This window comes from Bradyrhizobium sp. 153, assembly GCF_023073835.1.
Lineage (GTDB): Bacteria > Pseudomonadota > Alphaproteobacteria > Rhizobiales > Xanthobacteraceae > Bradyrhizobium.
Genome location: NZ_JADPKH010000119.1, coordinates 1 through 51622, shown reverse-complemented (window position 1 = coordinate 51622; position 51622 = coordinate 1). Strand labels below are relative to the sequence as shown.

Genomic DNA, 51622 nt, shown 5'->3' with positions numbered 1-51622 from the left:
AACCACAGACCCCATCAGGCCTTGGCAGGACAAACTCCCAAGGCCTTCGCCGCTACCAAGACCACCGCGATCCAATCAGCGAATTATTGAACATCGACAGCAATGACGGGGAGATAGTCGGGAATCGGGTGGCGGCGGGTAGGGCAGTCTTGCGAAAGTCCTGGCCATGACAGCAACCGCACGCAAATCACCCCAGAAGCCATCCGCTGACCCTTCCGCCCAGGTCAACGCCCTCGACTGGCCGCAAATCACCGCCGAACTCGACGCCCAGGGTTGCGCTGTCCTGAAAGGCCTGCTGACGCCGGAGCAATGCCGTAGCATCGCCGCGCTCTATCCAGACGACACGCACTTCCGCAGCCGCATCGTCATGGGGCGCCACGGCTTTGGCCGCGGCGAATACAAGTACTTCTCTTATCCGCTCCCCGACCTGATTGCGCAATTGCGCCCCGTGCTTTATGCGCAGCTTCAGGGCGTCGCCAATCGCTGGAACGAGGCGATGGGGATCGACATCCGCTATCCCGCCGCGCATGCGGCGTTCCTCAAGCGCTGCCACGAAGCAGGCCAGAGCCGGCCGACGCCGCTGCTGCTGCAATATGAGGCCGGCGACTACAATTGCCTGCACCAGGATCTCTATGGTGAGCATGTGTTCCCGATCCAGGTCGCGATTCTGCTGTCAGAGCCGGGGCGCGACTTCACCGGCGGCGAATTCGTGCTGACCGAGCAGCGGCCGCGCATGCAGTCGCGCGCCGAGGTGGTGCCGCTGGCGCAGGGCGACGCCGTCGCCTTCGCCGTGCATCACCGCCCGGTGCAGGGGACACGCGGGACATACCGGGTTAACCTGCGTCACGGCGTCAGCCGGATTCGCTCCGGCCAGGGCCACACGCTGGGTGTGATCTTTCATGATGCCAAATGAGTGAGGCGATTGACTGCGGATTTGTTCGATAGCGTCGCCGAGGCGCAGCCATTGCGCGAGGAGATCGCTGACGGCGCCGTGCTGCTGCGCGGCTTCGTCACGCCGATCGAGAGCGAGTTGATCGAAGCCGTGCGCGCCATCGTGGCGCAATCGCCGTTTCGGCGCATGACCACGCCCGGCGGCTATCAGATGTCGGTGGCGATGACCAATTGCGGCGAGCGCGGCTGGATCACCGATCACACCGGCTATCGCTATGATCCAATCGATCCGCGAAACGGCGAGCATTGGCCGGCGATGCCGGCAGTATTCCGTGATCTCGCCCGCCGCGCGGCGGAGCAGGGCGGCTTCAAAGACTTCGCGCCCGATGCCTGCCTCGTCAACCGCTACGAGCCCGGCACGCGGCTGTCGCTGCATCAGGACAAGGACGAGCTCGACTATTCGGCCCCGATTGTCTCGGTCTCGCTCGGCCTGCCCGCAACCTTCCTGTTCGGTGGCTTGGCGCGCAGCGACAAGCCGCGCCGCTTCCGCCTCGTCCATGGTGACGTCGTGGTCTGGGGCGGGACTAGCAGGCTCGCTTATCACGGCGTCGCGCCGCTCGCCGACGGCGAGCATGCTCTGCTCGGCCGGAAGCGAATCAATTTGACGTTTCGACAAACACGCTAGTCCATCCCCTCATCCTGAGGAGCTTGCGAAGCAAGCGTCTCGAAGGATGGAGGCCCGAGCCGCCGCAGCGGGGGACCTCGTGGTTCGAGACGGCGCTTCGCGCCTCCTCACCATGAGGACAACTACGGCTTCGGCGGGTGAATGAACGCCCAGGGACTGACTTCGGAGTCCCGCGTCACTTCCACCGAGATCAGATACGGCCCGCCATGGGCGAGCGCCTTCTCCATCGCCGCCTTGAACTGGTCCGGCGCGGTGACGCGCGCAGCGGCAACGCCGAAGGATTCCGCGAGCTTGACGAAATCCGGATTGACGAGATCCGAAGCCACCACGCGGCCGTCAAACCGCTCGCGCTGGTCGCGGCGGACATTGCCGTAGGCGTTGTTGTTGAACACCAGCGTCACCACGCCGATGTTGAACTGCACGGCGGTCGAGAGCTCCTGCACGCCGAACATGAAGCCGCCGTCGCCGGTGATGGCGACGACGGGTTTGTCAGGGTTCGCGACCTTGGCGCCAAGCGCAGTCGGAAAGCCCGAGCCGAGCGTGCCCTGATAGCCTGACGTGATGAAGGTGCGCGGCTGATAGACCGGAAAGCCGTACCAGGAGGCGAAGCCGAACTGCGACAATTCATCTGTCACGATCGCATTCGCCGGCAGCACCTCGCGCAGGATGTTGAGATACGCCATCTGCGGCTGGATGCGCTGGATTTCCTGTTGCGCGGTTGCGGCGGCCTCGCGGATGTCTCCCCGCCGGCTGCGGCTTCTCGCATAGCCGGCCTTCTTCACGGCGGTGACGAGATCGGCCGTGCCAGCCTTGGCATCGGCGACGATGGCGGTATCGAAGGCGAGCCGCCGCATCTCGGCCGGATCGATATCGATCCGAATGGATTTCAGTCCCTTCGGCTGATAGGGCCAGCGAAAGCCAGAGGCCGGCAGCTCCGCGCGGGTGCCGATTGCGATCATCAAATCAGTGTTCGGCCACAGCTTATAGGCAGCAGCCATGGTGAGTCCGAGTTCGTGCGCATTGGAGACGATGCCGCGGCCGCTGCGAAAGGCAACGACGGGCGCATCGATCATCTCGGCGAGCTCGAGGATCTCCTCGCGCGCCTCGATCGCGCCGCTGCCGACGAAGATCATCGGCGCCTTGCTGGTCTTGATCAGCGCGGCGGCCTGCTTGATCAGGTCAGGATCAGGCAGCGGCGCGGGCAGCGGCTCCAGCATCTGTGCGGCGGCGGTTTCGGCGCGCTGGGTGAAGACGTCCCACGGCATCTCGACAGACGCAGGCCCACGCCGCCCCGACATCATCTCCTGAAAGGCGCGCGCGACGACCGTCGGCGCATTGCCGGGATATTCGATACGGTCTGCCCATTTCACATAAGTGCGCAGGGTCGCGAGCTGGTCCGGCATCTCGTGGAGATGGCCGCGACCCTTGCCCAAAAATGGCGTCGGCACCTGGCCGGTGACGCAGAGCACCGGCTCGTTGCAGCCGAACGCGGTGAGCAACGCCGCGCTGGCGTTGAGCACGCCGGGGCCAGGCACCACGCTGAACACGCCGGGCTTGCCGCTGGAGCGCGCATAGCCGAACGCCATGTAGCCGCAGGCCTGCTCGTGCCGCGCGCCGATCACCTTGAGCTGGGCTTGGTGGAAGGCATCGAACAGGCCGTAGACCTGCGCGCCGGGCAGGCCGAACACGGTGTCGACGCCGTGGGCGACGAGGCCGCTTACGATCGCTTCGCCGCCGGTGAGAGTGGTCATGGTGCTATTCCACTTCGATGGTTGATCAGGCTTCGTCGACGACGCCGTTGCGCAAGAGCCCGATGCCTTCTGCTTCGACCTCGACGATATCGCCCGGCCTCAGGTAGCGCGGCGGATCGAACCGCGCGCCGGCGCCGGTCGGCGTGCCGGTGACGATGATGTCGCCGGGGACGAGGGTGGCAAAGGTCGAGATATAGTTGATGAGGTAGCGGAACGGGAACATCAAGCGGCTGGTGCGATCGTCCTGCCTGAGCTCACCGTTGACATGCGTGGTGAGGCGAATGTCGGCGATCTGGGATTCCGTTGTATAGGGCACGAGCCATGGCCCGAGGCTGCCGCTGGAATCAAAGTTCTTGCCCTGCGTGACGTTGAACTTGGCATGACGCAGCCAGTCGCGCACCGAGCCTTCGTTGCAGAGTGTGAGCGCGGCGATGTGATCGAGCGCTGCGCTCTCCGCAATGTGCCGGCCTTCCTTGCCGATCACCAGCACGATCTCGCCTTCATAGTCGAGCTGTGCGGAGGCGCGCGGCCGCACCAGCGGCGTGCCATGGCCGACGAAGGAGCGTGGGCTCCGCATGAACATGCTCGGGTATTTCGGCGCGTCCTGGCCATCCTTGTACTCGGCGTTGCGATCGGGATAGTTGACGCCGATGCAGATGATCTTTTCCGGCGCGGGCACTGGCGGCAGAAAGGTGATCTCGCGGAGGGGATGATCCGGCGAGCGGCCTGCGGCTTCCTCGGCAAGGCTCGTCAGCTTCCCGGCCGCGATCACCTCGCGCAGCGTCGGAAAATCCTTGGCGTGGCGCGCGGAGAGATCGACCACGCCGCGATCGACGGCCGCGCCGTAGCGCGTTGCCCCCTCGACGGAATAGGTGGCGAGGCGAGGGAGTGTCATCAGTCTGCCACCAGCACGTCGGCCACGAATTTCGGCTCGCGCACGGCCTGGCCAGTGAAGGGCGAGCCCTGCTCGAACCAGGAGCGCGGCGCGGGGGCACCCCACAGCGTCTGCCGGCGCGGATCGCGCAGCGACCAGCGCAGCGGCTCGTGGTCGTGATCGCCCGTGAAGTAATCGCTGGTGTAGAGCTCGAGCCGGTGGCCGTCAGGGTCGCGCACATAAAGGAAGAACGCATTCGAGATGCCGTGGCGTCCGGGGCCGCGCTCGATGTTCTTCACGAAGCCCTGGGAGGCCATGACGTCGCAGAGATGGATGATGTTCATCGCCGTCGGCGTCCAATAGGCGAAGTGGTGCAGGCGAGGGCCCTTGCCGTTGGTGATGGCGAAGTCGTGGACGTTGCCCTTGCGATGCATCCAGGCTGCGGCGATACGTCCGTTCGGTCCGTCCTCCTCGGCATATTCGGTCAGCCGGAAGCCGAGCCGGGCGTAGAAATCGACGGTGTCCTGCACCTCGGCGGCGAAGACGTTGAAATGGTCGAGCCGCTGCGGGTGGCAGCCTCTGTAGAGATCGTAGCGGCGCAAGAGGTGTGGCCGGCGGTCCATCGCTGCATAGAGCTCGATCTGGAAGCCGAAGGGGTCCGTGAATTGCAGAGTGCGGCCCTGGAACGGCTGGTCCGCGAAGCCGTAGGCGAGACCGTTCTCGGAGAGGAATGCGGCCGCCTTGTCGAGATCCTTGTCGTTGCCGACCTTGAAGCCGAGCCGCGCGCAGGCGGGCGCTGCGGCCTTGCGCAGGACGAGCGAGTGATGCTGATGCTCTTCAGCTCCGCGCAAATAAACGACATTGTCGTCGGCGTCCTCGACATGCAGGCCAACAATGGTCTCGTAGAACTCGCGGCTCAGTTTCAGATCGGTGACGTCGAGCACGACATGGCTGGAGCGAATGATGTTGAACGGCGGCTCGAAGACGTGTTGCGGTATGGGCATTTGCGTTTCCCCTTGTATCAGTCATCCGGGGGGGCGGCTCGTTGAGCCGAACCCGGAATCTCGAGGTTCTCAGGTGCGCAATTGCGCACCATAGTTCGTGCTTCGCACGCCCCAAAACGACGGTTTTCCTAGATTCCCAGCTTCTGAATCTTGTGCGTGCCCCGCGCCAGCGAGACGTGCTTGGTTTCCATGTAGAAATCGAACGAATAGTCGCCGCCGTCGCGGCCGATGCCTGAGGCCTTCATGCCGCCGAACGGCGTCGGCAGGTGGCGGACGTTTTCCGAGTTCAGCCAGATCATGCCGGCCTCCAGCGCGTCCGCGACACGCAGGGCGCGGCCCATGTCGTTGGTCCAGACATAGCCGGTGAGGCCATAGCGAATGTCGTTGGCGATCTCGATCGCGTCCGCCTCGTCACGGAACGGCAACACGGTCAGGAAGGGGCCGAACACCTCCTCCTGCGCCACCCGCATCTTGCCATGCGCACCGGTCACCAGCGTCGGCTCGACGTAATGTCCGCCGCCGAGGCCGTCACAGGGCTTGCCGCCGACCGCGATCGTCGCGCCGTCCTGGCGCGCGACGTCGAAATAAGAGCAAACCTTTGCGAGGTGACGCTCGTGGATCAGCGGCCCGATCTCGGTTGCGGGATCGAGGGGGTGGCCGACCTTCAGCGCCTTCACGCGCGCGGTCAGCTTCTCCACGAATGTCTCGGCGATGCTCTGCTGAATCAGCAGGCGGCTGGAGGAGGTGCAGCGCTCGCCATTGAGCGAGTAGATCATGAACACCACCGCATCGAGCGCGCGGTCGAGATCGGCGTCATCGAACACGATCACGGGGTTCTTGCCGCCGAGCTCGAAATGCACGCGCTTCAAGGTCGGCGCGCCCTGGATCATGATCGCCGAGCCCGTCGCACTCTCGCCGACGAAGCCGATCGCCTTGATGGCGGGATGTTCGGTCAACGCCTTGCCGGCCTCTTCACCAAAGCCGTGCACGGTGTTGAGCACGCCATCGGGAATGCCGGCTTCCTTGACGAGCTTCGCCAGAATGGAGGCCGTCACCGGCGACCACTCGGCCGGCTTGTGCACGACGGTACAGCCGGCTGCCAGGGCAGGGGCGATCTTCCAGGTCGAGAGCATGAACGGCGTGTTCCACGGCGTGATCACGCCGACCGGGCCGATCGGCACGCGCGTCGAGACATTCCAGTGCTCGTCGCTCGGCGTGTTGAGGCCGTCGCGCGCCTCGGCGCATTTGTCGGCGAAGAACCGAAAGTTCTCGGCGGCGCGGATGGCGGCCTTGGCCATGAAGCGATAGGCTTGGCCGGTGTCGATGCATTCGAGCACCGCGATGTCATCGGCATTGTCCTCGATCGCGTCGGCGACCCGATGCAGCAGCTTGCGCCGCATAGCCGGGCCCATGTCGCGCCAGGATTTGAAGGCCAGCGCGGCAGCAGTGGCCGCACGATCGATGTCCTCGGCATTGCCGCGGGCGACGCTCGCGAGCGTCGCGCCATCGACCGGCGACTTGGTCTCGAAGGTCTCGCCAGAGATCGATGGCTCGATCTTGCCGTCGATGATGTGACCGATGCCGTCCGCGCGGAGCTTTTTCAGCAGCGGTGCGAGGCGGTCGCGGTTGGCCTGGAACACGTCGGCTTTTGGCGCGGGCTTATCCATTTGCGGCCTCCACTTTCAGGGCGTCGTGGATGTTGTTGCGCTTCCAGCTCGTGTCCTTGTCGTTGATCTGCATGTCGAACGACAAGGCGAACTTGCTGGCAGCGAAGACGGGGTCGAGATGTTTTGAGAGCGCCTGGAATACGTGCTCGCCGGCTTTCTGGCGCGTCTTGAGATCGCGGCCCTCGCCGATGCGCAATACCATGTCGAGAAAGCCGTAGTCCTGCCGCGCGTCCGCGATCGCGTAATGCTCGCACCTGACGGCGCGAACGCGGATGCCGCCGAGCGGGAAGATGCCGGTCTCGACCGCTGCCTTGCGCACGACTTCGCATACCAGGCCCATGTCGAGGCGGCCATCGAGATTGGCGGAATATTCGATGGTGAAATGCGGCATCGCGGTTTCACTCCCTGTCTTCTTATTGTCCGTCTAAGCGAAGTAGCAGCTCACCGAGCCGTAGGCGCCATAATCGGCCTGAATTGTGTCGCCCTTGCGGGTCTCGATCGGGCGGATGAAGGAGCCGGCGAGCACGACCTGTCCGGGCTCCAGCGCATGGCCGAGCGGTGCGATCTTGTTCGCGAGCCAGGCCACGGCGGTTGCGGGATGGTTGAGCACGCCGGCGGCAAGTCCGGTTTCCTCGAGCTGGCCGTTCCGGAAACACAGCGCGCCGATCCAGCGTAAATCGGCGTCCAGCGGCCGTATCGGCCGCCCGCCGAGCACGATGCCGGCATTCGCCGCGTTGTCGGCGATGGTGTCGAAAATCTTCCGCGTCGCTTTGGTCCTCGGATCGACCCGCTCGATGCGCGTGTCCAAAATCTCCAGCGCCGGCACCACGAAGTCGGTGGCGTTCAGCACGTCGAACATCGTGCAGCCGGGTCCTGAAAGGCGCTTGCTCATGACGAAGGCGAGCTCCGCCTCGACGCGCGTCGCGATGAAGCGCTCCGTCGGGACGGGGCCGCCATCAGCAAAGAACATGTCGTCGAGCAGCACGCCGGAATCCGGCTCGTCGATATCGAGCGCGCTCTGCATCGCCTTCGAGGTCAGGCCAATCTTGTGGCCTTTGACGATCCGCCCCTCGGCGATCTTGACGTCGACCCAAGCCTTCTGAATCGCGTAGGCGTCAGCGATGGTGATCCCAGGAAAATCCTGCGAGAGCTGCCGGATCTGCGTGCGAGTCTTCTCCGCCTGGTGCAGACGCCTCGCGCAAGCTTGGATATCGTCGTTGGAAAGCGCCATTTGTGATCTTACAAATCGGGGTGCCCGGAGATACTTAACATGTTAAATGAATGCGTCAAACACAATTCGCGCTTGCTGCATTGCGAAGATTTTGCAGCTTGAAAGGGTATCATGACGAAGAAACCCGCCGATCCCGCCGGCGAAAACGCGCCTGCCGCGCGGCAGGTGCCGATGCGCGACTTCTCGCGTTCACTGCCGATGTCGCTGCTGCGGGCACGCGAGGCGGTGATGCGGCAATTCCGCCCCTCACTGCGCGAGCACGGCTTGACCGAGCAGCAATGGCGCATCCTGCGCGCGCTGGCCGGCATCGAGGCGGCCGAGGTCACGGAACTCGCGCGCACGGCGTTCCTGCTCGGGCCGAGCCTGTCACGCATCCTGCGCGACCTCGAAGCGCGCAATCTGATCGAGCGCAAGACCGCCAAGGCGGACCAGCGCCGCAGCATGGTCTCGATCTCGAAAGAAGGCGTGAAGCTGATGGCCTCCGTGGCGCCGACGTCGGAGGCGATCTATGCCGAGATCACGCGACGCTTTGGCGCACGCAAACTCGTCGAGTTGCAGGACATGCTTGGCGAGCTCGAACAGAGTCTCGCAGGGCTCGGCAGCGGCGAGGGGGCAAGTGCCGAGGAGTGAAAGCTGATATGCGCGAGCGCGCGGTGCGAGCCATGGACATGGCCGCGTTTTTTCGCTCAAAGTGCCGCCCAAGCCGATCGCTGCAAAATCGGCAGCGGGTAGAGGTAAGCAGACCGTCATGGTCACCATTCAAGTCCAGAGGCTGATCGACTTCGTCAGCGAGGTCTTTGCGCATGCGCAGTCCTCGCCGGAGGAAGCCAGGCGCATCGCCACCTACCTCACAACAGCGAACCTGACCGGCCATGACAGTCACGGCGTGATCCGCGTGCCCGTCTACATCCGTTGGCAGAAATCCGGCGCGGTCGTGCCCAACCAGAACGCGGAAGTGGTGCTGGACACGCCCTCGCTCGCGGTGGTCGACGGCAAGTTCGGCTACGGCCAGACCGTGACGCCGCAGGCGGTTCGGATCGGCCTCGACAAGTGCAAGAAGGCGGGGCTTGCCGCGGTCGCGCTGCGCAACGCCGGCCATATCGGCCGTGTCGGCGACTGGGCCGAGATGGCTGCCGCCGAAGGGCTGATCTCGGTGCACTTCGTCAATGCGGCGGGCTCGCTGCTGGTTGCGCCGTTCGGCGGCGTCGAGAAGCGGCTGTCGACTGCGCCATATTGCGTCGGCATCCCCCGCGCGGGTCAGGATCCGATCGTGCTGGACTTCGCGACCTCGGTCGTCGCCGAAGGAAAGGTGCTGGTCGCAAGCCGTGGCGGCAAAAAGCTGCCGAAAGGCGCGCTGGTCGATTCCGACGGCAGCCTGAGCGAGGACCCAGTCGTGCTCTACGGCCCCTACACGCCGGCGGGACCGCGCGATCATACCAAGGGCACAGGCGCCATCCGTGCCTTCGGCGAGCACAAGGGATCGGGGCTCGCCTTCATATGCGAGCTCTTGGGCGGTGCGCTGACTGGAACCGGGGCCACATCGGGCGGGCGGCGCTTTGCCAACGGCATGCTGGCGTTCTATGTCGATCCGAAGGTGGTCGATACCTCCAACCTTTTCGACGACGAAGTCTCGCGCTATGTCGATTTCATACGCGCCACCAAGCCGATGGCCGACGTCGATCGGGTGCTGATTCCCGGCGATCCCGAGCGGAAAATCCGCGCGGAACGCACGAAAAACGGCATCCCCTTGCCGGATGACACCTGGGCGGCAATAGTGAACACGGCCCGCGAGGTCGGCGTCAGCGAAGTCAGCATCCAGAGGGCGACCGCATAGGTCTTGCGCCATTGCGAGCGTAGCGCGGCGATCCAGTTCGCGGTAACAGCGGGGTTGTGCTGTCGCGGCGCTCGTCATGGTGACGAAGGTTCAAACAACAAAGAAGGAAGGCAACGTGGCGAACAAGGTCAAGGAAATCTGGAAGTCGGGCAAGGCCGTGGTCAACGCGTGGCTCGCTATACCCTCTGGCTTCTCGGCCGAGATGGTCGCGCAATGCGGCTTCGACAGCGTCACCGTCGACATGCAGCATGGCGTGCAGGACTATCTGTCAATGGTCCAGTGCTTCCAGGCCATGGACAAGCATCCGATCACCCCGATGGTCCGCGTGCCCTGGAACGAGCCCGGCATCATCGGCAAGGTGCTCGACGGCGGCGCCTATGGCGTGATCTGCCCGATGGTCAATACGCCGCAGGAAGCCCGGAACCTGGTCTCCTATTCGAAATATCCGCCGAAGGGCGTGCGCTCCAACGGTCCGATCCGCGCCGGCATGTACGGCACCGCAGGCTCCTACCAGAAGACGGCCAACGACGAGATCGTGCTGCTGCCGATGATGGAGACCAGGACCGCGGTCGAGAACATGGAAGCGATCCTCGACGTCGAGGGCATCGACGGCGTCTATATCGGCCCGTCCGACCTCGGCTTCTCCTACGGCCTCGAGCCCAAGCTCGACCGCAGCGAGCCGGAGATCCTCGCGATCTACGAGAAGATCATCAAGGAGTGCGGCAAGCGCGGCCTCAACCCGGGCATCCATTGCAGCGGCGCCGAAGGCGCAGCGCGCGCCATCAATATGGGCTTCAAGCTGGTGACGTTGTCGAACGAGGTCGGTCTGATGACGACCTACGCCAAGATGCAGGTGAATGCGACCCGCAAGGAATCAGGCGGGAAGGCGTGATCTAGCGTGTCCCGGACGCGGTGCAGCGACAAAAGCGCGTTTACGCGCGTCTTTGACCGCTATGGCGATGCACCGCAGAGCCGCGACCCAGTTGCTGCGCAAGGCTGGCGTGACAAGGCTGACGTGACAATGGGCCCGGGATCAGCAGTGCATCCTTTCACGCTGCGCTGCGTCCGGCGCACGATATTTTGAAGACCCAAGGAGACCTCCCATGACCATTAGCCCCGTCATCCGCCTGCATCCCGATGATGGCGTGCTGATCGCGCGCGCGAGCCTGCCGCCCGGCACAATGGTCGCCGACGGCGTGATCACGGTCGATCGCATTCCCTCCGGCCACAAGGTCGCGATCAAGCCGATCGCATTGGGAGAGCCAATCAAGCGCTACGGCCAGATCATCGGCTTTGCCACGGTGCCGATCGCGCCGGGCCAGCACGTCCACACGCAGAATTGCGGCATGGGCGATTTCGCCAAGGACTATGCCTATTGCGCCGACGTCAAGCCGACGCCGAATTTCGACCTGCCGGCGACCTTCGAGGGCATCCGCCGTCCGGACGGCCGCGTCGCCACGCGCAACTATATCGGCATCCTCACCTCGGTGAATTGCAGCGCGCATGTCGCCAGTCTCGTTGCCGACGTCTTCAAGAAGAATCCCTTCACCGGCGACAACCCGCTGGCCGATTTCCCCAACGTCGACGGCGTGGTCGCGCTGACCCACAAGACCGGCTGCGGCATGACGCAGAACGAGCCGCTGGCGCTGCTCCGCCGCACGCTTGGTGGCTATGCGCGGCACGTCAATTTCTCTCACGTCATCGTGCTCGGCCTCGGTTGCGAGGTGAACCAGATCGGCGGCCTGATGGAAGAGCAGAAGCTCGCCGGCCGCCTGCGTGCGATGGACATCCAGGAGGTCGGCGGCACGCGCAAGACGGTGGAGGCGGGCATCGCCTTCGTGCGCGAGGCGCTCGCCGATGCCAACAAGGTCAGGCGCGAATCCGTGCCGGCAAGCGAGCTCACCGTGGCCCTGCAATGCGGCGGCTCGGACGGCTATTCCGGTGTATCAGCCAATCCCGCGCTCGGTGCTGCCAGCGACCTCGTCGTCCGTCACGGCGGCACCGTGATCCTGTCGGAAACGCCGGAGACCTATGGCGCCGAGCATCTGCTGACGCGCCGCGCCGTCAGCCGCGAGGTCGGCGAGAAGCTGGTCGACCTCATGCGCTGGTGGGACGAATACACCGCGCGCGAAGGCGCTGAGATGAACGCCAATCCAAGCCCCGGCAACAAGGCCGGCGGCCTCACCACCATCCTGGAAAAATCGCTCGGCGCAATGGCGAAGGCCGGCACCACCAATCTCGTCGAGGTGCTGCGCTACGCCGAGCCCGTCACCAAGAAGGGTTTTGTCTTTATGGACACGCCCGGCTACGACCCGGTTGCAGCGACCGGCCAGGTCGCAGGCGGCGCCAATCTCGTCTGCTTCACGACCGGGCGCGGCAGTGTGTTCGGCTGCAAGCCGGCGCCGTCGATCAAGCTCGCCACCAACACGCCCATGTACAAGCGCATGGAAGAGGACATGGACGTCAATTGCGGCACCATCCTCGAAGGCGAGGAGAGCGTCGAGCAGTGCGGCCAGCGCATCTTCGATCTCATCCTCAAGACGGCCTCGGGACAGCCGACCAAGAGCGAGAGTTTTGACTTTGGCGGCGCCGAGTTCGCGCCGTGGGTGTTAGGGGCGACGATGTAGTAAACCTGCAGCCTGCGCCATAGGCACGGTCTGCACGTTGTTAGTGCTTGATCGCGCTCACATCAGGTGTTCTGCTCAAAAAAGCTGCTGGAGCACCGCACCCCGTGTCGATCTACGTCGCACTACACCACGTCACGCACTACAAATACGACCGCCCGATCGATCTCGGCCCGCAGACCATCCGGTTGCGGCCGGCGCCGCATACTCGCACGCCGATCCTGAGCTATTCGCTCAAGGTCACGCCATCCAATCATTTCGTAAACTGGCAACAGGACCCGCAGGGCAATTGGCTCGCGCGCTACGTCTTCCCGGAGAAGACGACCGAGCTGAAATTCGAGGTCGATTTTACGGCGCAGATGACCGTGGTCAATCCGTTCGACTTCTTCGTCGAGCCTTATGCCGACAGCTTTCCGTTCGACTATCCGAAGGACCTGAAGACGGAGCTTGCGCCCTATCTCGAGACCATCAAGCCCGATCGCTTGTTTGCGCAATATCTCGATGCGATCCCGCAGGAAGCGCCGAACACCGTCAACTTCCTGGTCGATCTCAATCGCGAGCTCCAGAAGAAGATCCGGTACGTCATCCGCATGGAGCCGGGCGTGCAGTCTCCGGAGGAGACGCTCAGTTCCGGCGCCGGCTCGTGCCGCGATTCCGCCTGGCTCTTGATCCAGACCTTCCGCCATCTCGGGCTCGCCGCCCGTTTCGTCTCCGGCTATCTCGTCCAGATCCGTCCCGACATCGATCCGATCGAGGGGCCGCCGGAGGTTGAGAACGATTTCACCGATCTGCACGCCTGGGCCGAGGTCTACCTTCCGGGCGCGGGCTGGATCGGGTTCGACGCGACCTCCGGCATGCTCGCGGGCGAGGGGCACATCCCGGTTGCCGCAACACCGCATTATCGCTCGGCCGCGCCGATCTCCGGTGGCGCCGGCTTTGCCGAGGTCGAGTTCGCATTCGACATGAGCGTGAAGCGCATTCGCGAGGCGCCGCGCATCACAAAACCGTTCTCTGACGAAGCCTGGGCGCGGCTCAACGATCTCGGCGAGCAGGTCGACGGCGAACTTGCCGCCCACGACGTGCGGCTCACCATGGGCGGCGAGCCGACCTTCGTCTCGGTCGATGATCTTGAAGCGGCGGAATGGAACATCGACGCCGTCGGTCCGACCAAGCGCGCCGTTGCCGACGATCTGATCCGCCGCCTGCGCGTGCGGTTCGCGCCCGGCGGCCTGCTGCACTTCGGCCAGGGCAAATGGTATCCTGGCGAGACCCTGCCGCGCTGGGCGTTTGGCCTGTATTGGCGCAAGGACGGCGTGCCGATCTGGAAGAATGCGGATCTCATCGCCAGGATCGAGAACCCGGGGCGCGCTAACGTCAAGGACGCCGAGGCCTTCATGGAGGGCACGGTCGCACGGCTCGGCCTCGATCCCGGCTACATCATGCCGGCCTATGAAGATCCCGCCTATTGGTTGCAGAAGGAGGGGGAGCTTCCGATCAACGTCGATCCCTCGGATTCCAAGCTGTCCGATCCGGAAGCGCGCGCCCGAATGGCGCGGGTGTTCGACGAGGGGCTGAATACGCCAAAGGGCTTCGTGCTGCCGGTGCAGCGCTGGAACGCGGACGCGCCGCGCTGGCGCAGCGAGCGCTGGAAGCTGCGTCGCAAGCATCTGTTCTTGATGCCCGGCGATTCCCCGCTCGGCCTGCGATTGCCGCTCAGCGCGCTCGAATATATTCCGCCCGATCGCTATCCCTATATCGTCGAGCAGGATCCGATGGAGCCGCGCACCAAGCTGCCGGTGTTCGAGCGCATGCCACGCCTGCAATCGCCGCCGCCGCGACTGGCGCCGGACCGTCCCGACGCAGCGGAGCCGGTACGCACCGCGATGTCGATCGAAGTCCGCGACGGCGTGCTCTGCGCCTTCTTGCCGCCGGTCGAGCGCATCGAGGATTATCTGGAGCTGGTCGCGGCCCTCGAAGCCACGGCCGAGGAGATGCAGCTCCAGGTTCATGTCGAGGGTTATCCGCCGCCGTTCGATCCGCGCATCGACGTCATCAAGGTGACGCCTGACCCTGGCGTAATCGAGGTCAACGTCCAGCCGGCAAAGAATTGGCGTGAGGCTGTCGACATCACCGTCGGGCTCTATGAGGATGCCGCCAAGATCCGTCTCGGCGCCAACCGTTTCCTGATCGACGGCCGCCACACCGGCACCGGCGGCGGCAATCACGTCGTGGTCGGCGGCTCGTCACCGCAGGACTCGCCGTTCCTGCGGCGGCCCGATCTCTTGAAGAGCCTCGTGCTGTACTGGCAGCGGCATCCGTCGCTGTCCTATTTCTTCTCCGGCCTCTTCATCGGCCCGACCAGCCAGGCGCCGCGTATCGACGAGGCGCGCCACGACAGCATCTACGAGCTCGAGGTCGCGCTGTCGCATGTGCCGCCGCCCGGCACCCAGACGCCGCTGTGGCTGGTGGATCGCCTGTTCCGGCATCTGCTGGTCGACATCACCGGCAACACCCACCGTGCCGAGATCTGCATCGACAAGCTCTATTCGCCGGAAGGTTCGACCGGGCGCCTCGGCCTGGTCGAATTCCGCGCGCTCGAAATGCCGCCTGATCCGCGCATGTCGCTGGCTCAGCAGCTCCTGATCCGCGCGCTGATCGCAAGGTTCTGGCGCGAGCCGCTGACAGGCAAGTTCGTGCGCTGGGGCACCGCGCTGCATGACCGCTACATGCTGCCGCATTTCATCTGGGAGGATTTTCATGACGTGCTCACCGAGCTGAAGCAGTTCGGTTATTCCTTCGAGCCGGAATGGTATCTGGCCCAGCTCGAATTCCGCTTCCCCGGCTTCGGCCGGGTCCATCATGGCGGCGTGACACTGGAGCTGCGCCAGGCGCTGGAGCCCTGGCACGTGCTCGGCGAGGAGGGCTCGGCCGGCGGCACGGTGCGCTATGTGGACTCATCGGTCGAGCGGCTTCAGGTTAAGGCCGAGGGATTCGTCGAGGGTCGCCACATTGTCACCTGCAACGGCCGCCGCCTGCCGATGACATCGACCGGCCGCTCGACGGAAGCCGTGGCCGGCGTCCGCTTCAAGGCCTGGCAGCCGGCCTCCGGCCTGCACCCGACCATTCCGGTCCATGCGCCGCTGACCTTCGACCTGATCGACACCTGGAACGGCCGCTCGCTGGGCGGCTGCGTCTACCACGTCGCCCATCCCGGCGGACGCAACTACGATACCAAGCCCGTCAACACCTATGAAGCCGAGGCGCGGCGGCTGGCGCGCTTCCAGGACCACGGCCATACCCCTGGGCCAATACAGCCGCCGCCCGAGGAACGCACAAATGAGTTTCCGCTGACCCTCGACTTGCGGACCCCGCTCCTGCAATGAGTATGATGGTGGGGCAGGGAGAGGCGCATGGCCGAGGGCGCAGCCGAGCAGGACGACCAGGCGGGCAGGGCGCAAGGACTGCGTGAAGGCCAGCGCCGCCTTGCGCAATGGGTCCGCGATTATAGCCGCCTGCCTGGCATCCCCGACGAGTTCCTGGGACCCGACGGCGCCCCGCGGGCGGTCTGGAGCCGCTTCTTCGATGCCTTCGGCGCGCTCGCGCCCGACGAGGTCGAGCGTCGCTTTGGCATGGCCGACCGCCATCTCCGCGAGGCCGGCGTCACCTACCGCGCCCCAGGCGACAGTGCCGACCGGCCGTGGTCGATCAGCCATCTGCCGCTCCTGATCGACGAGGCCGACTGGAAGCAGCTCTCCGCTGGCATCACCCAGCGCGCCGAATTGCTCGAGCTCGTGCTGCGCGACATCTATGGCGAGGGGCGCCTCATCGCCGAGGGCGCACTGCCCGCGGCTGCGATCGCCGGCAGTCCCGAATATCTCCGCCCCGTCTGCGGCGTGCCGCCGCCCGGCGGGCGCTACCTCTCGATCTATGCCGCCGATGTCGGCCGCGGTCCTGACGGCCGCTGGTGGGTGCTTGGCGACCGCACGCAGGCGCCGTCGGGGGCCGGCTATGCGCTGGAGAACCGCCTGGTGCTCTCGCGCGCCTTCTCCGATCTCTACAAGTCGATGAATGTGCCGCGCGTCGCGCCGTTCTTCGAGGCGTTCCGCGATAGCCTGCGCGCGCGTGCCGACCGCGACGAGCCGCGGATCGGCGTGCTCACGCCGGGCAGCTTCAGCGAGACCTATTTCGAGCATGCGACGCTGGCGCGCTATCTCGGCTTCCTCCTGGTTGAGGGCGACGATCTCGCGGTCAGCGACAACCGCGTTCACATCCGCACCGTCGCCGGCCTGAAGCGGCTCGACGTGCTCTTGCGCCGCGTCGATTCCAACTCGCTCGACCCGCTCGAGCTCGACGCGTCCTCGCATCTCGGCGTGCCGGGGCTGATCGACGTGCTGCGCAAGGACGGCGTCGTCATCGCCAACATGCCGGGCTCGGGCGTGCCGGAAGCACGGGCGCTGCTCGGCTTCCTGCCGGCGCTGAGCCGCCGCCTGCTCGGCGAGGAGCTGAAGATGCCGCACATCGCGACCTGGTGGTGCGGCCAGCGCGCGGCGCGCGACGAGGTGCTGGCGCGGCTCGACGAGGTCGCGATCGAGGGTGCCTACCGACGCGGCGTTCCCGGCTTCGACAGCACGGGACCGGTGCTCGCGAGCGAGTTGGATGCGAGCGAGCGCCAGCGCCTGGTCGATGCGATCACCGCGCGCGGCATGGACTATGTCGGTCAGGAGGTGGTGCGGCTCTCGACCATGCCGGTGTGGGAGCAGGGCCAGCTCACGCCGCGGCCGTTCGTGCTGCGCGTGTTCGCAGCCGCCACGCCCGATGGCTGGGCCATCATGCCCGGCGGCTTCTGCCGGATCGCCGAGCAGGCCGACGCGCGCGCGGTATCGATGGGCGACGGTGCCCGCGCCGCCGACGTCTGGGTCGTCTCGGACAAGCAGGTCTCGACCGCGACGCTGCTGCCGGCGACCGACAAGGTGCGCATCCGCCGCATCGCCGGCGTGCTGCCGAGCCGCGCCGCCGACAATCTGTTCTGGCTCGGCCGCTATCTGGAACGCGCCGAGGCGACGCTGCGCCTGGTGCGCGCGTTGGGATCGCCGAGCGGGCCCAACAAGGGCAGCTCGGCTACGATGCAGTCGATTGAACGGATCCAGCGCCTGCTGGTCGCATGGGGCGCGGTCTCGCAAACCTCGCGCGCGGCGCCTGGACCTATCGTCGCCGAAGCGCTGCAGAGCCCGGAGCGTTTCGGCTCGTCGCTGTCGCTGGTCCGCGCGGCGCAGCGCACGGCGACCTCGTTGCGCGAGCGCCTCTCGCCTGATGCCTGGCAGGTCATCACCGAGATGGCCGAGCGCCTCGCCCACGAGGTCGAGGACGACGACAGCGTCTTGAGCGCGGCCGAGCTCACTTTGCAGGAGCTCGCGAGCTTTGCAGGCCTCGCGCAGGAGAACATGAACCGCGCCGCCGGCTGGCGCTTTCTCGACATCGGCCGCCGCGTCGAGCGCGCCGTCAACACCACGCGCTTCACGCGTCAATTCGCCTATGACGAGGCCGGCGACGAGGATCTCGACATCCTGCTGACGCTGGTGGATTGCCAGATCACCTACCGCTCGCGCTATCTGCTGGCGCCGGTCCTGGCGCCGGTACGCGACCTCGCCGTGCTCGATCCCTACAATCCGCGTTCGGTGGCGTTCCAGGTGACGACGCTCAACGAGCACATCGCCGCGCTGCCGAGCCTGAAGGAGCACGGCCTGATCGAGAAGCCGCAGCGGCTTGCAGTGGCGATGCAGGCGATGCTCGCGACCGCGGAGGCCGAGAAGCTCGAGGTCAAGACGCTGTTCGCGCTGGAGCAGGATCTGCTCAGCCTCGCGGAGGCGATCGGGCAGCACTATTTCCCGCACGGCCCCAATGCCAGCCGGCCGGAAAAGTTGACGGGGCTGGCGTGATCTACGACATCCGTCACGTCACGACTTACGAATATGAGAGTCCGGTCAGCTTCGCCCGCTGCACGCTGCGGCTGGAGCCGAACAGCGGCAATGGCCAGGAACTGATCTCACACCACGTCGAGATCCGTCCGCGTCCGGCCGAGCGCAATCTCCGCCGCGATTTCTTTGGCACGCTCACCGAGAGCGTGGTGATCGAAGCTGCGCACCGCAACTTGCGGATCGATTCTCGATCACGTGTGTCCGTCTCGCGACAGCCGCCAGCGCGTGATGCGGAAAGCCCGGCCTGGGAAAGCATTCGCGACATTGCCTTCGAGGCGACGAGCCTCGGGCCGTCCTCGCCAGTCGGCTATGTCTTTGCGAGCCCGCTGGTGCCGGTGTTGCATCCGCTCAGCGCCTACGCGGCGATGAGCTTTGCGCCCGGCGCCGGCATCCTCAAAGGTGCAGCCAATCTCATGCACCGCATCCGCAGCGATTTTCGCTACGACCCAAAGGCGACGGTGATCTCGACGCCGCTCGGCGAGGTCTTCGACAAGCGTCACGGCGTCTGCCAGGATTTTGCTCATGTGATGATCGCAGGGTTGCGCGGGCTCGGCCTGCCTGCAGCCTATGTCAGCGGTTATCTGCGTACCGTTCCGCTGGCGGGCCAGCCGCGTCTGCAAGGTGCCGACGCCACCCACGCTTGGGTGTCGCTGTGGTGCGGGCCGGAGCTCGGCTGGGTCGATTTCGATCCCACCAACGATCTCCTGGTCGCAAATGACCATATCGTGCTCGCGGTCGGGCGCGATTTTTCCGACGTGTCGCCGGTCGACGGCATCATCGTCGGCTCGCCGAAGCAGAAACTCGGCGTCGCCGTGGATGTGCTGCTGGTGGAATGACCGCAATCTTGCGGTTTGGACGGAAGCGACCCTAAGATGTATCGCGCCGCAACTGCAACTGAGATATGACGCAGCGCAACGGCAACATATTTTCGTGTTTTCGTGCCGGGATTTGGTCAGTCGGCCCAAGATGGGCTATGCTCGCTCGTGCGTCGAGGACAAGAATGAGGCGTCGGGAGTTGGTATGGAACACCAGCGACAGACGGGGCTGCATCCATGATGACGTTACCGAGACTGGCGGCCGAGACCCTCGAGAAGATGCTGGGCTCGTTCATGCGTCGCCGGTACGACGAGACCTCTGCCAGGATGCTGGAAGGCTCGACGCGCACCGCGATGGAATGCATCGGCAACAGCGACGCGCTGTATCACAACATCGAGCATACGATGCTGGTGACTCTGGCCGCCCAGGCGATCCTCATGGGACGTAATCTCCATGCGCATCTTGCCGCGGAGGACTACCTCCATATCCTGATCGCCTGCCTTGCGCACGATATCGGCTATGTTCGCGGCCTGTTTCCTGAGGATGACGAAGACGGTTTCATCATCGACGAGGCGGGAACCAAGGTGTCGCTGCCGCGGGGCGCGTCGGATGCCAGTCTGATGATGTATCACGTTGATCGCTCCAAACTCTTTGTGCGGCGGCGGCTGCCGCCGATCCGCGGCCTCGACTCTGAGCGTGTCGCGCGCGCCATCGAGGGCACGCGGTTTCCTGCCCGCGAGGGCCAGGACTATGACAAGGACGCCTCGATCCTGCGCGCCGCCGATTTCATCGGCCAGCTCGGCGATCCCAACTATCTGCGCAAGGCCAACGCGCTCTATTACGAGTTCGAGGAGGTCGGCATCAACCGCCAGCTCGGCTACGACTCGCCCGCCGACATCGTCAACCGCTACCCACAGTTCTACTGGAACAGCGTCGCGCCGCACATCCAGACCGAGATCGGCTATCTCAACAAGACCGAGATCGGCCGGCAGTGGATCGCCAATCTTTACAGCAACGTGTTCCGCGCCGAACGCGACATCTCGCTGTCCGGTCCGCAGAAATGAGATCGAGCTCGAAGCTCGGATGAGCGCAGCGATATCCGGGTTCAGCATGCCTCATCCCGGATGTCGCTTCGCTGGTCCGGACTATGATAGCGAACAGCTTGGCGAAAAAATCATGCAACACAAAACGATCGCCACCGACATCCTCGAGATCGCCTATCTCGACTATGGCCCGATCGACGGCTGGCCCTGCATCATGGGCCACGGCTTTCCCTACGATGTGAACGCCTACGCCGAGGCCGCACCGATCATTGCACGGGCCGGCGCGCGGGTGCTGGTGCCCTGGCTGCGCGGCTACGGGCCGACGCGGTTTCGTGCTGCCGGGACGCTGCGCTCCGGCGAACAGGCGGCGCTTGGCGTGGATCTCCTGGCCTTCATGGACGCCCTCGGCATCAAGCGCGCGGTCGTCGGCGGCTATGACTGGGGCGGACGCGCCGCCTGCGTGGTTTCGGCGCTCTATCCGGAGCGCGTGATCGCCCTCGTCTCCGGCAATTCCTACAACATCCAGAACATCGCCCGCGCGATGGAGCCGGCCTCGCCGGCCGAAGAGGCCGCGCTCTGGTATCAATATCTCTTCCACAACGAGCGCGGCCGCCGCGCGCTGGAGCGCAACCGGCGCGGCTTTGCGCGTCAGCTCTGGTCGATGTGGTCGCCGAAATGGACGTTCGACGAGGCGACGTTCGAGAAAAGCGCGCTATCCTTCGACAATCCTGATTTTGTCGATGTCGTGATCCATTCCTACCGCCACCGCTATGCGCTTGTTGACGGCGACCCCGCCTATGCCGCGATCGAGGCCAAGCTCGCCGCGCAGCCGCCGATCCGCGTCCCGACCATCGCAATCGACGGCGACAGCGACGGCGTCAATCCTGGCACCGCCCATCACGCGCGCAAGTTCGAGGGGTTGTTCGAGCGGCGCGTCTTCACGAATGCGGGTCATAATTTGCCGCAGGAGCGGCCGGTCGAATGGGCGAGGGCCGTGCTCGACGTCCGGAAAGCGGCCGCATAGAGCCCGTTTCTAGTCTCGCGGCTGGCTTGTCTGTCATGCTTCCGATTTTTCCTGATTCTGGGAACCTTTTCCGATTGCAGCCGTCCAAGCTGTGGGGCCGCCTCTGTGTTGCGGCTCGTCGCAAGGGGAGGATCTAGATGAAGTCACAAGTGCGCAAGCTGGAACGTGTCGCGGTTGCGCAGAGGCCAACCGAACGGCCTGATCGGGCGGAGGTCGAGCAAGCGGTCCGGACCATGATCCGCTGGGCGGGCGATGATCCCGCGCGCGACGGCCTGCGCGATACACCGGATCGGGTTGCGCGTGCCTTCGAAGAATATTTTTCCGGCTATGCGCTGGATCCAACCGAAATCCTGCAAAAGACCTTCGAGGAAATCGAGGGCTATGACGAGATGATCGTCCTGCGCGGCGTCCGCTTCGAAAGCCATTGCGAGCACCACATGGCGCCGATCGTCGGCCGCGCCTGGGTTGCCTATATTCCGCAAGGGCGCGTGGTCGGCATCTCAAAGCTGGCGCGCGTGGTGGACATCTATGCGAAACGCCTCCAGATCCAGGAGAAGATGACCGCGCAGATCGCCAATACCATCAACGACGTGCTGAAGCCCGAAGGCGTCGGCGTCATCATCAAGGCGACGCATCACTGCATGACCACGCGCGGTGCGCACAAGCCCGGGACCGATCTCGTCACCAGCCGCATGCTGGGCGTGTTCCGCGACAATGCGCTGACACGTCAGGAGCTGTTGGGGCTGGCCAATTCGGACGATTGATCCGCGCTTGCTCAAGGAGATGACGCCATGACCGAGGACAATAAGCCGAGCGGACCCGATCTGGCCAGGGGCGTATCACTGACCGCGTTCGAGGACGGCAAATTGCTCGGCCACGTCGGCGAGGAAGACGTCCTGCTGGTGCAGGCCGGCAGCGAGATTTTTGCGATCGAGCCGGCCTGCAGCCACTACCACGGCCCGCTCGCCGATGGTCTGGTGGTCGGCGACACCATCCGCTGTCCCTGGCATCACGCCTGCTTCTCCCTGCGCACAGGCGAAGCCACCCGCCCGCCGGCGCTGAACGCGCTGGCGGTGTGGGAGGTCACGCGCGATCGGGACAACATCGTCGTCCAGCGCAAGCGCGACGCACCGAAGCCGTCGGCAGCGCATCGCAGCGCGTCGACGCCGGAGAAATTCGTGATCATCGGCGGCGGCGCGGCTGGCTTCGCCGCGGCCGACACGCTCCGGCGCGAGGGCTTTGCCGGTGCCATCACCATGCTCAGCAATGACGGCGCGATGCCGGTCGACCGGCCCAACCTCTCAAAGGATTACCTCGCCGGCAACGCGCCAGAGGATTGGCTGCCGCTGCGGGCCGAGGATTATTATCACGACGCGGGCATCGATCTCAGGCTCAACACGAACGTCTCCGCCATTGATCCGCAGGCGCGCAACGTCACGCTGGGCAATGGCGACAGACTGCCGTTCGACAAGCTGCTGCTGGCGACCGGGGCCGAGCCGGTCAAGTTGCAGATCCCGGGCGCGGACCAGCCGCGCGTCCACACCTTGCGCTCGGTTGCCGATAGCCGCGCCATCATCACGGCCGCAGGGACCGCCAAGCGCGCCCTGGTGATCGGCGCCAGTTTTATCGGCCTCGAAGTCGCAGCTTCCTTGCGGGCGCGGAAGATCGAGGTGCATGTGGTCGCGCCCGAGCAACGGCCGATGCAGCGCGTGCTCGGCTCGGAGATGGGCGACTTCGTTCGCGCACTGCACGAAGAAAACGGTGTGATCTTCCACCTCGAGGACACCGTGGAGAAGCTCGAGGGCGCACGCGCCACGCTGAAGAGCGGCGGCGTCATCGAGGCCGATCTCGTCGTGGTCGGCATCGGCGTCAAGCCGCGTCTCGCGCTCGCCGAGCAGGCGGGTCTTGCCGCCGATCGCGGCGTGAGCGTGAACGAATATCTGGAGACCAGCGCATCCGGCATCTTCGCCGTCGGCGACATCGCGCGCTGGCCCGATCCGCACTCAGGCCAGAACATCCGCGTCGAGCATTGGGTCGTTGCCGAGCGCCAGGGCCAGACCGCAGCGCGCAACATGCTCGGCAAGCGCGAGCGCTTCGACGCGGTGCCGTTCTTCTGGTCCCAGCATTACGATGTGCCGATCAACTATGTCGGCCACGCCGAGAGCTTTGACGATATAGTGATCGACGGCAGCATCCCGGGCAAGGACTGCCTGCTGAAGTACCGCAAGGGCGCCCGCGTGCTCGCGGTTGCTTCGATTTACCGTGATCTCGACAATCTCAAGGCCGAGCTCGGGATGGAGCGGTCGCGCACCTGAAGCCAAGCATCGGGTTTGACCCTCAACTCCTCACGTTACAGGCGCTGGAGGCGCTCCATCAGCAACTCGACGCAAGACCGTCTGGCGCAACTCCGCTGATCTGATGTGCTGACAAAAAACAGCACGCAGCGCGTTCGCTTCGCGCGGAGATGATCACCGGGGAGAAACCATGAAATCCGCCTTGGTCCTGGCCGCAGCGCTGGCTTCCGCCTGTCTGTTCACGCCCGTCGCCGCGCAAAAATCCTACGGTCCGGGCGTCACCGACACCGAGATCAAGATCGGCAATACCATGCCCTATAGCGGCCCGGCCTCGCCGCTCAGCATCACCGGCAGGGTGATCGCGGCCTATTTCGATGAGGTCAACGAGAAGGGCGGGGTCAATGGCCGCAAGCTCAATCTGATTTCCCTGGACGACGCCTTCTCCCCGCCCAAGACCATGGAAGCGGCGCGGCGGCTGGTCGAAGGCGATGGCGTCGCCTTCATCTTCGCCACCATGGGCACCGCGCCGAGCTCGGCGATCGCAAAGTACCTGAACAGCAACAAGGTGCCGCAGCTGTTCCTGATCAGTTCGGCCTCGAAATGGAACGATCCCGCCAACATGCCCTGGTCAATGGCGCTGCCATGGGCGCCGAACTACACCAGCGAAGCGGCGATCGACGTCGCCTATGCCCGTGCCAAGAATCCGAATGCGCGCTTTGCGGTGCTCTATCAGAACGACGACGCTGGGAAGGAATATCTGCGCGGCGTCAAGGAAGCGCTCGGTGCCGACGCCGACAAGGCGATCGCGATGGCCTCGAGCTTCGAGGTTGCCGACCCCACAGTCGATTCCCAGGTGCTGACGCTCGCCAATACCAAGGCCGACGTCTTCATGATCTATTCGGTGACGCCGCGCGCCTGCGCGCAGGCGATCCGCAAGGCGCATGAGGTCGGCTGGCAGCCGACGCGCTTCCTCGCCTCCGGCTGCGCCAACAAGGCGACCGTGATGGTGCCGGCCGGCCTCGATGCCGGCAAGGGCGTGCTGTCGCTCGGCGCGCTCAAGCCGTTCGTCGCCGAGCCCAAGAACGATCCGGCGATGACGGCCTATATCGATTTCATGAAGAAGCGCCTGCCCAATGCAGACATCAACAACGTCGCCGGCCTCTACGGCTACACCGTGGCCGAGGCGCTGGTGGTCCTGCTCAAGCAGTGCAAGGACAATCTGACGCGCGAGAACATCATGGCGCAGGCGTCGAACCTGAAGAACGTGCCGCTGTCGCTGCTGATGCCCGGCATCACCCTCAACACCACCCCGCAGGATTTCCGCCCGATCAAAGACGGCTACATGCTCCAGTTCGACGGCAACGACTGGGTCGTGGCGAGCGAGCTGCTGCGCGGTACCTGACGCGCCGGCCGAGCGAACGGGAGGATACGATGGATTTTCAACACTCCGCCCGTTCGCTCGAGCTCCAGGACCGCGTCCGCCAATTCATGCGGACGCATGTCGAGCCCGTCGAGGAGCTCTATTACGAGCAGGTCAAGCCGGAGGCCGCGCGCTACAAGACGCCGCAGGTGCTTCAGGACCTGAAGAAGCTGGCGCGGGAGCACGGGCTCTGGAACCTGTTTCTCTCCGGCGAGCACGGACCGGGCCTCAGCAACCTCGACTACGCGCCCGTGAAGGAGATCATGGGCCGCATCCTCTGGGCGCCCGAGGTCTTCAACTGCTCGGCCCCTGATGTCGGCAACATGGAGGTGCTGGCGAACTACGGCACGCCCGCGCAGCAGGAGCGCTGGCTGAAGCCGCTGCTGGAAGGGCGCATCCGCTCCGGCTTCTCGATGACGGAGCCGCAGGTCGCCTCCAGCGATGCCACCAATATCCAGTGCGAGATCCGCCGCGACGGCGACGATTACGTCATCAATGGCCGCAAATGGTTCACGTCAGGCGCCATGAACGAGGATTGCGAGATCCTGATCGTGATGGGCAAGACCGCGCCCGATCATCCCGACCGCCACCGCCAGCAATCCATGATCCTGGTGCCCAAGGCGACGCCTGGCGTGCGCATCGTCCGCGATATGCTGACCTACGGCTATGACGACGCGCCGGTCGGCCATCCCGAGATCGTCTACGACAACGTCCGTGTGCCCGCTGAGAACATCCTGCTCGGCGAGGGCCGCGGTTTCGAGATCGCGCAGGGGCGGCTCGGGCCCGGCCGCATCCACCATTGCATGCGGCTGATCGGCTGTGCTCAGCGCGCGCTGGAACTGATGTGCCGGCGAGCGACTTCCCGTCTTGCCTTCGGCAAGCCGCTGGCGGAGCAGGGCTCGGTGCGCGAGGACATCGCGCACTCCTTCTGCGAGATTGCGCAGGCGCGGCTGCTCACGCTGCAAGCCGCCGATAAGATGGACCGCGACGGCAACAAGGCCGCGCGCGACCTGATCGCCGCCGCCAAGATCGTGGTGCCCAGCATGGCCGCCCGCGTCATCGATCGCGCCATCCAGATCCACGGGGCTGCCGGCGTCTCGCAGGACACGTTCCTTGCGCGTGCTTACGTCTACGCCCGCTTCATCCGCATCGGCGACGGGCCGGACCAGGTGCATCTTGCGGCGGTGGGGAAGGAGCTGATCAGGCGTGGCGGGGTGACGGCGGGCTAGGGCTATTGCGCTCCTGCTCTCGGTCAGTCGGATAGCCAGGCTGCCCATGTCGAATGCAGGCGCACCGGGCCCACGTCTCCAGGGCTTGATAGCTCTCGCCCGAAAAAGACCGTGATGGCCACCGGAAGCGAGATCTCTGCGGCAGGGCGAAGTGCCTTCACTGTTACCCTCTTTTAGGGCGTGTGGGCTAAACACGCGGGTGCCCGATCGATGCGGATGTCCGCCTAGGCTGCCACGGGCTGCTCTGCAGGAGAAGGTACGCCGTGGGTCTGTTAGATGACCAATTCAGCGCAAGACGACGTTGGATTGTCGTGGCTGCGATCCTCCTGGCGGCCCTGGTCATTCAAATCCCCCTCGTCCTCCACGCGGATCTGGGCTGGCTTCTGACTGCAAACGAAAAGATCCTGGATGGCCGGAAGCTCGGCATCGACCTCTTTGAGTCCAACCCGCCTCTGTCGGTCTACATGTACATGCCGACGGTGATGCTCGCGCGCGTGACCGGTGTTGCACCCGAATTCGTCGTGATCGTCTTGGTGATTGCCGAGATCGCCGGCGCGCTTCTGTTGATGGACCGAGCGGCCGCAGCCGCAAGGCTGGGAGCCCGGGAGAGAAGTATTTCAACCTGGTCGTTTGCGCTTCTGCTCGCAATTCTTCCGGGTGCCATCTTTGGACAACGTGAACACATCGCGGTGATCGCGTTGATCCCGTTTGTCGCCGTCGCCGCACTGCGCTGGCGCGGGCTCGATTCTGGATGGGTGGCGATCGTCGCCGGAGCGGGGGCGGGGCTCGCCATGAGTATCAAGCCATTCTTTGCTCTGGTGGCAGGCCTCCCGATCATCCTGGGCGCGCTCCGCCAGCGTTCTTTCAGGTCCTTGTTCACCTCGGAAGCGTGCACGGCTGCTGCTGTCGTCATCGGCTACGCGGCGGTGGTGATAGCCGTCTTCCCCGCCTATCTCTCCACCTATGCCCCGATGGTCGCCGAGGCGTATCTGCCGATCAGAAGGGAATTTGGTCGCCTGCTCCCCATTCCAATCGCGGTGATAGGCGCTTCCATCGGCTTCCTGCGCCTGCTTGGCCGCCAAACTCTCAAAATGCAGAGCGAGGCGATCCCTTGGCTGGCCGCCGCGGTCGGCGGAGCCGCGGGTTTCCTTCTTCAGGGCAAGGGCTGGCCATATACGGCTTTCGCGCTTTGTCTGTTTGCGATTGCGGCGCCGCTGCTACAGGCCTGCGCGAGGGCAGTGCGAGCGCCGATTGTGATCGGTGGCCTCGCAACCGTTGTGGCCATCGGGCTGTATTTGTCCTCACCGGCCCCAGGGTTTCCGCCGCTGAAGGAGCGTGTCCAGGCCCTCGTGAAGCAGCCGCGGCTGATTACGATCACCGACCACATCGGACTGGGGCACCCCCTCGTCCGTCAGATCGGCGGCACTTGGGTGGGCAGCTCGTGTGCGCAGCTTTTGGCGGCCGGCGCAATACTGCGCGAGAACAGCTCGCAACCGACTCCGGAGGAGCGGGCACGATTGGACAGCATCATCAATTTCGAACGACGGCATTTGCTGGCGGACCTGCGAAACGGTCGGCCAAATGTCATTCTCGTGGATACTTATCTGCTGAGCACGTTCGAGTTCGATTGGTTGGCCTGGGCCAATTCAGACGCTGAACTCAAGCTGGAGCTAAGTCGCTATCGCGAAATCGAGGACGTCGGCCGCGTTCGCATCTTCGTCGATCGATCAAGCCTGGAATGATAAGCCGCTCTCTCGTTCGATGTGCACCGACCGAACGGCAGATAAAGGCTTGCGGCGCAGCCGGGGCTGCAGGGAGAACGCTGGAGGGCGCGCCATTGCGATGGTGACATCATGCCCCTGTTTTGCCCGACGTGTCAAACGGCTTCGTGAAATCCGCAGTCGTTGGCGCCGACCGTCAAGTCATTGATATAGCTGCCCCCGCCTACTGTGCATGGGGTTGTTTTTCGACTTTTTTCGAGGATGGGCCTTGCCGTTCGCTCACCCCGCCTTGGCGGTGCGGCCGTCCGCCGCGCCCGAACGCAGGTTCTGGAAGAATTTCTCCACCTCGCGCGACAGCGTGTCCGCCGTCTCCGTCAGGCTGCTCGCCGCCGTCAGCACGGATGCCGCCGCCGTGTCGGTCTCGCCGATCGCGTCGCGCAGCGAGGTGATGTTGGCGACCAGGGTCTCGTTGCCCTGCGCGGCCGATTGCGCGTTGGAGGAAATCTCGCGCGTGGCGGCGTCCTGCTGGTCGATGGCGCCGGCGATCGCCGAGGTGACCTCGTTGATCTCGCGCACCGCGCCGCCGATCTCGCGGACGGCCTCGACCGCATTGCGCGTGGAGGCCTGGATCATCGAGACGTTCTCGCCGATCTCGGCGGTGGCCTTGGCGGTCTGGCCCGCGAGCGCCTTCACCTCATGGGCGACGACGGCAAAGCCGCGGCCGGCATCGCCGGCGCGGGCCGCCTCGATGGTGGCGTTGAGCGCGAGCAGGTTGGTCTGCTCGGCGATCGCCTGGATCAGGTTGAGAACGCCGTCGATACGTTGGGTGGCCGCGGCAAGGCTCTCGATCTCGGAGATCGACTTCTCGGTGCGCTGGCCGGTCTGCTCGACCGCGCCGGCGGATTGCCGCACCTGGCGACCGATCTCTTCCACCGAGGCCGACAGTTCCTCGGCGGCGCTCGCCACCGCCGTGACGTTCTGCGAGGCCTGCTCGGTGGCGTTCGCCGCCGTGCCGGCGCGACTATTCGCATCCGCAGTGACGCGCGTGATGGTCTGCGCCGTCTCGCGCATGGTGGAGGCGTTGTCGCTGAGGCCGCGCATGATGGCGCCAATCGCCTCGCGAAACGCCTCGACGGATTTTTCGATATGGCGGGCGCGCTCCTCGCGCGCGGCGGAGTCGTGCGAGACCTGCGAGGCGAGATTGCGGTTGCGGTCCATTGCCTCCTGGAAGACCTCGATCGCGCGTGCCAGCGCGCCGATCTCGTCGGCTCGGTTGCTATAGGGCACCACGACGTTCTCGGTCCCGTCGGCGACCTGCTTGATGGTCGCCGTGATGGCCGAGAGAGGCCGTGCGATCGAGCGGGCGATGATGACGATACCGATCACGACCAGGGCCAGCGCGATGCCGCCGAGGCAGGTCAGGACGAAAGACAGCGTGCGATTGGTCTCGGTCTGCTGGACGATTTGCCTGCCGCGTTCGGCATACACCTTGGAGAGCGCTTCGAGGTCCTTGTTCAGCGCCGAGCGCACGCTGCGATTGGCGTCGTTGTCGCCCCATTCGCGGCCCGCGGCCGCATTGATCTCAATGCCGCGGCGCACCAGCTCCTTGCGGAACTCGACGAACTGTTCGATGCGCTTCTTGAAGGTGGAAAACTGCTCGGCGTCGTCGGCCTTGACGATAGTCTCCCAGCGCTTCACGACGTCGAGGATCTGCGCGTTGAACTTGAGCAGGCCCTCGCCGTATTTCTTCACCACGGCGGGCTCGGTCGACATGTAGACGCCGCGCGATTCCATCACGACCGCATAGACCAGCGAGTTGACCCGCTCGACGTTCAGCGCGGCCGCGTTCGCCGTCTCGATCGCGCTGGTCAGGTCGGCGCTGCGGCGGCTGTTGTAGTCGGACAGCATCGCGATCGCTGCCGTGAGCAGCGCAAACAGCGCGAAAATCGCGTAGAGCTTGGTGGCAAGCGTGAAACGGCCGGCGAGGCCAGCGGCATTCCCAGATCGGTCTGATGGCATGGTGTTCAAGAGGCCCGTGATGGCCTGGAGCGGCCGGTGGCGCGGTCGTTTGAATTTGATGCAAAACTATGCAGAACGAAGATGGATGCGGCGTTAACGCCGCAGGCCCGGAAGAGCGCGCCGGCCGGGCGGAAACACGAAATGTTTCAGCTGGTTGGGAAAGCTCAGTCGATCTCGGGCAGGTCGCCCCCGGGAATCCGGCGGGACGCTCCAAACATCGGCGTGCACGCCGGCCGCCGAAAGCGTATTCCTACCGTCGGGATCGCCTTCGAGATTGAATTTGGACTCGGCCACTGGCCGACGACCCTGGAGAGGCCCTTGGTCTACCGCCACACCATCGACGCGACGACCTACACGTTCCCGGACCTGCGCGACCTTCTCGCCAAGGCGACGCCGCCGCGCTCCGGCGACCGGCTGGCCGGGATCGCCGCCGCCAGCGCCGAGCAGACGATCGCGGCGCGGATGGCGCTCGCCGATCTCCCCCTCGGACAGTTCCTCCAGGAAGCCGTCATCCCCTATGAGGCCGACGAGGTCACCCGACTCGTCGTCGACAGCCACGACGCAAAGGCCTTTGCGCCGGTGGCCTCGCTGACGGTCGGCGCTTTCCGCGACTGGCTGCTATCGGACGCCGCCACGCCCGAGGCATTGAAAATGCTCGCGCCCGGCCTCACGCCGGAAATGGCGGCCGCGGTCTCGAAACTGATGCGCAACCAGGATCTGATCCTGGCGGCGCGGAAGTGTGAGGTCACCACCGCCTTCCGCAACACCATCGGCCTGAAGGGGCGGATGAGCACGCGGCTGCAGCCGAACCATCCGTTCGACGATGCCAGGGGCATCACCGCCTCGATCCTCGACGGCATCCTGCTCGGGGCCGGCGATGCCTGCATCGGCATCAACCCGGCGAGTGACGATCCGGCCGTCGTCGCCCAATTGCTGCGGCTGCTCGACGAGATCATCGCGCGGCTGAAGATCCCGACCCAGGGCTGCGTGCTCACCCATGTCACGACGACGCTGTCGCTGATCGGGCAGGGCGTGCCGGTCGATCTCGTCTTCCAGTCGGTCGCCGGCACCGAAGCCGCCAACCGCAGCTTTGGCGTCGACCTCGCGCTTCTGAGGGAAGCCCACGAGGCCGGGTTGTCTCAGCGGCGCGGCACCGTCGGGCAGAACGTGATGTATTTCGAGACTGGCCAGGGCTCGGCGTTGTCGGCGGGCGCCCATCACGGCGTCGACCAGCAGACCTGCGAGGCGCGCGCCTATGCGGTCGCCCGCGCCTTTGCGCCGCTTCTGGTCAACAGCGTGGTCGGCTTCATCGGACCGGAATATCTCTATGACGGCAAGGAAATCATCCGGGCCGGGCTAGAGGATCATTTCTGCGGCAAGCTGCTCGGCCTGCCGCTTGGGGTCGACATCTGCTACACCAACCACGCCGAGGCGGACCAGGACGACATGGACAATCTGCTGACGCTGCTCGCCGCCGCCGGCGTCACCTTCATCATGGGCGTGCCCGGTGCCGACGACGTCATGCTGAACTACCAGTCGACCTCTTTTCACGACGCGCTTTATGTCCGTGACGTCTTTTCCCTGCGCCGCGCGCCGGAATTCGATGACTGGCTGGTGTTATCAGGCATTGCCGGCGCCGACTTCCGCCTTGCCGGAGATGCAGGCCTGCTGCCCGATTTTGCCTCGCGGCTGATCGCGTAAGATCACGGAAAACGCCCGGGAAACTATTGGTGCCCCTCGCGAATTGAATGCCGGCCACAATATTGAGAAATTCCGGCGACAGCATTACGCTAGGTGACTGGCTGGCAATTTCCGCACCATTCGGTCGAGCGTGGCGGGGGAGCTTTGATGCGAGCTGAAAGTAACGGAACGTCCCGGCGGATTCTCTGTGTGTTTCCGCGCTACACCTCGTCGTTCGGCACGTTCGAGCATTCCTATCCTCTGACCGACGGCGTCCGCGCCTTCATGCCGCCGCAGGGGCTGCTGCTGATTTCCGCCTATCTTCCGAAAGAGTGGCAGGTCAAATTCGTCGACGAGAACCTTCGCCGCACGTCGAAGGAGGAGTTCGAATGGGCCGAGGCGGTCTTCGTCAGCGGCATGCACATCCAGCGCCAGCAGATGAACGACATCTGCCGCCGCGCCCATGAATTCGATCTGCCGGTCGCGCTCGGCGGTCCCTCGGTCAGCGCCTGCCCGGATTACTATCCGTCGTTCGACTATCTGCATGTGGGCGAACTCGGCGACGCGACCAACCGGCTGATCGACATCCTGTCGCGCGACACCTCGCGGCCCGCGCAGCAGGTCGTGCTCACGACCAAGGACCGCGTGCCGATGACGGAGTTTCCGATCCCGGCCTACGAACTGGCCGACGTCAAGAAATACTTCCTCGGCAGCATTCAGTATTCCAGCGGCTGTCCCTATCAGTGCGAGTTCTGCGATATCCCCGGCCTCTACGGGCGCAATCCCCGGATCAAGACGCCGGAGCAGATCATCGCCGAGCTCGACCGTCTGCGCGAATGCGGCATGACCGACACCGTCTATTTCGTCGACGACAATTTCATCGGCAATCGCAAGGCGGCGATGGACCTGCTGCCGCATCTGATCCAATGGCAGAAGCGGACCGGCTACGTGGTGCGGCTCGCCTGCGAGGCGACGCTCAACATCGCCAAGCGACCCGAGATCCTCGAGAAGATGCGCGAGGCCTATTTCATCACCATCTTCTGCGGCATCGAGACGCCCGACCCCGATGCACTGAAGGCGATGCACAAGGATCACAACATGATGGTCCCGATCCTGGAGGGCGTGCGCACCATCAATTCCTACGGCATGGAGGTCGTGTCCGGCATCATCATGGGACTCGACACCGACAAGCCGAACACGTCGGAGGCGCTGCTCGCTTTCGTCGAGGAGTCCCGGATTCCGCTGCTCACCATCAACCTGCTCCAGGCGCTGCCGAAGACACCGCTGTGGGACCGGCTGGAGCGTGAGGGACGCCTGGTCGACGACGACCGTCGCGATTCCAATGTCGATTTCCTGTTGCCCTATGACGAGGTCGTCGCATCCTGGAAACACACCATGGCGGTCGCTTACGCGCCCGAGAAGGTCTACGCCCGTTACCAGTATCAATGCGACCACGTCTACGTGCACCGCCTCAAGATGCCGGTGCCGGACGAGATGAAGACCTGGCCCAATATCAGACGCGCCCTCGTCATGCTGCGCAACATCTTCTGGAAGGTCGGCGTGCTCGGCGACTACAGGCGCGTGTTCTGGAAATTCGCGCTCGGACGCATCAAGCGCGGCGACATCGAAGGCCTGATCGGCTGCACCCTGACCGCGCACCACCTCATCACCTTTGCGCGCGCGGCCTCCAGCGGCAAGCAGAACGCCTCGAACTATTCCATTCGCCTGCGCGAGGCCGCCATTCCCGCCGAATGATGCGACATGTCTGATCCGCCTCCGCCGCGCCGTCCCACGCTCGATCTGCGGACGTTCACGCCCGCACGCGTTGCGCTGGGCCGCAGCGGCGCGAGCGTGCCGACGCGCGCGCTGCTCGATTTCACGCTCGACCATGCCCGCGCCCGCGATGCTGTGCATGCCGTCTTCGAGGTGCCGCGTCTGGTCACCGATCTCCGCGCGCTAGGCCTGGTCGTGACCGAGGTGAGGAGCCGGGCGGTCGACCGCAGGGACTATCTGCGGCGGCCGGACCTTGGACGGCAGCTTGATGCCGGCTCAGCCGAGCTTCTGGCGCAAAGGGCCTCGGCGCCGTGCCAGCTCGCGGTCGTGATCGGCGAGGGCCTGTCGGCGGCAGCGGTCCACGGCCATGCGGTGGCGCTGCTGAGGCGCCTGCTGCCGCTGCTCGCGGCCGGCGATGGTGTCGCGATCGGCCATGTCATTGTCGCCTCGGGCGCGCGCGTCGCGCTCGGCGACGAGATCGGCGCGATTCTCGGCGCGCACATGGTCGCGATGCTGATCGGAGAGCGGCCGGGCCTGTCGGCGCCCGACAGCCTCGGCGCCTATCTGACCTTCGCGCCCAAACCCGGCCGCACCGACGCTGAGCGCAATTGCGTGTCGAACATCCACCGCGCTGGGTTGAGCTATGACGACGCTGCTTTCAAGGTCGCCTGGCTGGTCCGTGAGGGGCTCGCCCGGAAGACCACCGGCGTGGCGCTGAAGGACGAGAGCGCGGACCGCGCGCCGCGTCGAATTGGCACGGCTTTGCTGGAATGACTAGCATTCCGGCAAAATCGCCGCATCTTGATCGATTCGGCCACATTTCGCCGGCTTGCGAGAAGGGTGATTGACCTGCTAAACCCCTCGCGGCGATTTTCCGCGCATTTTCAAAGGGCAAGCCTCCCATTGGTATGGCGTTTTCAAGCCGTTCGCGGGGCGTAATAAGCTCTCAAGACCGAACCGATTTAGGAACTGGATAAGGCATGCTCGAAAAGCACAGCGAGAATGAGGTTCATGTCGACAAGGTCGAGCAGGGACCTACGTCCTCGATCGCCTTCGGGCTGGAACGGCTCGGGCTGATCGCCGTCCGGACCCCGATCGTTTCCTGTATCGTCCTGCTCGCGCTGATCGTCGGCGCCGTGTTCGGCATTCACCGGATCAAGATCGACGATTCGCTGTCGCAGCTCTTCCGCTCCGACACCCGCGAATTCCACCAATACGAAGAGGTGACCAAGAAGTTCCCGGCCGAGGAGTTCGACGTTCTCGTCGTGGTTGAGGGCAAGGATCTGCTGGCGAGGAACAACCTGGAGAAGCTGCGGGACTTCATCACGGACCTGCAATTGGTCGAAGGCACGCGCGGGCTGGTCTCGCTGTTCTCTGCGCGCCAGGCGCCGGCGCCGGGCAAGCTGCCGGCGGCGCTGTTCCCGCCCGAGCTGCCCGAGGGCGCGGCCTATGACAAGTTCATCGAGACCGTCAAGAACAACGAGATCATCCGCGGCAAGCTGTTGTCGGAGGACGGCACGCTGGCCCTGATCGTGTTGTCGCTCGATCCGGAGGTGGTCGGCTCCAATAAGCTGACCAAGACCGTCGGCGACATCCGCGCGCTGATGAAGGAGGACCTTAGCGACACCGGGCTCAACGTGCAGCTCTCCGGCGTGCCGGTGATGCAGCTCGAGATCCGCAACGCGGTCGAACGCGACGGGCTCACCTACAACATCCTCGGCATCCTCGCCGGCTGTATCATCGCCATCATCTTCTTCCGCAAGATCTCGTTCATGGTCGCGGCGGCATTCCCGCCGATGATCGCGATCCTGCTGGCGCTCGGTGCGCTCGGCTGGGCTAATTTCAACCTTAACATGTTCCTGAACGTGATGACGCCGCTCATCATGGTCATCAGCTTCTCGGACTCGATGCAGCTCACCTTCGCCGCGCGCGACCGGCTGATCGCAGGCCAGGACAAGTTCACCGCGTTCAAGAACGCCGTGCTGGTGGTGGGACCGGCCTGCGTGCTGACGCACGGCACCGCCGGCATTTCCTTCATCGCGCTCCAATTCTCCGACTCCGACCTGATCCGCAAGTTTGGCGAAGCGGGCCTTGCTGCCACCATCATCGCGCTGGTCGCGGTGCTGTCGCTGGTGCCGGTGTTCGGCGTGCTGTTCGTGCGCAACGAGAAGGTTTTTGCGGTCAAGTTCCAGGGTGCCGATGCCGGCGTCCAGGCGCTGCGCAATTTCTGCTATTGGATCGCGGTGCGCATGGTCGGCCGTCCCGGCCTGTTCAGCCTGATCGCGGTGCTGTTCGTCGGCGGCCTCGGCGTCATCTATGCCAATCTGGAGCCGCGCTACCGGCTCGCCGATCAGGTGCCGGACAAGCGCCAGGCGGTCGCCGCCAGCGACCGGCTCGACGCCAAGCTGACCGGTGCCAATCCGGTCAACGTTCTGATCGCGTTCCCCAAGGGCGAATCGCTCTATTCGCCGGAGACGCTCCAGACCATCGGCGACGTGCATGCGATCGTGGAGAAGGCGGCCGGTGTCGGCAACGTCTGGTCGCTCGAGACCCTGCGCCGCTGGCTGGCGGAAAAGGCCGGCAGCGCCGACGTCGCGACGCTGCAGGAATATGTCAACGTCATCCCCGAGCACCTGGTGCGGCGCTTCATCGACGCCGAGCAGGACGCGGTCGTGGTCGCCGGCCGTGTGCCGGACAAGGATTCCAGCCAGCTGCTGCCGATCGTCGACAAGCTCGATTCCGAACTCGACGCCGTCCGCAAGAAGCATCCCGGCTACGAGATTGCGGTGACGGGCCTCGCTGCGATTGCGGCGCGCAACTCGGCCAGCATGATCGAGAAGCTGAACCGCGGCCTCACCGTCGAATTCGCGCTGGTCGCGATCTTCATCGGCCTCGCCTTCCGCTCCTGGGTCGTGATGTTGGCCTGCATCCTGCCTGGCATCTTCCCGGTGGTGATGTCGGGTACGGTGCTGTGGGCGATGGGCGAGGGCCTGCAATTCGCCAGCGTCGTCGCGCTCACCGTCTCGTTCGGCCTCGGCCTCAGCGCCACCATCCACTTCCTCAACCGCCTGAGGCTCGAGAGCAAGCCGGGCGTCGGCTCGGCGCTCGCGGTGGAGCGCGCCACCGTCTTGGTCGGCCCGGCGCTGATCCTGACCACGGTGGTGCTGGCCTGCGGCCTCGTCGTGACCGTGTTCTCCGACCTGCCGTCGCTGCGGCTGTTCGGCTGGCTCAGCGCCTTCTCGATGGTGATGGCGCTCGTCGCCGACCTCTTCATCCTGCGGCCGACGGCGATGTGGCTGATCAATCTGCACGCGAAGCTGCAGGGCGACAAGCCGGCGATTTGAGCGGGAGGGCCCGGGCCGTCTCGTATTCGACGTCAAGCAGCCATACGCATGTCCATGTCAACAAAAAGCCCCCGGCTCGCGAGAGCCGGGGGCTTTGTTGCTCGTGAGCGGAAAGGACGTCAGCCCTTCGTCATCGTGATGTTGACGCCGCGGATTTCGCCCTTGGAAGAGATCTGCACCGTCTGCTTGGTGCCGTTGGTGCGCAGTGACAGATTGGCGGCAAAACCGTTGGCCTCGACGAACACGTCGATCTGGCCGCCGCCGGCGGTGCCCTGGAGGTTGCCGAAGATGTTGCGGCTGGCTTCGCTCCAATTGCCGGAGATGCGGTCGCCCTGGCTCGTCACGTCGCTCGTGAGGTCGAACTTGTAGCTGTCGGACGCGCAGTGCAGCGCCTGCTTGAGGTTGAGGCCGCTGCCGGCGACCTTGTAATCGGCCTTGCAGCGGATGCGTTCGGTGGAGCCGTCGGACAGCGACACCGTGCCGGTGCCGGTCCACGCGCCGTCAAAACCGGCAAATGGGCCGGACGATTGAGCATGGCTTGCCGACACTGAGAAGAGCAGCGCAGCCCCGATGCCGACCGCCTTGATTGCCTGTCCAGATCGCCCAAAGAATGTCATCTCAAATATCCCGTTTTGGAACGACGTCCATTCAAGACAAGGACGTCTCGCCACATCGAAAGTTTAGTGTTCCGAGCCTGTGCTAGGTTCAACGCGTGACCACCGAAGATGGTGCTTCGTGCCACGCGCAATAACGCGATTCCCCGTGTTTCGGTGTGTTTCTGACCGAAACAGCGAGGCGGAGAGATGCAGCTCTGCAACAGATCCCAGCCAAAACGCGATGTTCCAGAATTATCTCGTAGTATCAGCCTCTTACATCTGCCAATGAAGGCGCAGGGAAGACCTGATTTGGTGGAAGTGGCGCCAATTTGGCCGCATTTGCCAGTGCTTGTGCCTTCTCTGAGCCCGCTACTCCCGCGGCAACTTGCCATCAGAAGAATCCGCGCCGGACATCCGCCCTGTGCAGCCCGTGATCGGTGCGATTCTGCCGTCAGAATGAAGGAATACAATGCGTAAGCTTCTCGTCGCTCTCACCCTGCTGTCGGCCTCTCTTTCGACGGCGGCGTTCGCCCAGCAAGGGCGTGGCACGGACGCTGAGCAGAAGGCCTGCACACGCGACGTGCAGAAGTTCTGCCGTCCGGTCATCGACCAGGGCGATTTCACCGTCCTGGCCTGCCTCAAGGAGAACCGGGCCAAGATCTCGCAGGCCTGCGACCAGGTCCTGAAGAACCACAACCAGTAAGCTCGGCCGCTGGCCGACAAGGGCGGCCTGGGCCGCCTTTGTCGGCGCGATCCGCAAGGGGCAGCCATCGAGAGACAGGATTGGTTTTGCGGCCGTATTCCCCTATATGGGGGCCGCCGGCATGAGCCCGCGCGAGCGAAAAAGCCCTTCCTGTCCAACCGATTGTAAACCAGCCCTCGATGACCTCTGCGAGCGAATTGCGATCCGGCAAGAGTGACCGCGACGAGAATTTTCCCGTCGCGTCCTGGATCATTCATCCGCGTCATCGCGCGCTGATTCTGGCGTATTACAATTTCGTCCGCACCGCCGACGACATCGCCGACCATTCGACGCTGCCGCCCGACGAAAAGCTCGCTTATCTCGACCTGCTCGAGGCGGAACTGCTCGGCAGGGGCGACACCCAGGCCGAATCGGTCACCCTGCGCCGTGCACTGGCCGAGCGCGGCATGGCGCCGCGCCATGCGCTCGACGTGCTCATCGCCTTCCGCATGGACGTCACCAAGCTGCGCTACGAGAATTGGGACGAGGTCATCCACTATTGCCGCTATTCGGCGATGCCGGTCGGCCGCTTCATGCTCGACGTTCATGGTGAGAGCACCTCGACCTGGGCTGCCTCGGATGCGCTCTGCGCGGCGCTCCAGATCAACAACCACCTCCAGGATTGCGGCAAGGATTTTCGCGAACTCAACCGCGTCTATCTGCCGCGCGATGCGCTGGCCGCGAGCGGCGCCTCCGTCGAGCAGCTCGGGCTGACGCAGTCGCCGCCGGCGATGCTGGCCTGCCTTCAGGCGCTCGCCGTGCGTAACGAAGCGCTGCTGAACGAGAGCAAGTCGCTCAGCGCGCAGGTGAGGGACTTCCGCCTGGGCGTCGACATTTCGGTGATCCAGGCCTATGCCGACCGCATCGTGCGCCTGCTCAAGGTGCGCGATCCCCTGCGCCAGCGCGTGCATCTGAACAAGCTCGAGCTGCTCGCCTTCAGTCTCGCCGGGATGATTGGCGAAGTCGGCCGTCGCGCGATCGGACGCAGGGCCATTTCCAGACCGGGGACTGCACATGACGCTTGAGGCGACCTCGCCCGGCGCCAATTATGGTTCGACCGCATCCGGCAGCTCTTTCTACGCCGCGATGCGCATCCTGCCGCATGATCAGCGCGAAGCGATGTTCCAGATCTACAGCTTCTGCCGCCAGGTCGACGACATCGCCGATTCTGACGGCCCGCGCGCGGAGCGGCTTGCCGCGCTTCAGCAGTGGCGCAACGACATCGATGCGCTCTATCAGGGCAATCCGCCGCCGCGCCTGAAGGACTACGTCGCCTCGGTGAAGACCTTCGGGCTGAAGCGCGAGGACTTCCTTGCCATCGTCGACGGCATGGAGATGGACGTGCCGCAGGACATCCGCGCGCCCGATATGGCGACCCTCGATCTCTACTGCGATCGTGTCGCCAGCGCCGTGGGGCGCCTGTCGGTGCGGGTGTTCGGCCTGCCTGAAGAAGACGGTATCCTGCTTGCCCATCATCTCGGCCGCGCGCTTCAGCTCACCAACATCCTGCGCGACATCGATGAGGACGCTGGCCTCGGCCGGCTCTATCTGCCGCGCGAGGCGCTGCTGCATGCCGGCATCACCGCCACCGATCCCAACCGCGTCATCGCCGAGCGCGCGCTGCCGAAAGTCTGTCTGCCGCTGGCGCAGCGCGCGAAATCGCATTTCGAGAAGTCGGACGAGATCATGAACCGCAACAAGCGCCGCGCGGTGCGCGCGCCGCGGATCATGTCGAAATACTATCATTCCATTCTGGACCTCCTGATGGCGCGCGGCTTCGACGCGCCGCGCGCGCCGGTGCGTGTGTCGAAGATCACACGCATCCTGATCCTGCTCCGTTACGCTTTCATCTGATGCAAAAGACAGTTCATATCATCGGCGCCGGGATTTCCGGCCTCTCCGCCGCCGTGCGGCTCGCCAATGCCGGCTTCAAGGTCGCCGTGCACGAGGCAACGCACCAGGCCGGCGGCCGCTGCCGGTCCTATTTCGACGGCGCCACCAATCTCACCATCGATAATGGCAATCATCTGCTGCTGTCGGGCAACAGCCATGCGCGTGCCTATGCGCGCGCGATCGGCACCGAGGCCGGCCTTGTCGGCCCCGAGCGCGCGCAGTTTCCCTTCGTCGACATCAAGACCGGGCAACGCTGGCAGATCGATCTCGGCGATGGCCGGCTGCCGACCTGGGTCCTCGACGAGAGCCGCCGGGTGCCCGATACCGGGCTGAGCGATTATCTCAAGCTGGCGCCGCTGATCTGGGCGTCGGAGGAGACACTGGTCGGCAAGTCCATTCCTTGCGAGGGCATCCTCTATCAGCGTCTGGTGCAGCCGTTGCTGCTGGCGGCGCTCAATGTCGATCCGCCCGAGGGCTCGGCCGGGCTCGCCGGCGCGATCGTGCGCGAGACGCTGCTCGCGGGGGGGCAGGCCTGCCGTCCCCTGATCGCGCGCGACGGCCTCAGCGCCGTCCTGATCGAGCCTGCTGTGAAATTCTTGGCTGAGCGCGGCCACACGGTTCAGCTCGGCCATGAGCTGCGTTCGTTTTACACCAATGACGGCAAGGTCGCCGCGCTGAATTTCGGCGGCGAGGACGTGATCGAGCTCAGTGAGGGGGACGTCATCGTAATGGCGGTGCCACCCCGCGCCGCCGCCAGCCTGCTGCCCGGCCTGAAGACGCCCACCGAATTCCGCGCCATCGTGAACGCGCATTTCCGCTTCGAACCGCCGCCGGGCTCTGCGCCGATCCTCGGCGTGATCGGCGGCGTTGTGGAGTGGCTGTTCGCGTTCCCGAACCGACTTTCCGTCACCATCAGCAATGGCGACCGCCTGGTCGACATGCCGCGCGAGGAACTCGCGCAGGCGATCTGGAACGACGTCTGCAAGGCCGGCGGCGTGTCCGGTGAGTTGCCTCCGTGGCAGATCGTGCGTGAGCGCCGCGCCACGTTTGCCGCGACGCCAGCGCAGAATGCCCTGCGTCCGGCGCCGGTCACTGCGCTGAAAAACCTGTTCCTTGCTGGGGATTGGACTGCTACGGGATTGCCGGCAACCATCGAGGGATCGGTCCGGTCGGGCGATCGCGCCGCCGATCTGATTCTCGCCGCACAGCGGCCCTGACGGGCAAATGTCCCGGTCAATTTCAATCGACAATCGGAGCAATCGAGCGACATGGATTCCGTGAACGCGACCAGCCGCGAAGCCTTGGATCCAAGCATCTTGGAATCGAGCATTGCATCGGCGACGCAAGGCGTCCTCGGCTTCCAGCAAGCGGACGGCCATTGGGTGTTCGAGCTCGAGGCCGACTGCACGATTCCGGCCGAGTATATCCTGCTGCGCCATTATCTCGCCGAGCCCGTCGACACTTTGCTCGAAGCCAAGATCGGCAACTATCTGCGTCGCGTCCAGGGTGCCCATGGCGGCTGGCCGCTGGTGCATGACGGTGAGTTCGACATGAGCGCCAGCGTGAAAGCCTATTTCGCGCTGAAGATGATCGGCGATTCCATCGATGCCCCGCACATGGTGCGTGCGCGCGAGGCCATTCATGCCCGCGGCGGAGCGATTCACAGCAACGTCTTCACGCGCTTCCTGCTCGCGACATTCGGCGTCGTGACCTGGCGCGCGGTGCCGGTGCTGCCGATCGAGATCGTGCTGCTGCCGTTCTGGTCGCCGTTCCACCTCAACAAGATCTCCTATTGGGCGCGCACAACGATGGTGCCGCTGATGGTGATCGCCGCGCTGAAGCCGCGTGCGAAGAATCCGAAGGGCGTCGGCATCGACGAGCTGTTCCTGCAGGATCCGCGTTCGATCGGCATGACCGCGAAGGCGCCGCACCAGAGCATGGCCTGGTTCCTGCTCTTCCGCTCGCTCGATGCGATCCTGCGCGTGATCGAGCCGATGTTTCCCAAGAGCCTGCGCAAGCGCGCGATTGATGCGGCGCTCGCCTTCACAGAGGAGCGGCTCAACGGCGAGGATGGCATGGGCGCGATCTATCCGCCCATGGCTAATATCGTCATGATGTATGACGCGCTCGGAAAGGACGAGAATTATCCGCCACGCGCGACGACGCGGCGGGGCATCGACAAGCTGCTCGTTATCAAAGACGACGAAGCCTATTGCCAGCCCTGCGTCTCGCCGGTGTGGGACACGACGTTGACGGCCCATGCGCTGCTGGAAGCTGGCAACGCGCCAGCCGTGCCGGCCGCCAAGCGTGGCCTCGATTGGTTGATCCCGAAGCAGGAGCTCGAAGTGAAGGGCGATTGGGCGGTGAAGCGGCCCAACGTGCGTCCGGGCGGCTGGGCCTTCCAGTACAACAATGCCCATTATCCCGATCTCGACGACACCGCCGTCGTGGTGATGTCGATGGACCGGATGCGCCGGGAGCACGGCGCGACCGGCTATGACGCCGCGATCGCCCGCGGCCGGGAGTGGATCGAGGGCATGCAAAGCGACGACGGCGGCTGGGCTGCCTTCGACGTCAACAATCTCGAATATTACCTGAACAATATCCCGTTCTCCGACCACGGCGCGCTGCTCGACCCGCCAACCGAGGACGTCACCGCGCGCTGCATCTCGATGCTGGCCCAGCTCGGCGAGACCGCGAAGACCAGCAAGCAGGTGGCCGACGGGGTCGCTTACTTGCGGAAAACCCAGCATCCGGAAGGGTCCTGGTACGGCCGCTGGGGCATGAACTTCATCTACGGAACCTGGTCCGTGCTCTGTGCCCTCAACATGGCCGGCGTCGACCACAAGGACCCCACGATTCGCAAAGCCGTGGCCTGGCTGGCCTCGATCCAGAACGAGGACGGCGGCTGGGGCGAGGATGCCGTCAGCTATCGCCTGGACTACAAGGGCTGGGAGGCTGCGCCCTCGACCGCCTCGCAAACGGCATGGGCCTTGCTTGCCCTCATGGCGGCAGGCGAGGTTGATCACCCAGCCGTCGCCCGCGGGGTGGAGTACCTGATTGCAACACAAAACAAAAAAGGACTGTGGGACGAGCAGCGGTACACCGCCACAGGCTTCCCCCGCGTGTTCTATCTACGATATCATGGTTACCCAAAGTTCTTCCCGCTGTGGGCACTGGCGCGGTACCGGAACTTGCGGAACACCAACAGCAGGGTGGTAGGGGTCGGAATGTGACTTTGGGGACGGGGGACTATCTTACCGCGGGTAATACGATCGACCCGCGGCCGATACTGATCGTGACCGGTTTGGTTCAGGAGGCCCGCATTGCAGCCGGGCCCGGAATGGCGGTCATCTGTTCATCCAGCAGCCCGACCCAGTTGCGGGCCCTGCTGACGGTGGTGGATCCCGAAACGATTCGCGGTGTGATCTCGTTTGGTGTGGCTGGCGGGCTCGACCCGACCTTGCGCTCCGGTGACGTCGTGCTGGCGACCGAAGTGCTGTCCGGCGACACCCGCTGGGCCGCCGGCCTGTCGCTCGGCGACGACCTCATCGATCGCCTGACCTCGGGACGCCGCCGTGTCGTGCGCGGTAGCCTCGCCGGTGCCGAGGAAGTGGTCACCGGGCGGTCCTGCAAGGCGGCGCTGCATTCCGAGACGGGAGCAGCGGCCGTCGACATGGAGAGCCACATCGCGGCTGCCTACGCCGCCGAGGCCGGGCTGCCCTTTGCCGCGGTCCGCGTCATCAGCGACCCCGCCCATCGCGCGCTGCCGGCGCTCGCCCGCGCCGCCATTAAGCCGAACGGCCAGATCGACCTTCCGGCCGTGCTGCGCGGCATCGTGCGCAATCCGGCGACGCTGCATGCGCTGGTCTCGACCGGCCTCGACTTCAACCGCGCGCTGCGATCCTTGCGCGGCTGCCGCGACTTTCTGATCGGCACCGAGGTCGCCGGCAGCGAGACCCTGGTCTCAGAGGCGGCCTGAGCGGCTTCTTCGAGCTGACGAAAAGAAAGGCCCGGTCGCATTGGCGACCGGGCCCTTCTCTTAACTGCTTGGCCTGCCTCAAGCCGCCGTCGAAGCCTTCGTCGCCTTCTCCTGCGCTGCGAGAGCTTCGTCGCGGCGAATCTCCGAGAGCTTCTTCTGGACCTGCTCGGAGAAGATGTACTGAGCCGGGCGCTGCTTGGACATGTCGATCTCCGGCGCCATCGGGCCAGTGGTCCTGATGCCGCGCAGCGACACCCACATCGCCTTCAGCGGATTGTTGAGGGCTGCGGTCGCCGCGGTCGGCTCGTAGCCGCAATGGGCCATACAGTCGGCGCACTTCTCGTATTTGCCGGTGCCGTAGCTGTCCCAATCGGTGGTCTCCATCAGCTCCTTGAAGGTCTTCGCATAGCCTTCGCCGAGCAGGTAGCAGGGCTTCTGCCAGCCGAAGATGTTGCGCGCGGGCATGCCCCACGGCGTGCACTCGTATTCCTGGTTGCCGGCGAGGAAGTCCAGGAACAGGCCGGAATGCATGAAATTCCACTTCTTGCCCTTGCCCATGGCGAAGACGTCGCGGAACAGCTTCTTGGTCTTGGTGCGGTTGAGGAAGTGCTCCTGGTCCGGCGCGCGCTCATAGGCGTAGCCCGGGGACATCGAGACGCCGACGCCGAGCTCGACGGTGAAGTCGAGGAATTTCGCGATCTCCTCGGCCGGATGGCCGTCGAAGATGGTGGCGTTGACGTTGACGGTGAAGCCGCGCGCCTTGGCCGCCTTGATTGCGGAGACGGCGCGGTCGAACACGCCCTTCTGCGACACCGCCTTGTCGTGGTGATCGCGCAGGCCGTCGAGATGCACGGAGAAGAACAAATACGGGGAGGGCTCGAACAGATCCAGCTTCTTCTCAAGCAGCAGCGCGTTGGTGCAGAGCGAGACGAACTTCTTGCGCGCGACGAGGCCGCGCACGATCTCGCCGATCTCCTTGTGGATCAGCGGCTCGCCGCCGGGAATCGCGACCATTGGCGCGCCGCATTCGTCGGCGGCGTCCCAGCACTCCTGGGCCGTCATGCGGCGGTTGAGGATCGCGTCGGGATAATCGATCTTGCCGCAGCCGACGCAGGCGAGGTTGCAGCGAAATAGCGGCTCCAGCATGAGCACAAGCGGATAGCGTTTGCGGCCAAGCAGTTTCTGCTTGAGCAAATAGCCGCCGATACGCATTTCCTTGAAGAACGGGATGGCCATTACAAGTTTCTTTCTGGGCTTTGAATTCGGGTGGGTCAGCTCGCAGCCAGTTGGGCCGGAAGCCTGAATTCGATGTTTTCCTCGCGACCCGGCAACACCGAGACCTTCACGGGTCCGATCCGCCGCATCGCTTCGATCACGTCATCCACGAGTACCTCGGGCGCCGATGCGCCGGCCGTGACGCCAACAGTCCTGGCATCCTTCAACCACTCCGGATTGAGCTCGCTGCCGTCGGAAATCAAATAACTCGCGACGCCGGCTTCAGTGCCGATTTCGCGGAGCCGGTTCGAGTTCGAACTGTTGGCAGCGCCAACCACCAAGATCACGTCGACCAGCTTGCTCAAATCCCTTACCGCAGTTTGGCGGTTCTGTGTCGCATAGCAGATATCCCGGATATCCGGACCTTGAATATCTGTAAAGCGGGCCTGAAGGGCCGCGATGATGTCCTTGGTGTCGTCGACCGACAGGGTGGTCTGGGTGATGTAGGCCACTGGCGTATCCGCCGGCAGCGTCAGCGCCTTAACCTCTTCAACGCTTTGAACCAGCAGCACGGGAGCGGGAACCTGGCCCATCGTGCCCTCGACCTCGGGGTGGCCGGCATGGCCGATCAGGATCAGCGTGCGTCCCTTGGTGATGTAGCGCTTCCCCTGATTGTGAACTTTCGTGACCAGGGGGCAGGTGGCGTTCAGCACCGGAAGGTCCCGCGCGGCGGCCTCTTCCTCGACGCTGCGGGCGACGCCATGGGCGCTGAAGACGGTCACCGCTTTCGGCGGCACCTCGGACAATTCCTCGACGAAGATCGCCCCCTTGTTCTTCAGGCTCTCGACCACGTATTTGTTGTGCACGATCTCATGGCGCACGTAGACGGGCGGGCCGTACTTTTCCAAGGCCCGCTCCACGATCTCGATCGCACGCACCACGCCCGCGCAGAAGCCGCGCGGCTGCGCCAGATAAACTTCCATTGGACGTCCATCACGCAAGTTGCACCAATCCACTTCAAAGTTCCCGACAGCACCCGATAGTGACCAACGAGCTGCAATAACCGCACCATCGGTCTTGCGCACGCGGTAGCCGCCACTCCCCGTTTGGGGCTCCGGCGCATGGAGGCGCAATACTTTGTGTCAAAAAATCGGCAGCAAGGGAAGGCTGAATGAACCTAGGGTTCCCGACAAAATCCCATTCTATGGTATTATAGTAGAGTGATTCACGGTGAGCGAGATGCGGCACGGTGCTCACTCTTTCGTCACTTTCCCGCCTCAACTCCCCGGTTATACCGACCGCCCCGCATCATTTTTGCCACGCTCCTCCGCCGTTTACCTCGAACCTTCGCCCGGCGAGAGCCACTCAAAACAGCAATAGGTTTCGCCCGGGAACTCCGATAAACAGCGGGCGTTTCCGGCAAGCTGTTAACCGCAGAAAGAAAAGAAGTGCTGCAAAGCGTAGTCGTTGCCATTGTCAGGGCCTGCACCCGGTTTGCCTCCCTCGTCGTCGTTCTCGGGCTCCTGCTGTCGGTGGGAGCGGGCTATTACGCTGCGCGCCACTTCGCCATCAACACCGACATCAATTCGCTGATTGCCCAGAATCTCGACTGGCGCCAGCGCGACCAGCAGTTCGACCGCGCCTTCGACCGCGACGCGACTATCACGGCGGTCGTCGAGGCCAAGACGCCCGAAATGGCGAGCGCCGCGGCGGACGCGCTCTTTGCCAAGCTGAAAGACGACAAGACCAACTTCCAGTCGATGCAGCAGCTCGGCAGCGGCGAGTTCTTCGAGAAGAACGGCCTGTTGTTCCTGCCGACCGAGGAGGTCGGCAAGATTACCGGTCAGTTCGAATCCGCAGCGCCCCTGATCGAGATCATGGCGGGCGACCCCTCGATCCGCGGCCTGACCGGCGCGCTCGAGACCGGACTTGCCGGCGTCAAGCGCGGCCAGGTCAAGCTCGACAGCACGGAACGGCCCTTCAACCTGATCGCGCAGACGGTCGAGACCGTGCTCAACAAGGGCAATGCCAGCTTCTCCTGGCGCGAGCTCGTCAGCGACGAGCCGCTGAAGGATTCGGACAAGCGCGCCTTCATCGAGTTCAAGCCGATCCTCGACTACAACGCGCTGGAGCCGGGCAAGGGCGCCACCGATGCAATCCGCAAGGCCGCAGCGGATCTGGATTTCCCCACCAAATACCAGGCGCGGGTGCGGCTGACCGGCCCGGTCCCGATCGCCAACGAGGAATACGCGACCGTCCAGGAAGGCGCCGTCGTCAACGGCATCGGCACGGTCCTCGTCGTGCTGCTCATCCTGTGGCTGGCGCTGCATTCGGCGAAGATCATCTTCGCGGTGTTCGTCAACCTCTTCGTGGGCCTCGCGATCACGACCGCGGCCGGCCTGATGATGGTCGGCTCTCTCAATCTGCTATCGATCGCGTTTGCGGTGCTGTTCGTCGGTCTCGGCGTCGATTTCGGCATCCAGTACAGCGTCCGTTACCGATCCGAGCGCTACAAGCACGACAATCTCTCGGGCGCGCTGGTGCTGGCCGCCAAGCGCTCGGCGGTGCCGCTGTCGCTCGCGGCGATGGCAACGGCCGCGGGCTTCCTCTGCTTCATGCCGACCGACTACAAGGGCATCTCCGAGCTCGGCCAGATCGCCGGCGTCGGTATGCTGGTGGCGTTCATCTCTTCGATCACCGTGCTGCCGGCGCTGTTGAAGCTGTTGAACCCGCCCGGCGAACCGGAGCCGGTCGGTTACGCCTTCCTGGCGCCGCTCGATCACTTCCTCGAAAAGCACCGCGTCCTGATCGTCGGCGGCACGCTGCTGCTGGCGCTCGGCGGCCTGCCGCTGCTCTACTTCATGAAATTCGACTTCAATCCGATGAATCTGCGCAACCCGCACGCCGAATCCATCGCGACCTTCCTCGACTTGCGCAAGGATCCCAACACCGGCGCCAATGCCATCAACGTGATGGCGACGTCGGAGGAGCAGGCAAGGCAGGTCGAAGCCAAGCTGGAGAAGGTGCCTGAGGTGCTGCGGGTGATGTCACTCGACAGCTTCGTGCCGCAGGATCAGCCGCCGAAGCTGAAGCTGCTCGCGCAGGGCGCCAAGGTGCTGAATCCCGCGCTCAATCCCGACCAGATCGATGCGGCTCCCTCCGATCAGGAGAACCTCGAATCGCTGAAATCCTCGGCTGACAATCTGCGCCGGACCGCGGGGGATGCGAAGGGCCCGGGTGCGGCCGCCTCGCGCCGGCTGGCGGACGCGCTCGAGAAGCTCGCCAATTCCGATGAGGCCACGCGCAACAAGGCGCAGGACGTGTTCGTCACGCCGATGAAGATCGTGTTCGACCAGCTCAGGAACGCGATGCAGGCCGAGCCGGTCACCCTGAAATCACTGCCGCCGGATCTCGTCAGCGCCTGGAAGAGCAAGGACGGCATCATCCGCGTCGAGGCATTGCCCAAGGGCGACCCCAATGACAACGACACCCTGCGCAAATTTGCCGCCGCAGTGCTCGCGGCCGAGCCGACCGCGATCGGCGGGCCGGTCTCGATCCTGAAATCCGGCGACACCGTGGTGAAGGCGTTCATCCATGCCGGCATCTATGCGCTGCTGGTGATCGGCTTGCTCTTGTGGGTCACGTTACGCCGGTTCGTCGACGTGCTGATGACGCTGGTGCCGCTCCTGGTTGCCGGCGCGGTGACACTCGAGATCTGCGTGTTGATCGGCCTGCCGCTCAACTTCGCCAACATCGTCGCATTCCCGCTGCTGCTCGGCGTCGGCGTCGCCTTCAAGATCTATTACGTCGTGGCGTGGCGCTCGGGCAGGACGAACCTGCTCCAGACCAGCCTGACACGCGCGATCTTCTTCAGCGCGCTGACAACGGCGACCGCGTTCGGCAGCCTGTGGCTGTCCAGCCATCCCGGCACGTCCAGCATGGGCAAGCTGCTCGCACTCTCCCTGGTGACGACGCTTGCCGCCGTGCTGCTGTTCCAGCCGGCCCTAATGGGCAAACCCCGCAATCTCAGGGAGTAGGCAGATGTCGCCGATCGGGTCGGCGGCGCCCTTCTGACCGGCCTTGGCTGCGCCGACGGCCTTCGGGGCAGCGGGGGCAGGTGCTGTGGCGCCCGTCGTTCCCTGGGCCTTCGGTGCCGCGCCGCTGGACTTCGGCGCGCCCCTGGCCATGGCGTTGGCGGGGCTCAAGGGGATCGGCGGACCAACCCGGGTCCAGGTCTCGCCCCCGCAGAGGAAGCCCATCACGCAGCCCTTGATTTCGAGCTGGTCGGTACCGGCCGGCGTGATGGTTGCACTGTAGAGCTGGCCGTCCTTCGCGTTGTAGACCTGTCCCTCCCACTGATCGACGCCGGGCTTCTTCTTCATGTCGATCAGGGTCGCCATGCCCAGCGTCGGCCTGTTCTTTTTCGACACATCCGGGTTGTTCTCGTCGCGGCCGCCAGGCTGCTTTTCCCAGGACACGGCACCCCACATGCTGCCGTTGCATTGGGCGACACGGATGTTGGCGACGCCGTCGGCGACCCGCCAGTCGCCGGTCGGGTCTGCGGCGAGCGCGGGGGTCGGACAGGTGTAACCGGCAGCCAGTATTATTCCGGTGTAAAGGGCTAAACGCATGATAGTTCCTTGGCAGTGCAACATCGCTTAAAGCTGTGCTTGCGAAGATGGTCCGAAAAAGGGCAAAAGGCCGCACAGAGCGTTTTCGACAGCGGTCCGTTTTCAGTTGACGAGACGGCCCTCAACCGAAGTATGTAGCGGATGCACAGTCCAAATCCAGACATGTCTGAGCTCTTCGCGGACCGTCAGGCCCAGCGTAGCGCCCTGCATAATCGGTATCTGAACGAGCAGTTCGTTCGGGTTCTGAAGACCATCGGATACGATGTCGGGTTCCAGAAAGGGCAGGGGCAGTACCTCTATGATCGCGATGGCGCGCGCTATCTTGACCTCTTGTCAGGGTTCGGCGTGTTTGCGATCGGGCGCAATCATCCCGTCATGCGTGAGGCGCTCAAGAGCGTGCTCGACGCGGACCTGCCCAATCTCGTCCAGTTCGATGTCTCGGTGCTCGCCGGCGTGCTTGCCGAGCGGCTTTTGAAGTACGTCCCTTATCTCGACAAGGCGTTCTTCGCCAATTCCGGCGCAGAATGCGTCGAAGCAGCGATCAAGTTCGCGCGCGGCGCGACCGGCCGGCCCGGCATCGTCTATTGCGCCCACGGCTATCACGGCCTGACCTATGGCGCGCTGTCGCTCACGGGTGATTCGAACTTCCGCACCGGATTCGAGCCGCTGCTGCCGGGCTGCACCCCGATCCCGTTCAACGATCTGGCCGCGCTCGAAAAGGCCCTGGCCTCGCGCGAGGTCGCAGCCTTCGTCGTCGAGCCGATCCAGGGCAAGGGCGTCAACATGCCCACCGACGAGTTCCTGCCCGGCGCGGCCGCGCTCTGCAAGAAATACGGCACGTTGTTCGTCGCCGACGAGATCCAGACCGGCATGGGCCGCACCGGCCGCTTCCTTGCGGTCGAGCACTGGAACGTCGAGCCCGACATGGTGCTGCTGTCGAAGTCGCTGTCGGGCGGCCACGTGCCGGTCGGCGCGGTGCTGACGCGCAAGAGCATCTTCGACAAGATCTTCAACCAGATGGATCGTGCGGTGGTGCACGGCTCCACCTTCTCCAAGAACGACCTCGCCATGGCTGCGGGCATCGCCACGCTCGACGTCATGGAGTCCGACAAGCTGATCGAGTCCGCCGCCAAGCGCGGCGCCGAACTGCGCCTCGCGCTGACGCGCATGGTGCCCGGCTACGAGCTGATGAAAGAAGTCCGCGGCAAGGGGCTGATCATCGGCGTCGAGTTCGGCCCGCCGAAGTCGCTGCGCCTTCGCGCTTCCTGGAACGTACTGGAGACCGCCAACAAGGGCCTGTTCTGCCAGCTCATCACGGTGCCGCTGTTCAAGGATCACAAGATTCTGACCCAGGTCGCCGGCCACGGCAGCCACACCATCAAGCTGCTGCCGCCGCTCACCATCACCGAGGAAGACTGCACCTGGATCGAGCGCGCCTTCGACGACGTCATCGCCGGCAGCCACAAGGTCCCCGGCGCGATCTGGTCGCTCGGCAAGACCTTGGTCGACAACGCGGTGCGACGGTCGGCGTAGTTTCGCCGATCGGTCTCAACGCGCGTCATTGCTGTCGATGTTCAATAATTCGCTGATTGGATCGCGGTGGTCTTGGTAGCGGCGAAGGCCTTGGGAGTTTGTCCTGCCAAGGCCTGATGGGGTCTGTGGTT

39 protein-coding genes are annotated in these 51622 nt (G+C 64.6%); 28 read left to right on the top strand and 11 right to left on the bottom strand.

Features of this window, described 5'->3' with window-relative positions:
* Positions 1 to 166 precede the first annotated feature (166 nt).
* A complete protein-coding gene (locus IVA91_RS27600; protein ID WP_247278932.1) occupies positions 167 to 913 on the top strand; it encodes a 2OG-Fe(II) oxygenase in 747 nt (248 codons plus the stop codon).
* Positions 914 to 922: 9 nt separating this feature from the next.
* Positions 923 to 1576, top strand: coding sequence for a DNA oxidative demethylase AlkB (alkB, locus tag IVA91_RS27595; protein WP_247278931.1), 654 nt, complete (start codon positions 923 to 925; stop codon positions 1574 to 1576).
* A gap of 122 nt (positions 1577 to 1698) precedes the next feature.
* Here alkB and IVA91_RS27590 read toward each other — a convergent pair whose 3' ends face one another.
* From IVA91_RS27590 to hpaH, 6 genes are all read right to left on the bottom strand, one after another.
* Entirely contained in the window at positions 1699 to 3327 is a 1629-nt protein-coding gene (locus IVA91_RS27590; protein ID WP_247278930.1) for a thiamine pyrophosphate-dependent enzyme, read from the bottom strand.
* 25 nt (positions 3328 to 3352) lie between these two features.
* Entirely contained in the window at positions 3353 to 4222 is an 870-nt protein-coding gene (locus IVA91_RS27585) for a fumarylacetoacetate hydrolase family protein (RefSeq protein WP_247278929.1), read from the bottom strand.
* A complete protein-coding gene (gene hpaD / locus IVA91_RS27580) occupies positions 4222 to 5205 on the bottom strand; it encodes a 3,4-dihydroxyphenylacetate 2,3-dioxygenase (protein ID WP_247278928.1) in 984 nt (327 codons plus the stop codon). Before hpaD ends, IVA91_RS27585 begins: the two co-directional genes overlap by 1 nt.
* Positions 5206 to 5333: 128 nt before the next feature.
* Positions 5334 to 6872: a 5-carboxymethyl-2-hydroxymuconate semialdehyde dehydrogenase gene (gene hpaE / locus IVA91_RS27575; protein ID WP_247278927.1), complete on the bottom strand. Its 1539-nt coding sequence runs from the start codon at positions 6870 to 6872 to the stop codon at positions 5334 to 5336.
* Positions 6865 to 7263 (bottom strand): 5-carboxymethyl-2-hydroxymuconate Delta-isomerase, encoded by a 399-nt coding sequence (locus IVA91_RS27570; protein WP_247278926.1) that lies wholly within the window; start codon positions 7261 to 7263, stop codon positions 6865 to 6867. The genes hpaE and IVA91_RS27570 overlap by 8 nt, the downstream gene beginning before the upstream one ends.
* Positions 7264 to 7296: 33 nt before the next feature.
* Positions 7297 to 8103, bottom strand: coding sequence for a 2-oxo-hept-4-ene-1,7-dioate hydratase (gene hpaH, locus IVA91_RS27565; RefSeq protein WP_247278925.1), 807 nt, complete (start codon positions 8101 to 8103; stop codon positions 7297 to 7299).
* Between the two features lie 111 nt (positions 8104 to 8214).
* Between hpaH and hpaR the strand changes: the two genes are divergently transcribed.
* The 14 genes from hpaR (at position 8215) to IVA91_RS27495 (ending at position 28104) form a co-directional block, all read left to right on the top strand.
* A complete protein-coding gene (gene hpaR / locus IVA91_RS27560) occupies positions 8215 to 8733 on the top strand; it encodes a homoprotocatechuate degradation operon regulator HpaR (protein WP_247278924.1) in 519 nt (172 codons plus the stop codon).
* Between the two features lie 118 nt (positions 8734 to 8851).
* A complete protein-coding gene (locus IVA91_RS27555; RefSeq protein WP_247278923.1) occupies positions 8852 to 9937 on the top strand; it encodes a malate/lactate/ureidoglycolate dehydrogenase in 1086 nt (361 codons plus the stop codon).
* A 115-nt stretch (positions 9938 to 10052) separates the two neighbouring features.
* Entirely contained in the window at positions 10053 to 10829 is a 777-nt protein-coding gene (locus tag IVA91_RS27550) for an aldolase/citrate lyase family protein (RefSeq protein ID WP_247278922.1), read from the top strand.
* Between the two features lie 211 nt (positions 10830 to 11040).
* On the top strand, positions 11041 to 12564 hold the full coding sequence (locus tag IVA91_RS27545; RefSeq protein ID WP_247419323.1) for an altronate dehydratase family protein: 1524 nt from the start codon (positions 11041 to 11043) through the stop codon (positions 12562 to 12564).
* Between the two features lie 104 nt (positions 12565 to 12668).
* Entirely contained in the window at positions 12669 to 15944 is a 3276-nt protein-coding gene (locus tag IVA91_RS27540; protein WP_247448581.1) for a transglutaminase family protein, read from the top strand.
* A 27-nt stretch (positions 15945 to 15971) separates the two neighbouring features.
* Complete coding sequence (locus IVA91_RS27535) at positions 15972 to 18497, top strand: circularly permuted type 2 ATP-grasp protein (RefSeq protein ID WP_247448580.1); 2526 nt, start codon at positions 15972 to 15974, stop codon at positions 18495 to 18497.
* Positions 18494 to 19372: a transglutaminase family protein gene (locus tag IVA91_RS27530; protein WP_247278918.1), complete on the top strand. Its 879-nt coding sequence runs from the start codon at positions 18494 to 18496 to the stop codon at positions 19370 to 19372. Before IVA91_RS27535 ends, IVA91_RS27530 begins: the two co-directional genes overlap by 4 nt.
* Before the next feature lie 216 nt (positions 19373 to 19588).
* Entirely contained in the window at positions 19589 to 20416 is an 828-nt protein-coding gene (locus tag IVA91_RS27525) for an HD domain-containing protein (RefSeq protein WP_247278917.1), read from the top strand.
* A 112-nt stretch (positions 20417 to 20528) separates the two neighbouring features.
* Entirely contained in the window at positions 20529 to 21419 is an 891-nt protein-coding gene (locus IVA91_RS27520) for an alpha/beta hydrolase (RefSeq protein ID WP_247278916.1), read from the top strand.
* Between the two features lie 137 nt (positions 21420 to 21556).
* Positions 21557 to 22183: a GTP cyclohydrolase I FolE gene (folE, locus tag IVA91_RS27515; protein ID WP_247278915.1), complete on the top strand. Its 627-nt coding sequence runs from the start codon at positions 21557 to 21559 to the stop codon at positions 22181 to 22183.
* 27 nt (positions 22184 to 22210) lie between these two features.
* Positions 22211 to 23734 (top strand): FAD-dependent oxidoreductase, encoded by a 1524-nt coding sequence (locus IVA91_RS27510; RefSeq protein ID WP_247278914.1) that lies wholly within the window; start codon positions 22211 to 22213, stop codon positions 23732 to 23734.
* 169 nt (positions 23735 to 23903) lie between these two features.
* On the top strand, positions 23904 to 25115 hold the full coding sequence (locus tag IVA91_RS27505; protein WP_247278913.1) for an ABC transporter substrate-binding protein: 1212 nt from the start codon (positions 23904 to 23906) through the stop codon (positions 25113 to 25115).
* Positions 25116 to 25144: 29 nt separating this feature from the next.
* Positions 25145 to 26362: an acyl-CoA dehydrogenase family protein gene (locus IVA91_RS27500; RefSeq protein WP_247278912.1), complete on the top strand. Its 1218-nt coding sequence runs from the start codon at positions 25145 to 25147 to the stop codon at positions 26360 to 26362.
* A gap of 311 nt (positions 26363 to 26673) precedes the next feature.
* The gene (locus tag IVA91_RS27495) at positions 26674 to 28104 is read left to right on the top strand and encodes a hypothetical protein (protein WP_247278911.1); all 1431 of its coding nucleotides are present in this window, start codon (positions 26674 to 26676) and stop codon (positions 28102 to 28104) included.
* 258 nt (positions 28105 to 28362) lie between these two features.
* On the opposite strand, the gene IVA91_RS27490 is transcribed toward IVA91_RS27495, so the two are convergent.
* Entirely contained in the window at positions 28363 to 30102 is a 1740-nt protein-coding gene (locus IVA91_RS27490; RefSeq protein WP_247278910.1) for a methyl-accepting chemotaxis protein, read from the bottom strand.
* Between the two features lie 318 nt (positions 30103 to 30420).
* Here IVA91_RS27490 and IVA91_RS27485 point away from each other — a divergent pair, with 318 nt between their 5' ends.
* The 4 genes from IVA91_RS27485 (at position 30421) to IVA91_RS27470 (ending at position 36899) form a co-directional block, all read left to right on the top strand.
* Positions 30421 to 31803 carry an ethanolamine ammonia-lyase subunit EutB gene (locus IVA91_RS27485; protein ID WP_247278909.1) on the top strand — a complete coding sequence of 461 codons (1383 nt, stop codon included), beginning with the start codon at positions 30421 to 30423 and terminating at the stop codon, positions 31801 to 31803.
* Positions 31804 to 31950: 147 nt separating this feature from the next.
* Entirely contained in the window at positions 31951 to 33537 is a 1587-nt protein-coding gene (locus IVA91_RS27480; protein WP_247278908.1) for a B12-binding domain-containing radical SAM protein, read from the top strand.
* A gap of 6 nt (positions 33538 to 33543) precedes the next feature.
* Complete coding sequence (gene eutC / locus IVA91_RS27475; RefSeq protein ID WP_247278907.1) at positions 33544 to 34329, top strand: ethanolamine ammonia-lyase subunit EutC; 786 nt, start codon at positions 33544 to 33546, stop codon at positions 34327 to 34329.
* A 206-nt stretch (positions 34330 to 34535) separates the two neighbouring features.
* A complete protein-coding gene (locus IVA91_RS27470) occupies positions 34536 to 36899 on the top strand; it encodes an MMPL family transporter (protein WP_247278906.1) in 2364 nt (787 codons plus the stop codon).
* A gap of 119 nt (positions 36900 to 37018) precedes the next feature.
* Here the strand turns inward: IVA91_RS27470 and IVA91_RS27465 are convergent, their stop codons facing one another.
* Positions 37019 to 37516: a hypothetical protein gene (locus IVA91_RS27465; protein ID WP_247278905.1), complete on the bottom strand. Its 498-nt coding sequence runs from the start codon at positions 37514 to 37516 to the stop codon at positions 37019 to 37021.
* Between the two features lie 448 nt (positions 37517 to 37964).
* On the opposite strand from IVA91_RS27465, the gene IVA91_RS27460 reads away from it, so the two are divergent.
* The 6 genes from IVA91_RS27460 to IVA91_RS27435 all read left to right on the top strand — a co-directional run bounded on the left by IVA91_RS27460 (position 37965) and on the right by IVA91_RS27435 (position 44112).
* Positions 37965 to 38198: a hypothetical protein gene (locus IVA91_RS27460; RefSeq protein WP_166817451.1), complete on the top strand. Its 234-nt coding sequence runs from the start codon at positions 37965 to 37967 to the stop codon at positions 38196 to 38198.
* Between the two features lie 179 nt (positions 38199 to 38377).
* Entirely contained in the window at positions 38378 to 39262 is an 885-nt protein-coding gene (gene hpnC, locus IVA91_RS27455) for a squalene synthase HpnC (protein WP_247278904.1), read from the top strand.
* Positions 39252 to 40091 carry a presqualene diphosphate synthase HpnD gene (hpnD, locus tag IVA91_RS27450; protein WP_247278903.1) on the top strand — a complete coding sequence of 280 codons (840 nt, stop codon included), beginning with the start codon at positions 39252 to 39254 and terminating at the stop codon, positions 40089 to 40091. Before hpnC ends, hpnD begins: the two co-directional genes overlap by 11 nt.
* On the top strand, positions 40091 to 41347 hold the full coding sequence (gene hpnE, locus IVA91_RS27445; RefSeq protein ID WP_247278902.1) for a hydroxysqualene dehydroxylase HpnE: 1257 nt from the start codon (positions 40091 to 40093) through the stop codon (positions 41345 to 41347). The genes hpnD and hpnE overlap by 1 nt, the downstream gene beginning before the upstream one ends.
* Before the next feature lie 51 nt (positions 41348 to 41398).
* Complete coding sequence (gene shc / locus IVA91_RS27440; RefSeq protein WP_247278901.1) at positions 41399 to 43366, top strand: squalene--hopene cyclase; 1968 nt, start codon at positions 41399 to 41401, stop codon at positions 43364 to 43366.
* On the top strand, positions 43363 to 44112 hold the full coding sequence (locus IVA91_RS27435) for a phosphorylase (RefSeq protein WP_247278900.1): 750 nt from the start codon (positions 43363 to 43365) through the stop codon (positions 44110 to 44112). The genes shc and IVA91_RS27435 overlap by 4 nt, the downstream gene beginning before the upstream one ends.
* Before the next feature lie 78 nt (positions 44113 to 44190).
* Here the strand turns inward: IVA91_RS27435 and hpnH are convergent, their stop codons facing one another.
* Both hpnH and ispH read right to left on the bottom strand, forming a co-directional pair.
* The gene (gene hpnH, locus IVA91_RS27430; RefSeq protein WP_247278899.1) at positions 44191 to 45348 is read right to left on the bottom strand and encodes an adenosyl-hopene transferase HpnH; all 1158 of its coding nucleotides are present in this window, start codon (positions 45346 to 45348) and stop codon (positions 44191 to 44193) included.
* 35 nt (positions 45349 to 45383) lie between these two features.
* On the bottom strand, positions 45384 to 46310 hold the full coding sequence (gene ispH / locus IVA91_RS27425) for a 4-hydroxy-3-methylbut-2-enyl diphosphate reductase (protein WP_247278933.1): 927 nt from the start codon (positions 46308 to 46310) through the stop codon (positions 45384 to 45386).
* A gap of 465 nt (positions 46311 to 46775) precedes the next feature.
* Here ispH and IVA91_RS27420 point away from each other — a divergent pair, with 465 nt between their 5' ends.
* Complete coding sequence (locus IVA91_RS27420; RefSeq protein ID WP_247448576.1) at positions 46776 to 49364, top strand: MMPL family transporter; 2589 nt, start codon at positions 46776 to 46778, stop codon at positions 49362 to 49364.
* On the opposite strand, the gene IVA91_RS27415 is transcribed toward IVA91_RS27420, so the two are convergent.
* Positions 49332 to 49958, bottom strand: coding sequence for a DUF2147 domain-containing protein (locus IVA91_RS27415; RefSeq protein ID WP_247278897.1), 627 nt, complete (start codon positions 49956 to 49958; stop codon positions 49332 to 49334). The genes IVA91_RS27420 and IVA91_RS27415 overlap by 33 nt on opposite strands.
* Before the next feature lie 141 nt (positions 49959 to 50099).
* On the opposite strand from IVA91_RS27415, the gene hpnO reads away from it, so the two are divergent.
* The gene (gene hpnO, locus IVA91_RS27410) at positions 50100 to 51491 is read left to right on the top strand and encodes an aminobacteriohopanetriol synthase HpnO (protein ID WP_247278896.1); all 1392 of its coding nucleotides are present in this window, start codon (positions 50100 to 50102) and stop codon (positions 51489 to 51491) included.
* Positions 51492 to 51622: the final 131 nt, after the last annotated feature.

What these genes read in the sequence shown, in the direction of transcription:
- IVA91_RS27460 (WP_166817451.1), top strand. Translation starts at nt 37,965, where the DNA reads ATGCGTAAGCTTCTCGTCGCTCTCACCCTGCTGTCGGCCTCTCTTTCG.
- IVA91_RS27525 (WP_247278917.1), top strand. Translation starts at nt 19,589, where the DNA reads ATGATGACGTTACCGAGACTGGCGGCCGAGACCCTCGAGAAGATGCTG.
- hpnC (WP_247278904.1), top strand. Translation starts at nt 38,378, where the DNA reads ATGACCTCTGCGAGCGAATTGCGATCCGGCAAGAGTGACCGCGACGAG.
- IVA91_RS27510 (WP_247278914.1), top strand. Translation starts at nt 22,211, where the DNA reads ATGACCGAGGACAATAAGCCGAGCGGACCCGATCTGGCCAGGGGCGTA.
- IVA91_RS27490 (WP_247278910.1), bottom strand. Translation starts at nt 30,102, where the DNA reads ATGCCATCAGACCGATCTGGGAATGCCGCTGGCCTCGCCGGCCGTTTC.
- IVA91_RS27535 (WP_247448580.1), top strand. Translation starts at nt 15,972, where the DNA reads ATGGCCGAGGGCGCAGCCGAGCAGGACGACCAGGCGGGCAGGGCGCAA.
- hpnE (WP_247278902.1), top strand. Translation starts at nt 40,091, where the DNA reads ATGCAAAAGACAGTTCATATCATCGGCGCCGGGATTTCCGGCCTCTCC.
- IVA91_RS27465 (WP_247278905.1), bottom strand. Translation starts at nt 37,516, where the DNA reads ATGACATTCTTTGGGCGATCTGGACAGGCAATCAAGGCGGTCGGCATC.
- hpnH (WP_247278899.1), bottom strand. Translation starts at nt 45,348, where the DNA reads ATGGCCATCCCGTTCTTCAAGGAAATGCGTATCGGCGGCTATTTGCTC.
- hpaE (WP_247278927.1), bottom strand. Translation starts at nt 6,872, where the DNA reads ATGGATAAGCCCGCGCCAAAAGCCGACGTGTTCCAGGCCAACCGCGAC.
- hpaD (WP_247278928.1), bottom strand. Translation starts at nt 5,205, where the DNA reads ATGCCCATACCGCAACACGTCTTCGAGCCGCCGTTCAACATCATTCGC.
- hpaH (WP_247278925.1), bottom strand. Translation starts at nt 8,103, where the DNA reads ATGGCGCTTTCCAACGACGATATCCAAGCTTGCGCGAGGCGTCTGCAC.
- IVA91_RS27600 (WP_247278932.1), top strand. Translation starts at nt 167, where the DNA reads ATGACAGCAACCGCACGCAAATCACCCCAGAAGCCATCCGCTGACCCT.
- eutC (WP_247278907.1), top strand. Translation starts at nt 33,544, where the DNA reads ATGTCTGATCCGCCTCCGCCGCGCCGTCCCACGCTCGATCTGCGGACG.
- IVA91_RS27570 (WP_247278926.1), bottom strand. Translation starts at nt 7,263, where the DNA reads ATGCCGCATTTCACCATCGAATATTCCGCCAATCTCGATGGCCGCCTC.
- IVA91_RS27505 (WP_247278913.1), top strand. Translation starts at nt 23,904, where the DNA reads ATGAAATCCGCCTTGGTCCTGGCCGCAGCGCTGGCTTCCGCCTGTCTG.
- IVA91_RS27520 (WP_247278916.1), top strand. Translation starts at nt 20,529, where the DNA reads ATGCAACACAAAACGATCGCCACCGACATCCTCGAGATCGCCTATCTC.
- hpnD (WP_247278903.1), top strand. Translation starts at nt 39,252, where the DNA reads ATGACGCTTGAGGCGACCTCGCCCGGCGCCAATTATGGTTCGACCGCA.
- hpnO (WP_247278896.1), top strand. Translation starts at nt 50,100, where the DNA reads ATGCACAGTCCAAATCCAGACATGTCTGAGCTCTTCGCGGACCGTCAG.
- IVA91_RS27555 (WP_247278923.1), top strand. Translation starts at nt 8,852, where the DNA reads ATGGTCACCATTCAAGTCCAGAGGCTGATCGACTTCGTCAGCGAGGTC.
- IVA91_RS27585 (WP_247278929.1), bottom strand. Translation starts at nt 4,222, where the DNA reads ATGACACTCCCTCGCCTCGCCACCTATTCCGTCGAGGGGGCAACGCGC.
- shc (WP_247278901.1), top strand. Translation starts at nt 41,399, where the DNA reads ATGGATTCCGTGAACGCGACCAGCCGCGAAGCCTTGGATCCAAGCATC.
- IVA91_RS27470 (WP_247278906.1), top strand. Translation starts at nt 34,536, where the DNA reads ATGCTCGAAAAGCACAGCGAGAATGAGGTTCATGTCGACAAGGTCGAG.
- ispH (WP_247278933.1), bottom strand. Translation starts at nt 46,310, where the DNA reads ATGGAAGTTTATCTGGCGCAGCCGCGCGGCTTCTGCGCGGGCGTGGTG.
- IVA91_RS27480 (WP_247278908.1), top strand. Translation starts at nt 31,951, where the DNA reads ATGCGAGCTGAAAGTAACGGAACGTCCCGGCGGATTCTCTGTGTGTTT.
- folE (WP_247278915.1), top strand. Translation starts at nt 21,557, where the DNA reads ATGAAGTCACAAGTGCGCAAGCTGGAACGTGTCGCGGTTGCGCAGAGG.
- IVA91_RS27545 (WP_247419323.1), top strand. Translation starts at nt 11,041, where the DNA reads ATGACCATTAGCCCCGTCATCCGCCTGCATCCCGATGATGGCGTGCTG.
- hpaR (WP_247278924.1), top strand. Translation starts at nt 8,215, where the DNA reads ATGACGAAGAAACCCGCCGATCCCGCCGGCGAAAACGCGCCTGCCGCG.
- IVA91_RS27415 (WP_247278897.1), bottom strand. Translation starts at nt 49,958, where the DNA reads ATGCGTTTAGCCCTTTACACCGGAATAATACTGGCTGCCGGTTACACC.
- IVA91_RS27500 (WP_247278912.1), top strand. Translation starts at nt 25,145, where the DNA reads ATGGATTTTCAACACTCCGCCCGTTCGCTCGAGCTCCAGGACCGCGTC.
- IVA91_RS27590 (WP_247278930.1), bottom strand. Translation starts at nt 3,327, where the DNA reads ATGACCACTCTCACCGGCGGCGAAGCGATCGTAAGCGGCCTCGTCGCC.